This window comes from Streptomyces sp. NPDC012474 (genome assembly GCF_042955185.1).
In the GTDB taxonomy this organism is placed as follows: domain Bacteria; phylum Actinomycetota; class Actinomycetes; order Streptomycetales; family Streptomycetaceae; genus Streptomyces; species Streptomyces cahuitamycinicus.
This window is the reverse complement of the sequence record NZ_JBIBEP010000018.1, coordinates 1-54,847: the sequence shown is the minus strand read 5'-3', so window position 1 is coordinate 54,847 and position 54,847 is coordinate 1. Positions and strand designations below refer to the sequence as shown.

Here is a 54,847-nt window from a genome sequence, read left to right as displayed (position 1 = left end):
AAGCCGATCTCGGGGTCCACGTCGGGCTCCAGGCGGAATCCGTCCCGGTGGGCCCACAGCCATTCGATGGCGCCCACTCCGACGGTGTGGATCAGGCGGGTGTCGGTCATACCGGTGCTCCTTGTCCGGCGGTGAGAGCCGCCGCGAAGGCCGCCATGAGGGTGGAGTGGTAGTGCTGCCCGAAGTACTGGTCCGGGTCGCCGGCGTCCCCCTCCTCGGGGAGTGCGCCGGAGGCGTCCTGGGCCGCCGCGATCCGCTCCCAGGCGTCGCCCGGTACGGCGTCGGCGGGCAGGCCGGGCACGCTCGCGGCCACCGCGAGCAGTTCGCAGCACAGGTCCCACATGCGCGCGTCCAGGCAGGTGTCGAGCCAGGGGGGCAGCCAGTCGGCGAGGTAGGCGGTCAGGTCGGTGGGGAACCCCTGAGGGGCGCGTCCCCAGTCGGTGAGGTGGAAGACCACGTGGGTGAGCGCGTATCCGGCGGGCCGCTCGAACGTCCAGGGTTCGGGCAGGCCGCCCAGCCAGGTGCGGCGCAGGAGTTGCTCGCCGGGCTCGTCCCGGCGAACGCCGCCCCGTTCCTCTGCCTTGAGGACGCCCAGGCGGCGGGTGGGTTCCTGCTCGGTGAGCCGCCAGCCGCGGGTGCGGGCCACGGTGGCGGTGGCGGCTTCGTAGGCGGGATGCCGGTATCCGCCCGCGGCCAGGGCGGCGTAGACCTCCAGCGGGTAGGTGGCGAAGGGCTCAAGCCGTTGCAGCAGCAGGAACAGCTCGCCGTCGCGGGTCTGCCGCCAGGCGAAGGCCAGCAGGTCGGCCGCTCGGATGTGCAGGGGGTCGGTGGGGGGCGTGCGGCGGGTGACGCTCGCGCAGACCTGGGCCAGTTCGCCGAGTGGCTTCCAGCTGCTGTTGACCTGTCCGTCGGCGGCCAGCGCGTCCTCGCCGAGGGCGAAGTCCGCGCGGTGCGCGGACGCCCAGGCCAGCGCGGCCCGCGCCACCTGCCGGATCGTCGGGGCCTGTGCCGTCGTCACACCGGCGCTCCGGTGCGCAGGCGGCGGGCCGCCGTCACCTGGAGTCCGACGAGCGGATCGTGGCCGCCCATCAGTTCCACGAAATCCAGGCCCGGTTCGAGACCCAGTGTCTCGGGGACGCCGTGCAGCAGGGTGAGCCAGCGGCCGGCACCGGCGGCCTGCCGCCAGTCCCTGCGGCGCACCGCTCGCACGAATCCGCGGGCGACGTCCACGGGGCGGCCTTGCGCCACGCGGGACACGGCGCAGTCCCCGCCGGGCAGGGCGAGGGGGGCAAGCACGGCGAGTTGATGGGTCAGGACCTGCCAGCTCGCGCCGTCGAGCCACTCGGCGGAGGGCTCCGTGCCGTCGGTGTGGGCGGCGGCGGACGGCGGGTCGAGCCGGTGCAGGGCGCGCCCCATGGCCCAGTGGCTCCACAGCACGGTGGGTGCCGCGTCGGCGCGGGGCGGGAAGGCCTCCACGGACTTGCGGAACACGGCGAGTTCGTCCGGGTCGGGCGGGGTGCCCAGCAGGACGGCCGGCAGCAGCGCGTCGGCTCCCAGCACACGGACGGCCGCGAGTGCGAGGCCTCCCTCCTCCACGTCGACCGACCCGGGGGCGGCCGCTCGCGTGTGGTCTCCGCCCCGGAGGGCGGAGACCACACTGGAGGCGAGGTCCTGCACCGCGCCCTGCAAGAGGGTCGAAGTGCCAGACTGCTCCATTACCTACTCCCGTCGATCACTAGCCCTTCTTCGGGCGCGGGGTCGGCGGCGACAGCAGCAGCTTGGTTGCCCCGGAGGACAGTGCCAGTGCTGCGCACTCACGGCTGTCGCGGTAGACGCCGTCGAGTTCGGTCGGGTCGAGTGCCGCCTCGATGTCGACACTCGGAACGCCGGTCAGTTCCTCGATGACCTTTTCCTTGGAAGGCATAGCACCATCTCCCTGAGCTGAGCGAGTACCTTCACCTTCCGGATCACCGGAATCGGGCAAAGCATGCCAACTTTCTCAGAATTCACTTAAATAACATTTTCAACATCTCTCACATGCGCGTCACCGCGTCGCGCGCCACGACCCGCAGCGTCCGGACCGTGGAGTCGGCCGCGTCGGGGATGAGGACGCCGTGCTCGACGCCGCTGCGCAGATGGTCCAGGACCTCGTCGGTGATGACCTCGCCCGGCGCCACCACGGGTACGCCCGGCGGGTACGGGCTGATCATCTCCGCGGCGATCCGGCCCGCCGCCCGCTCGGCCCGCACGTGCTCGACCGGGGCGAAGAACGCCGCGCGGGGCAGCATGGCCTGCTCCAGTTCCAGCGCCGAGGGCTCGGGCAGCCGGACCGCGGGACGCCGTTCGACGGAGTCCGCGTGCTCGACGAGCGCCCGCAGGGCGTCCAGCAGCACCTCCTCGGTCTCGTCGTCGTCCGCGCAGGTGATCGAGGCGCTGATGCGGCAGCTGTCCGAGCCGCCGACGTCCACGTGGCGGTGGACGCGCAACCACTCCACCGCCTGCATGCCGCTCATGCCGAGCTTGCGGACATCGATCACGATCTTGAGCGGATCGAGGTCTGCGGCGAGCCCCTCCTCCACGATCTCCCGGCCCATGGGCCGCAGACCCGGCAGTTCGGCGGCCGCCGCCCGGACGCGATGGGCACGGCGGATGGCCGCCTCCAGCAGCTCGTGCCCCTGTTCGACCATCTGCCGGCGCCAGCCGTCGAGCGTGGCGTGGACGAGGGACGAGGCGCTGGTGGTGCCGAGCAGGTCCTCCCGCTGTGCGAGGACCTCGGGCGACACACGGTCGTACTGGAGGTGGAAGACGGAGCTCTGCTCCACCGCCCCGCCCATCTTGTGCACGCTGGTCACCACCAGGTCGGCCTCGGCGTCCATGCCCCACGCGGGCAGCTCGGGGTGGAACGGCAGGTGGGCGCCCCAGGCCTCGTCCACGATGACGGGGACGTCCAACGCGTGGCACACCCGGGCCACTCCCGTGACGTCGGCGCAGGAACCCCAGTCGGTGGGCGTGATGAGCAGCATCCCCTTGGCGTCCGGGTGCTCCTGGAGTCGCCGGCGGACGTCGTCGGGCTCGGGCGGGTGGGCCAGATGCCGCTCGGCGTCGAACCTCGGGTGCACCCAGATCGGTTCGACGCCGTTGACGACGACGGCCGCGACGACGGACTTGTGGGCGTTGCGCGACAGCAGCAGCTTCTCCCCCGGCCCCGCCACGGCGAGCATGGCGGTCTTCACGGACAGGGAACTGCCGCAGGTGGAGAAGAACGCGTGCTCGGCGCCGACCGCGTCGGCCATCAGCTCCTGGGCCCGGCTCAACACGCCCTGCGACTGGCGGCGGTCGTCGAGCCCGTTGAGGGAGAGCACGTCGGAGCGGAACACGTCGAGGCCGACGATCTCCGCCACCCGGGGGTCCACTCCCCTGCCCTGCTTGTGGCCCGGCGGGCCGTAGGCGATGTCGCCGCGGCGGCGGAAGTCCGCCAGCGCCTCCAGGACGGGCACGCGCGAGTGGTCCATGGTTCCTCCCTGGTCCGGCCCGCCCGAGCCGCCGCCGCGGCCTCCACGCTGTCGTGGCCCGGCGGGTACACCGACCGTGTTGACCCCCGGCACCGGGCGAAACGCGCCGGGGGTCGCGTGGCCGGGGGCAGGGGTGTCATGGCGGCGGGGAGTGAAACCCGGCCGGGAACGAACCGGCACCGGGGTGGCCCCCGGGTCCGTGCCGGGAACGAACCGGCACCTGTAGTGGGCCCCACCCCGGGTCCGTGTACCGCCCGCGCACCGAGGAGACCCCGTGACCCTTACGCCCGACGCCGTGCACCAGGCCGTCCGCGCGCAGGTGTCGGCCCGGGCCGACACCCTGTGGGACGTGGCCCTGCGCCTGCACGCCGATCCCGAGCACGCCTTCGCCGAGCACCGGGCGGCCGCCCTGCTGTCGGGTGAGCTGGAGCGTGCCGGATTCGCCGTGGAGCGCGGTGTGGCGGGGATGCCGACGGCCTTCGCCGCGCGCCGGGGCCGGGGCAGGCCCGCCGTGGCGCTGCTGATGGAGTACGACGCCCTGCCCGGTCTCGGCCACGCGTGCGGCCACAACCTCATCGCGGCGGCCGGACTGGGTGCCGCGCTGGCCGTGGCCGCGGCCCTGCCCGAGACGTCCGCCGGGACGGTGCTGGGGGTGGGCACGCCCGCCGAGGAGGGCGGCGGCGGCAAGGCCGTCGAGGTGGAGGCCGGGGTGTTCGACGAGGTCGACGCGGCGCTCATGTTCCACCCGGGCGTGTACAGCTGGACGCGGGCGCCGCTGACCGCGCAGGTGCAGTACCGGGTGGCCTTCCACGGCCGGGCCGCCCACCCCACGGGCAATCCGACCGAGGGCATCGACGCGCTGGCGGCGCTCGTGGAGCTGTTCAACGTGCTGGCCGGACTGGGGCGGAGGCTGCCGGAGGGCTCGCACGTACAGGGCATCGTCACGCACGGCGGCACGGCCACGAACATCGTCCCGGAGTTCGCCGAGGGCCTGTTCGGTCTGCGGGCGGCCACGACGGCCGCGCTGGAGGATCTGACGGAGCGGCTGCGGGTGTGCGCCGACGGGGTGGCCCGGGCCACCGGCACCACCGCCGAGGTGGAGCGGGCCACCGTGCGCTACGAGCACTTCCGGGACAGCCACGTCCTGTCCGAGCGGTTCGCCGCGCATCTGGCCCGGGCCGGGAGCGCGTCGGCGCCGCCCGTGCCGGGCGTCTACCTGGGGTCGTCCGACATCGGCAACGTCAGCACACGGGTGCCCGCCATCCACCCGTTCGTCGCGATCATGGGCGAGGACGGCTCCGACCACACCCCGGAGTTCGCCGAGGCGGCCGCCTCACCCCGGGCCCGTGAGGTGCTGCTCGCCGCGACCGATGCGCTCGCCTGCACCGCCGCCGACGTCCTGCTGTGCGGGGAACTGCGCGAGGAGGCGTGGGAGCGCCACCGGGCGGTGTGAGTGGTTCGGCCCCGGCCGGGGAACCCGGCGGACGCCGTACCCACCGACTACCTGGAGAGGGCCATGAGTCTGTTGCGAGTGTTCGGCCGCCCGATGCTGGCCTCGATGTTCCTCACGGGCGGCATGAGCTCCGTCCGCGCCCCGGAACAGGTCGCCGACGCCGCCGAGCCTGTCGTCCAACCGGTCACCGAGCGCGTCTCGGCCCTGCCGGACCGCACCGAGCAGGTCGTCCGCCTCAGTGGCGCCGTGCAGGTCGCTGCGGGGCTGATGCTGGCCACGGGGCGCATGCCGCGTCCGGCCGCGCTGGCCATCGCGGCCACCCTGGTGCCCACCACGCTGGCCGGGCACCGCTTCTGGGAGGCGGAGGACCCGGAGGAGCGGGCACAGCAGCGCATCCACTTCTTCAAGAACCTGTCCATGCTCGGCGGGCTGCTGATCGCCGCCGACGACACAGGCGCCCGCCCCTCGGTGAGGTGGCGCGGCACGCACGCCGCCCGTGGCCTGCGGCGCGACGCGGGTCTGGTGCGCCGCTCCGTCCGCGCCACCGCGGGGCCGGCCGCCGCGGCCGGGCGCGTCCGGGCCAGGCTCTCCGCCTGATCCGCCGGCGCGGCACCGGCGAACCGCACGTTAACCCCGTGGGGGCGGGGGGACCCGAGCGCTGGAGGTGAAGGACATGGGACACGGAGGAAACGTCATCGACGAGCTGGTGACCGATCACCGCGAGGTCGAGGAGATGTTCGGCAGGATCGAGGCACTGCCGTCCGGCCACCAGGACCGCAAGGTGTACGCCGACCAGGTCACGATGGAACTCGTGCGGCACTCGGTGGCCGAGGAGGCCTACCTCTACCCGGCCGTCCGCGAGCACGTGGCCGGTGGGGACGCCATCGCCGACCAGGAGCTCAAGGACCACGCCACGGCCGAGCAGATCATGAAGGACCTGGAGGGCTGTGACGCGGGCGACGCCGAGTTCGACCGGCTGACCGGCATGCTCATGAGCGAGATCCGCTCGCACATCGCCGACGAGGAGGGCAACCTCTTCCCGCGGCTTCGGCAGGCCTGTCCGATGGACGCGCTCAACGAGCTGGGCGACAAGGTGCGCAAGGCGAAGAAGACCGCTCCGACCCGGCCTCACCCCGCGGCCCCCGACAAGCCCCCGGCGAACAAGCTCCTGGCGCCGGGCACCGGCATGGTGGACCGGCTGCGGGACGCGCTGAGCGGCCGCGGCAAGTTCGAGTAGGGCAGTCACCGTCCGTGCGGGGCCCGTCGCCGAGGCGACGGGCCCCGCTTCCGTGTGCGTGTGAGTAACCACACTGTGGGCTCAACGCCCGCGCGCGGCAGGGAGTTTGGCAGGCGCGGAAGGGCGGATCAAGGTGCGGTGGAACCGCTTCTCCGGTCCCCTCTGCCACGATGGTCGGCGCCGTACCCGTCGAGGGGAACCACCGCGCAGCGCGGCCGGTGTGCCCCGCCCCTCGTCCCCCTCTGCTGAGTCCTCCGACTCGTCTTCGAGTACCGCACTGTGTCTTCCTCACCCTCCCCTGCCCTGAACGCCTCCCGCTCGCCCTGGCGGTCGCTGCGGTACCGCAGCATGCGCTGGTGGTCCGTCGCGAACTTCGTGTCGAACGCCGGTACGTGGATGCAGCTCACCGTGCAGAACCTGCTGGTCCTGGAGATCACCGGGTCAGCCGCCGCTACGGGTCTGTCCATGTCCGTGCAGGCCGCTCCGGCGCTGCTGATCAGCGTGCTGGGCGGGGCCGCCGTCGACCGGTGGCCCCGCAAGCTGACGGCGGCCGTGAGCCAGGCGCTGCTCGGCGCGATCGCGTTCACCACGGCCGTCCTCGTGGCGCTGGACCGGATCGACATGACCTCGCTGATGGTGCTGGCCGCTGTCACGGGTGTCGTCGCGACCGTCGACAATCCCGCGTGCGCGCTGCTGGGCAACGACCTCGTGCCCGTGCAGGACGTGCCCTCGGCCATCGGCGTCGGGGCGCTGGTGCACCAGGCGGGCCGCTTGGTGGGAGCGGCCCTGGCCGGTGTGGCGGTCGGGTTCCTCGGCACGTCCGTCGCGTACTTCGCGAACGGGCTGTCGTTCCTGTTCGTGGCCTCGGTCATCCCGTTCCTGCGCCCCGCCGCGGGAGCGGTGCGGCAGACCGGCCGGGAGCCCGGGGGCACCGGCTCGGAGCTGTCCGTGCGCGAGGGGCTGGCCTACTTCCTGCGGCGGCCGCGCCTGGTCGCGCTGGCGGGTGTGACCGGGATCAGCGCGGTGTTCGGCCGCAACTACGGACTCACGCTCGCCGTGCTGGTCACCGGGCCGCTCGCGGGAGGAGCAGGTTCGTTCGGCACGGTGTCGACCGTGCTCGCCGCCGGCGGCATCCTCGGAGCGGTGCTGGGCGCCCGGCTGCGTCGGCCGTCGGTGCGGCTCGTGGGCGCGCTGGCGGCCGCGGGGGCACTGCTGCAGGTGGTGGCGGGGCTGTCGCCCTCGCTGGCGGTGCTGATCGTGCTGGTACTGCCCATGGCCGTGGTGGAGTCCGTCTCCGACACCGCCGGTACGGCCGTCCTGCAGACCGACCCGCCTGCCCACCTGCGGGGACGGGTGCTGGGTGTGTGGGGCAGCGTCGGCACGGTGTGGGGCCTGGGCGGCCCGCCCGCCCTGGGCCTCCTCATGGAACTGGCCGGGCCCCGCGGCGCCCTCGTCACCGGCGGGCTTCTCATCGCCGGCGCGATCGGGGCGGGCTCCCTGCTGCACCGGCGCCGCATCGCGGCGGCGCCGGTGACCCTCCGCAAGGACGAGCACGAGATGCCGGGCCGGCCGGCCCTGAGCCCGGCTGCCTGAGCGACACTGCACGAGGGAGGCCACGGGCGTGCCACACAGGCCCCTGGGACCGGCCCCCGGGACCGGTGTGCGCTGTGTGGCGCGTGGCACGCGACGCACGCCCGCCCGCCACCGGCACGCCTGAGCCTGCGCCGTCAGTCCACGACACCGACCGGGCCCGCGCCGACGGCCCCCGACACGCCGCACGGCGGACGCCGGCAGCCGGCCGCCCTGGCGCCTACGGCCGTGGCGCGGCCCCCGCCGCCACCGCCGCCCGGCGGGCCAGCAGGGTCGTGGAGCGGCCGTCGAGGTAGGGCAGGACCACGGCCTGGCCGCCCCAGGTGCGGAGCACCTCCGCCTCGGGCAGGTCCTGGACGGAGTAGTCGCCGCCCTTGACCCAGACGTCCGGTCGCAGCCGGCCCAGTACCGCCTCGGGCGTGTCCTCGTCGAAGACCGCGACGGCGTCGACGCTGCCGAGCGCGGCCAGCACGCGGGCACGGTCCGCCGCCGGGTTGAGCGGGCGGCCCGGGCCCTTGCGGCGGGCGACGGACGCGTCGGAGTTCAGGCACACGATGAGGCAGTCGCCGATGCGCCGGGCGCTCTCCAGCAGGCCGACGTGACCGGCGTGCACCAGGTCGAAGCAGCCCCCGGTGGCGACGACGGTGCCGCCCCGGGACCGGACCAGCTCGGCGAGGCCGAACGCGTCGTGCGCGGACTCGACGGCGGGACCCGCCGCGGGCTCGGTCCGCCACAGGCCGGGGTTGCCCGCGCCGCCCGCCGCGACGAACGCGGCCGCCTCGGCGACGGCCCGTTGCAGCGCCTCCTCGGGAAGCAGGCCGTCGGCGAGGGCCGCCGCCGTCGTGGCGGCGAAACAGTCGCCCGCGCCGCAGGGGTCCCCGGCGGCGCGGTAGGGCACGGGGACGAGCATCGGGGTGCCGGTGCCCGGCCGGACCAGCAGCACCCCGCGTTCGCCGAGGGTGACGGCGACACCGGCGGCCCGCCAGCGTTCGGCGAGACGGGCCCCTCTCTCGGCGAACGCGCCCAGCGTGGTCTCCCCGGAGCCGGGGTGCAGAGCCTGTGCCTCGGCCGCGTTGGGGGTGACGAGGCGGGCTCCCGGCACGGGCGGATCGCCGTTGGGATGCGGATCCCACACCAGGGGCGTGCGGCGGGCGGCGTCCTCCAGCAGCGGACTCAGGGCCCCGGCGGTGTGCCGGCCGTAGTCGGCGACCAGGACGGCGTGTGCGCCGGCCAGGGCGTCACGGACCGCGTCACCGGGTTCACCGGGGGTGCCGCCGCCCCGGTCGATGCGGACCACCGGCCGCCCGCCCGCGAGGACGCGGGTCTTGACCGGCAGGGTGCCCTCCAGCGGGATCTCCAGCAGCCGGACCCGGCCGCGCAGGCCGCGCCGTACCGCCTCGCTGGCCTCGTCGTCGCCGAGCGCGGTCACCAGGACCACGTCCCGGCCTCCGCGGGCGGCGAGGGCGGCGGCCAGGCCGGCTCCGCCGGGGTGGCTGTGGTCGCCGGTGACGTCGACGACCGGGGCGGGGGCGTCCGGGGAGAGGCGGGTGGAGACGCCTTCGATGTCCTCGTCGAGGAGGACGTCCCCCACGACGACGAGCGGGTGTGGCCCGGTCATGACGTGCTCCCGTGGGTGAGGACCGCGCGGCGTGCCGGCAGCGCGGACACGGCCGTGTCGAAGCACTCGCAGAGCAGGTGGACGGCGACCAGATGGATCTCCTGGACGTTCGCGGTGCTGCCTGCGTCGATGCACAGGGATGCGTGGGCGGCTTCCGCGAGGGGGTTGGGGCCGCGCCCGGTCAGGGCCCACACGCGCAGGCCGGCCCGCCGGGCGGTCACGGCGGCGGCGATGAGGTTGGGGCTGCGGCCGGAGGTGGAGAGCAGCATCAGGATGTCGCCGGGGCGGCCGTGGGCGGTGACCTGACGGGCGTAGACGTGGTCGAAGCCGTAGTCGTTGCCGATGGCGGTCATGCTGGACGTCTCGGCGTGCAGGGCGAGCGCGGAGTAGGCGCGGCGTTCCCGGCGGTAGCGGCCGACGAGTTCGGCGGTGAGGTGCTGGGCCTGGGCGGCGCTGCCGCCGTTGCCCGCGGCCAGCAGCCGGCCGCCGGCGGTGAGGACGTCGGCGAGACGGCCGCCCCAGTCCGCGACCCGGTCGAGGCCGTGCTCGCGGAACCCTCCGAGGGCTTCCTCCAGTGACCGGCAGTGCTCTCGCGCGGTTTCCAGGACGGGGTGTGCGGGGGGTTCGCTCATGTCGATCGGGCGTACCGCCGTGGGTGACGGCGGCGAACCCGCACCTCCTTCGGGGTGTCGAACGTCGGCCTCGGCGGCTGTCGTCGGGCGGGGGCGGGGCCGGGCGGTCAGCCGGCGCGGGTCGCGGCGGGCTCGGTGTCGAGGACTTCGCAGTAGGCGGCCTCGGTGGCGGCGGCGACCTGGCCCCAGCCGTAGCGGCTCAGGACGCGCCGGCGGCCGGCCGCACCGCAGGCGGCGCGGGCCGCCGGGTCGGCGAGCAGCGCGGCGACGGCAGCGGCCAGGGCCGCCGGGTCGCGGGGCGGCACCAGCCGTCCGGTGCCGGGGTCGGCGACGGTGTCGAGCTGCCCGCCGACAGCGCTGGCCACCACGGGCACGCCGCAGGCCATGGCCTCCAGCGGGACGATGCCGAAGGGTTCGTAGTCGGCGGGACACACGACGACGTCCGCGGAGCGCAGCAGCGACGGCACCTCCTCGCTGGGAAGGGCGCCGGTGAAGCGGACCCGGTCGGCGACGCCGGCGTCCCGGGCGATGCCGCGCAGCCGCCGCACCTCCGGGTCACCGTCGAGCCCGCCGGCGGGCGGCCCGCCGACCACGACCAGCTCGGTGCCCGGCAACCGGGCCAGCGCGGCGACGGCGACGGCGGCTCCCTTGCGTGGCACGAGCCGGCCCAGCTGGAGGATCCGGTGCGGGTACGGTCCACGCGGCGCGGCCGGGCCCTTCGGGGTGAACCGGTCGGTGTCGACGCCACACGGCACGATGCCGACCTGGTGCGGGGGGACGCCCATGAGGGCCAGTTCGCGGGCCTCGTCCCGGCAGGTGGCGATGACGCGGTCGCAGCCCAGCCCGACCTCGATCTCGCCGGGGATCCGCTCCGGCGGGCTGGTGTCGGCGAGCCGCTGGTGCCGCCTCTTCACCGTGCCGAGGGCGTGGTAGGTGTGCAGCAGGGGCAGGCCGTGCTCGCGGGCCGCACGCAGGGCGGCCAGGCCCGACATCCAGTAGTGGGAGTGCACGACGTCAGGGGTCCGGGTGCGCCAGCCGCGGGCGAGGTGGCGGCCGAACTCGTCCATGTGCGGCAGGAGCGTGTCCTTGGGGAGCGGCTCGGCCGGCCCGGCGGGTACGTGGTGCACCTCGACGCCGTCGCGCAGCTCCACCCGGCAGGGCAGGTCGGGCGAGTCGCGGCGGGTGTGGACGGTGACGCGGTGGCCGCGGTCGGCGAGTGCGGCGGCGAGGCAGGCGACGTGGACGTTCTGCCCGCCGGCGTCGACGCCGCCCAGTGCGGCCAGGGGGCTGGCGTGCTCGGAGACGAGCGCGATCGCGAGGACACCCGGGTCGGCCGGGTCGCCGCCGAGTGGCCCGGTGGGGAGAGGGCTGAGGGACGGGGTCATGAGCACACCTCCGTGATCAGGCGCTCCCAGTCGGCCAGGAAGCGCTTGAGCCCGTAGCGTTCGAGGGCCGCCTGCCGGGCGCGGGCTCCGTCCGCGGCCGCCGCCTCCGGTTCGTGGAGATAGCGGCGGGCTGCGCGGGCCAGGACGTCGGGGCGGGTGGTCAGGGTGCCGGCGCCGGGCGGAACCGCCTCGACCGCCGCGGTGGTGGCGAGCGCCAGCACGGGCAGGCCGAGGTGCATCGCCTCCAGCAGGGACAGGCCGAGGGAGGTCCAGCGCACCGGGTGCAGGTACATGCGGCGTTCGGCCAGGGCCGTGTGCAGCTCGCTCTGGGGGAGGTCGGCCGTGCGGCAGCGGTCGGCCGGCAGGCCGAGGTGTCCGGCCAGGCCCTCGGTGCCCATGCCGAAGACATCGAGCGGCACGGCCTCGGCCAGGGCGGGCAGCAGGTCCGTTCCGGTGTACCGGGCGCGTCGCACGGGTTCGTTGACGACGACGGCGGCGCGGGCGAGCCGGCCGCTGTAGCGGTGGCCCGGGTCGACGATGCCGTGCTCGATCACCTCGGTGCGGGTGGTTCCGCAGTCCCAGAACAGCCGGTTGAAGTGCGTGACGTGCACGATGGTCAGGTCGTCGCGGCCGGCGCACGGGTGCCGGGTGTCCGGCACGTCGCCGTCGGGCGCGTTGTGCTCCAGGTACACCGCGGGCACGTCCCGGCCCGGGCGGCGTCCGCCGAGCCAGCGTCGCGCCAGCTCCCCCTCGTGCGGCCGCTGGAGAAGGACCAGGTCGACCGGCGTGTCGCGGAGTTCCTCGGGAGTGACCTCGCGGACCGCGGCCGGCCAGGTGAAGGTGCGGGCCCGACCGAGGCCGTCCGGGCCGCGGCCGGGGGTGACCGGGACGAGGTAGGTGTGCGGGCCCTGGACGAACGCGGTCGTCCAGGAGCCGTGCACGTGCCACAGCAGGATGTTCATACGGCCGCTCCTCGCTCGGTGTGTTCGCCCTGGTCCGCCGGGTGGTCCGTGAGGGCCGCCACGGCGGCGAGCACCTCGGCGTCGCCGATGCCGTCGAGGCAGGGGTGCCCCGGCACCGGGCAGTGCCGGGCCCGAGTGTCCGCGCATGCGGCGTGCGGGTCGCCGAGCAGGACGTGCGGTACGCCGTAGGGGGCCCACCGTTCGGCCGGCACGACCGGCGCGAAGAGGCTGACCACGGGCGTGCCCACGGCGGCGGCCAGGTGTGCCGGGCCGGTGTTGCCGGCCACCACGGCCCGGGACGCTGCCAGGACTCCGGCCAGCTGCGGCAGGTCGGTGGCGCCGCCGAGGTCCAGGGCCTGCCGTCCGGCCACCCGGGCGGTCAGCTCGCGCTCGGCGCGCCCGCCGGTGACGACCACGCGGTGCCCCGCCGCGGACAGCGCGGCCACGGCGCGTGCCGCCCGGTCCGGTGTCCAGGCCCGTGCGGGCACGGCCGCGCCGGGATGGACGACGACGTACGGGTCGGGGCCCGTGAGGTGGGTGGTGTGCGGCGACGGCAGGACGCGCAGCCGGCCGTCGTCGCCGGGCGGAAGCTGGAAGCCAGCGGCGCGGGCCAGGTCGAGGGCGGCCAGGGCCTCGTGACGGCGCGGTCGTCTGCGGTGCCGCAGGTCGAGGAGCGCGCCCGGGTAGTCCTCGCAGTCGGCGGCGGTCCGTCCGATCCCGGCCAGCTTCAGCAGGAGGGCGATCGGCAGCGGGCTCTGGTGGTAGGACACCAGCACGATCGCCCGGTCGAAGCGGCCTGCCGTGAGCGCCTCCATCAGCTGCCGGGTGGCGGCCCGCGTGACCGGCGGAGGCTCCAGCCCGACCCACGGGGCGTCGTGGGTCAGCACGTCGTCGACGCCGGGCAGCATCCACCCGGCCGGGGCGCCCTGGGGTCCGCAGAGCAGCGCGGTGTACGAGGACCCGGCGGCGACGGCCCGTACGGCGGGGCCCGCCAGGAGTACGTCTCCGGAGCTGTCGAGGCGGACCACGAGGGTGCGGGGAAGGCGGGCGGGCGTCATCGCGGCTCCCGGGCCGCCACGGCCGGGCCGAGGACGAGACGCACGGCCGCCGGCAGATCCGCTGCCGTGGCCTCGGCCTCCCCTGCCTCCTCGGGACGGGTGACGGCCGTGGGGACCAGGACCCCGCGGGCCCCCGCGGCCCGCGCCGCCTCCATATCGGCTCCGATGTCGCCGATGACGGCGGTGCGCTCCGGGGGGACGCCGAGCCGGCGGCACGCGGCCAGGATCAGGCCGGGGGCCGGTTTGCGGCAGTCGCAGCGCTCCTCCGGCGCGTGCGGGCACACGGCCCAGACGGCGAACGGCCCGAGCAGCTCCTCCACCCGCAGCCGCACGGCCTCGACCTCGCGGCGGGTGAGCAGGCCCCGGGCCACGCCCGACTGGTTGGTGACGACGCCGACGGGCACCCCGGCACAGCGCACGGCGTCGACGGCCTCCCGGGCGCCGGGCATGAGCGCGACCAGCGACGGGTCGCCGTTGTAGGGGACGTCGGCGACGAGCGTGCCGTCGCGGTCGAAGAGGACGGCCGCGGGCAGCGGGCCGCCCGGATCGTAGGGGCTCTGCCGCACGTCCCCGGGGAGCAGCCAGGGGCCGGGGGGCGGCTTCATGACCGCAGCCGTTCCCGGGCCGCCGGGCGGGGCGCGGGTGCCGGCTCGCCGCTCCCGGGCGGGGTGTGCGGCCGGGCGTTGCGGTGCACGAGGCGTCCGCGCAGCCAGTGCCAGGTCGCGGCGGGCGGGATCAGGGCGCTGGTCACCGTCATGGTGAGGACCTCGTCGCGGGTGCCGGGACCGGGCATGACGCGGGCGAGGGCGAACTCGGCGGTGCCGGCCAGCCACGTGGCGGCGCAGGCCGCGGCGGCCCGGTGCCGGCCGAGCAGGGCGCAGCCGAGCGCCGTCACTCCCGCTCCGGTCACCGCCAGGTGCAGGGGCAGACGCCCGCGGGGGGCCTGTGCCCGACGCCACCAGTGACGGCCGTGCAGCCGGGTCATCAGCACGTCGTCGGCGTTGCCCGCCTGGAGGCGGACGGAGACCCAGGGCCCGGCCTGCCGCACGGGGTGGGTGGTGGTGCGCCGGCCGGTGGTGAGGGTCCAGCCGGCGTCGAGCGTGCGCAGGGCTAGGTCGGCGTCCTCCCGGAAGGCCCGCCGGAAGCGTTCGTCGAAGCCGCCGACGGCCACCAGCGCGTCCCGCCGGTAGGCCATGTCGGCGGTGATCCAGCGGGCGTCGGCGAGACCGGCCGTGTTGCGTTCCCAGTCGGTGGGGCGCCGGCCTGCGGGCAGGGGCACCTCGACGCGGGCGGTGATCCCGGCGGTGCGCGCGGTCGCCGAGGCCAGGTCCAGGGTCAGGTCGTCGCCCCAGGTGGGTCCGGGTACGACGTCGTCGTCGAGGAAGACGATCCAGGGCACGTCGCCGGCGGCCCGCCAGCCGAGGTTGCGCGCGGCGGCCGGTCCGCGTGCCCCGCCGGGCACGATGACGGTGCGTGCGCGCAGGGACGGCGGGGCGTCGGCGGTGAGGGCGATCCGAGTCGGGCCGGGCCGGTCGTCGACGAGGACGATCCGGACCGGGCCCGGCCCGGTGGCCTCGGCGAGAGCGTGCAGGCAGGCGCCCAGGCTGGGGCGGCCGAGGGTCGGGATCACCACGGCGTACTCGGCCTCGGGCGCCGGGGCGTCGGGTTCGGTCATCGGGGGCCTCCGGCGTCGTCGCTGCGGGAGTCGGTACGGAAGAGGTCGCCGCGCCGGATCGCGTACGGGCCGATGGCCAGCAGGTCGACGGGCGAGGAGCCGAAGCACTCCAGGGCGTCGCGCGGGTCGTCGACCATGGGCCGGCCGGCCGTGTTGAGGCTGGTGTTGACGACCACGGGCAGGCCGGTGAGCCGCTCGAACTCACCGAGCATGGCGGCGACCAGTGGTTCGCGGGCCGGGTCGACGGTCTGGATGCGGGCGGTGCCGTCGACGTGTACGACGGCCGGGATCCGCTCCCGCCACGCCGGGGCCACGTCGTGCACGAACAGCATGTACGGGCTGGGCAGCGGGCCGTCGAAGAGGTCGGCGGCACGGTCGGCGAGGACCATGGGCGCTACGGGCCGGAACTGTTCGCGGCCCTTGACGTCGTTGAGCCGTTCCAGGTTTCCCGCGTGACCGGGGTGGGCCAGCAGGGAGCGGTGGCCGAGCGCCCGGGGGCCGTACTCGGAACGGCCCTGGAACCAGGCGACGATCCCGTTGTCCGCGAGGGCGCGGGCGACGGTCGCGGCGATGTCCGGGGGTCGCTCGAAGGGGACGGCCGCGGTCTTCAGCCAGGCTCCGAGCTCGGCGTCGGACCACTCCCGGCCGAGGTCGGCACCGGTCATGGACTCCGGCGCGTCGCCCTCCACGGCGGACAGCAGCAGGGCGCCGCCCAGGGCGGTCCCGGCGTCTCCGGCGGCGGGCTGCACCCACACCCGGGAGAAGGGTCCCTCGCGGGCGACACGGGAGTTGGCGACGCAGTTGAGGGCGACGCCGCCGGCCAGGGTGAGCACCCGGTCGTGGGTCCGGCCGTGCAGCCAGCGCACCAGGTCGAGCAGGGTCTCCTCCAGCACGGCCTGCGCACTGGCGGCGACGTCGGCGTGGTCCTGTGTCCACGGCTCGTCGGGCCCGCGGGGCGGACACAGCTCGTGCCAGGGCACGCCGGTGGCGTGGAAGCCGCCGTCTCCGGTGGGGTACACGTGGCGGCGCAGTTCGGCGAGCATGCGCGGCCTGCCGTGGGAGGCGAGGGCCATGACCTTGAACTCGTCGGAGGAGCGCAGGAAGCCGAGGTGTCCGGTGAGTTCCTCGTAGACCAGGCCGAGCGAGTGCGGCAGGTCCTGGGCGTGCAGCGCCTCCAGGCGGTCGCCGACGCGGCGGGCGGCCAGGTGGGAGGCGCGTTCGCCGCGGCCGTCGAGGACCAGGACGGAGGAGTTCCCGGCGTCCGGCGCGGCGAATGCGCTGGAGGCGGCGTGCGCCATGTGGTGCGGGACGAAGCGGACGAGGCCGGGGTCGAGGCCGGGCAGGGCGGCCTTGAGGAAGGCGGGTGCCTCGCGGGCGTAGGTCAGCCGCAGGTGGTCCCACGGGTCGTCCAGGCCCATGTCCTCGGCGGGCCGGGCGAGTCCGGGGTCGAAGGAGTAGGTGACCGCGTCGAGGTCCTGCGGGCGCAGCCCGGCCCGCTTCAGGCACCAGGCCGCGGCCTGCTCGGGCAGTTCCCAGGCGGAGAACGGCAGGGGCCTCTTGCCGTGCTTGCGCCGGGAGAACCGCTCCTCCTCCGCGGCGGCGACGGTCCGCCCGTCGATCACCAGGGCGGCGGCGGGGTCGTGGAAGAGGGCGTTGATTCCGAGGATGCGCATGGGGAGACGGGCCTTCCGGCGGTCGGGGGCACCCGGCGCGGGAGTGCGGGGTGCCCGGGCGGGGTCACTCCTCGGCACCGGCCTCGCGGAACCAGGCGATCGTGCGCCGCAGCCCCTCCTCGGCGCGGACCTGCGGGTCCCAGCCGAGCTTGTCGCGTGCCAGGGTGATGTCCGGGCAGCGCACGGCCGGGTCGTCCACCGGGCGTTCGATGTAGCGGATCTCCGAGGACGACTCGGCGAGTTCGACGACCAGGCGTGCCAGGTCGAGCATGGTGATCTCGGTCGGGTTGCCGATGTTGACGGGGCCGCGCATGCCGTGGGCGGCTGCGGAGAGGATGCCGCGCACGGTGTCGTCGACGTAGCACAGCGACCGGGTCTGGCGGCCGTCGCCGGTCACGGTGAGGGGCTCTCCGGCCAGGGCCTGCCGTACGAAGGTGGGCACCGCGCGTCCGTCGTGGCCGCGCATCCGGGGGCCGTAGGTGTTGAACAGCCGCACGATGCAGGTGTCGGTGCCCTCGGCGTCGGCGTGGGCGGTGGTCAGTGCCTCGCCGAAGCGTTTGGCCTCGTCGTAGACGCTGCGTGGGCCGACGGGGTTGACGTTGCCCCAGTAGCGCTCGTCCTGGGGGTTCTGCAGCGGGTCGCCGTAGACCTCGGAGGTCGAGGCGAGGACGAAGCGGGCTTCGGAGGAGTGCGCGAGTTCCAGGGCGTTGCGGGTGCCGAGGCTGCCGGTCTCCATCGTGTGCAGCGGCAGGCGCAGGTAGTCCGCCGGAGACGCCGGCGAGGCGAAGTGCAGGACGAGGTCCGGCGGCCGCTTGATCCGCAGGCCCTCGGTGACGTTGGCCTGGACGAGCGTGAAACCGGGCTGTTCGAGCAGCGGCGATATGTTCTCGGGCCGGCCGGTGCTGAAGTCGTCCACGCAGGTGACGGCCGCGCCGGCGTCCAGCAGGGCGGCGCACAGATGGGAGCCGACGAACCCGGCGCCGCCGGTGACGACGGCGTGTTCCCAGTTCCGCGAGAGGGCGGTGGTCATGTGGGTCTCTCCTCCGTCGGCGGCGGCGCGCGGCACGACGGCCGCGCCTCGGTCCGGCGAACCGGTCGCCGGCGGGCCGTCGAGCCCGAGCTCAGCCTCCGCCGACCGTGCGCGCACGGCACGGTCACGTACGGCAAACCGGTGAGTCACGGAGGGTGTAAAGCAGCGGCATCGGGCGGTCCGCGCAGGCGGGCGGGGGTGGCCGGGGGGCGCCGGCCGGGGGTGGCCCGAGGGCGGAGCAGGGGTGGCCCGAGGGCAGAGGCGAGAGTGGCCGGGAGGGCAGAGGCGAGAGTGGCCGGGAGGGCCGGGGCGCCAGCGGGGGGCCGGGGACGCCAGCCGGGGGCCGGAGGCAGGGGCGGGTCCGGCGGGGACGGCGGCAGAGACCGGCCGCGAGGCTTCGGTGCGGTGCGGGCGCCGGCCGGTGGCCGTGGAGGCCGGTGGTGTCAGGCGATCAGGGTGCGGCCCGGGTTCAGGTGGTCGAGGAGCTGGTTCTGGTGCAGGTCTGCGACGGGGGCGAGGAGGTCCGGGTGGCGCAGCAGGACCGCGGCGCTCCGGTCGCGGTCGTCGGGGGCGATGAGGCGGCGGAACTCGGCCGGTGCCGGGGTGCCGTGGCTGCCGCCGGCCAGGGCGGCCACGGCCCGGGCCGCCAGGCCCGGGTCGGTCAGCAGGCACGCCGCCCAGCTGGCCACGACCTCGTCCACCCAGGTGCGCCAGGCGTGTGCGTCCGTGTCGTCGCCGAGGGCCGCGTCGACGCCGGTGATCCAGTCCAGCCGACCGGAGCCGCCGGGTCCGGCCATGTCGAGCAGGGCGGCGTCCATCGCCGTCGGGTACCGGAGCCAGGCCGCGACGGTCACGGCCTGCCGGGCCTGGACCTCGCACAGGGCGGAGGCCAGGGCGCCGCCGGAGGCGGGGAAGGCACGGGTCAGCCACTGGGCGGTGGCCGCTATGACCGGGGAGAGATCTGCTTGCACTGCCGGGCCGTCCGAGGGAAGGGAGCGGGGATCTGGTCGTCGACGGTAACCGCCGTTTCCCGCGCCCGGACGTGACCGGGACCTCTTCCAGGATGTGGCCTCGGCCACACCGGCCGACGGTGCGACGCCGCGCCGCGGGCGGCGGCCCGTTTCGCCGCAGAGGGGCCGGGCACCCGGCCCGCGTGTTCCCTAACGGTCGCGAATCCGCTGGTCCGGCCCGGCGTGCAGGCACCCGGGCGCCGGTGCGTTCGCTGCGCTTCGACGGCTGGATCGCGGGGATCGGCACGACGTGCGGTGCCCGCGTGGTGCTCGGGCACTGGACGCGGTCGCCGTGGGGGCCGTTCAGCGACGTGATGGTCGAGGAGGCCGACGGACGCCGGCTGCTGCTGGCTCCCACCGGCGAGACGGCGGACTTCGTCGCCGGGACGTACGTCTTCGACGAGGTGCGGGTCGTACCGGTCGAGGTGCGGGTCGCCGACCGCCGGCACTGGACCGTCACCGCTCCGCCACTCCATCTGCGCTTCCGTACCGGCCGCCGGAACCTGCCGGGTCTGGCCCTGCGGGCGGTCCCGGACCGGCTCGCCGCCCGTCCGGGCTGGATCGCGCTGTGGGACCGGCCCGCCCGCCTGCTGCTGGGAGCACGCACCCACGGCAGTGCCCGGGCCGGACGGCACCAGTGGTACGGCGCCCGGGATCTGCACCCGGTCACCTCGGCCACCATCACCTACAAGGGCGAGAGCCTCGGCGCCCTCGCCCCGGTCGAGCCCCCCGTGCGCTTCGGGACCGGCTCGACACCCCGCCCTCCCTGCCTCGTACGGATCACCACGACGGTGGCCGTGGAGCAGGACCGGAGTACGACAGGAGCCGCGTCATGACGGAACAGCGAGCGGATTCGCCGGGCGCCCGGCGTGCCCCGGCCACCGACATGTCCCTGCTGGGCATCTACCTCAACGACCATCTCGCCGGTGCCACGGCGGGGACCGCGCGGGTGCGCTACCTGCTGCGCTCGTGCCGCGGCTCGGCGCTCGCCGACGCGCTGGCCCCGGTCGCCGCCGAGATCGCCGACGACCGGATGAGCCTGCTGCACGTCATGCGCCGCCTGGACGTCCCGGTACGCCGCTACAAGGTCTACGCGGGCCGGGCGGTCGAGCAGGTGGGACGGCTGAAGAGCAACGGCAGCCTGGTACGGCGGTCCCCGCTGAGCACACTGTGGGAGCTGGAAGCGCTGGCGCTCGGGGTGGAGGGCATGATGGCCGGTTGGGAGACGCTCCGCGATCTGGCCACCACGGACGAACGTCTCGACGCCGGGCAGCTCGACGAGCTCATCGAACGGGCCCGGCGACAGCACGCCACGCTGGAGGCGCTGCGCCACAAGCAGGTCCTGGTCGCCTTCCGCACGGCCTGAGGGGCCGGGCCGCCCTCACCAGAACCTGCTGCTGAGGGCGGGCTGATGGGCCAGTTGTACGGCGTCGCGCAGCTGCAGCGCCACACTGATGGTGGCGCGCAGAGCGGACGGGCGTACGGTCTGGGCGGTCTCGGTGGCGAGGACCAGCAGGCAGGACGCTGCCTGCTCGACGACCGAGACCGGCAGGATGAAGTCGTTGTCGGCGGCCGTGCGGAACGCCTTCAGGGGGATCGCGGCTCCGTCGATGGCCCGGTGCGCGGCCTGCTCCAGGTGCTGTGCGGCCTGTTCGCACACGGGGGCGGGCAGGGCGATCGTGCGCTGGAACGGTGAACTCGTCATGACCCGACTGCTCCCCCGGCGGTGGCCCGTTCTGTCGGCCGGCGGCGGGATTTCACCGTCCCGCGTGACGGCGCGTGGCCCATGTCCTGGAGCCGAGAGGCCCTTTGAGGGCGAGAAGGAGCTCGTAAGACCGTCTGTCCGGATGTCGCGGACCGGCTCCCGGGCGGGCGGTCGGAGGGAGACGGATCCGGCGATGCTCCGCCTGTTCGGCTGTCCCCGTCCGGAGCGGGTGCTGGACGGCCACCAGGAGGTGACGCCGCTCGCACGGCGGGGCGGGGCGCGTCGGCGTGCACCAGCTGTTCCGCTGCTGGTGCACGCCGTGCTGTCCGGCCGGGGCCACGCGGGACAGGCCCTCGCGGTGGTCCGTTCGGCTCCGCAAGGGTGACCCGTCAGCGGGTCACGACGTGCCGTGCGTCGGGGACGCAGTGGGTCATCGTGAGGCCCTCCACGTCGCGCGGCTCGTTCTTGCCGAGCTTGGCCAGGCGTTCACGGTCGTCGTCCGTGAGGTCCTGGCTCGCCAGCGGCTCCAGTCCGGCCACGTCCTCCGGGCCGATGCCCAGTCCGTCGCCGACCCGCAGGCCGAGGTCGTTCTCGACGAGCAGGAAGTGCCAGACCATGCGCTCCTGGATCGCCCGGTCGCACTGGGACAGTTGACCGATGAAGTTCTTCACCAGGTCGTCGCGTTCCCAGTCCTCCAGCAGCAGATAGCGCTGCCCGGCCTGGAGGTAGTCGTTGGTGCGCGGGATGCGCTTGCGGGTGAGCCGGCCGGTGATCTCCGGGCCCTGCTCGTCGTGGGTGGGGTACCGGGCCTCGCGCAGGCCGCCGGTGATCGACGGCTCGTAGTTGACGTGCGGGTTCTCGCCCCCGCCGTCCACCTGGTAGGTCATCTGGCCGTCGCGCTGGTTGGTGCGCACATCCGCGTTCCTGGCCTGGTTGACGGGGAGCTGCAGGTAGTTCGCGCCGACCCGGTAGCGTTGGGTGTCGCTGTAGGAGAAGGTCCGGCCGATGAGCATCTTGTCGTCGGAGAAGTCCAGGCCGTCGACGAGGACGCCGGTGCCGAAGGAGATCTGCTCGTTCTCGGCGAAGAAGTCCCGCGGCATCCTGTCGAGCACCATCCGGCCCACCGGCTTCGGCGGGAAGTCCTGCTCGGGCCAGGTCTTGGTGTCGTCCAGCGGGTCGAAGTCGAGCTCCGGGTGGTCGTGGTCGTCCATCATCTGGACGAGCAGCTCCCACTCCGGGTGGTCTCCGCGGGCGACGGCCTCGTACAGGTCCTTGGTGGCGTGTCCGAGGGTGTCGGCCTGGACGTTGGCCGCGTCCTCCTCGGTCATGCTGCGCACGCCCTGCTTGGGCATCCAGTGGTACTTGACGAGCTTGGTGTCGCCCTCGGCGTTCACCCACTTGTACGTGTTGACACCGAAGCCCTGCATGTGGCGGTAGTCGGCGGGGATGCCGCGCGGGCTGAACAGGTTGACCAGCATGTGCATCGCCTCGGGCGTCTGCGACATGAAGTCGAAGATGCGGCCCGGCTGCTGTTCGAACGTCACCGGGTCCGGTTTCAGGGCGTGGATGACGTCCGGGAACTTGATGGCGTCGCGGATGAAGAAGACACCCAGGTTGTTGCCGACCAGGTCCCAGTTGCCGTCCTCGGTGTAGAACTTGACGGCGAAACCACGCGGGTCGCGGGCGGCCTCGGAGGAGTCGCGGCCGCCTATGACGGTGGAGAAGCGGACGGCGACGTCCGTGCGCTTGCCGCGCTCCTGGAAGAGCCTGGCCCGGGTGTAACGGCTGACCGGCTCGTCACCCCAGGTGCCGTAGGCCTCGAAGTGGCCGTAGGCGGTGACGCCGCGGGCGTGCACCACGCGCTCGGGGATGCGCTCCCGGTCGAAGTGGCTGATCTTCTCCAGGAGCTGGTAGTTCTCCAGCGTGGCGGGGCCGCGGGCGCCGACGGTGCGCTGGTTCTGGTTGTCGTAGACCGGATGGCCCTGGCGGTTGGTGAGGACCTTGCGGTCGTCGCCCGGAGCGGGGCCGGTACCGGATACGTCCGTCATATGCGTGGGCTCCTTCGGCTCGTGACCGGCGACCGGCCGGGTCGGTGCCGTGAGCAGCGCCCGGCCGGTCCTGGCGGGACGGGCCGGGTACCCGGAGGGGCGGGGTCACTCACGCGCCAGGTGAGCTGCCGGCCTCGTGGCATCCGCCACTGACAACCGGGCCGGGCACGGAGAGTACGAGATCCTCCGGCTCTGGCACCGAGGCTTTGACGCGGAGGTTCTGGCGCGACGGTTCTGCTGCGGAGGTTCTGACGCTGAGGCTCATCGGCCCCGAAGGCCCGGACCCCGCGGGGTCCGGGCCTTCGGGGCCGATGAGCCTCAGCCTCCGTCGAGGCGTGCGCGCAGCAGCCCCTTGCCCAGTTCGGCACCCTTGCGGCTGTCCGCCTGGGCCTTGCGGAACAGGTCCGCGACCTCGGTGTCCTTGGCGCGTTCCGCGTCCTGGATGTAGCTCTCCAGACGCAGGGCGTTGTTCAGGCACGCCTCGACATACCAGATCAGGTTGTAGTCCTTGTCCTGCGTACCGGTCACACCGCCGGTCTCCGATCCACTGCTCATGCGGGCCTCCTTCTCGCGGAGCGGACCTCTTCAGGCGCCGGACGGGTACCCGTCCTCCTGGGGAGCACACAGCCCGTTTCGATCACGCGGAGTGACGACCGGGTCACGGTTGCGAACTCCGACCGGCCAGACCTGTACGCACCACCAACTCCCCTCCTCATTACGGCAATTCAGATAGTTGCCCCGGAAGCACCCAGACACCGGTCACTTTCGGAAGGAAGTGGCGGGACACCGTGCGAGACCGGTCGATGACGGTGTGTACTGTGCTGCGGGCGGCTCGCCAGAGCGCCCCGGACCCGACCCTGCCCGACTCCCTCCTGGAATCGACTCGATGATCGAAGTACCGGACCTGGCTGTCGGCGCCCTCGCCCTCGGCACACTGTCCGCGTTCGCCCTCGGCGGCGGCCTGCTGCGCTCACGGCGGCAACTGGCCGCACAGCGCGCCAAGACAGCGGCGTTGCGGGCGCAACTCGACGGGACGTCAAGGGCGTTCACTTCCGAGGTCGAGCACCTGGCGGCGCGGCGGGTGCCCGCTGCGGCCCGGCAGGCCGCACATGCCCACGTCACCGTGCCCGGCCCGCTGAACCCGCAGCTGGCCGGTTCGCCGCTGGGTGCCGCCCTGGAACGGGTCTTGAAGGGGCTCCACGCCGAACTGGCCGCGCAGCGCACCCGGATAGACGCGGCCGCGCAGGCCGGGATGCGTGGGGCCACCCGGGAGATCCAGGCGGCGCTGTACCGGTTGCAGGACGCCCTGCGCGGGCTGCAGCAGCGCTACGACGACCCCGAGCTGGCGCAGACCCTGTTCGAGCTGGACCACGAGAACGAGCAGTCGCTGCGGCGCGCCCAGATCGCCGCGGTGGTGTGCGGGGCCTGGGTGGGGCTCGCCCGGGAGGAATCCCATCTCGTGGACGCGGTGACGGGTGGTCAGGCCCGGCTCGCGGGCTACCGGCGCGTCCGGGTCAGCAACCACCTCGCGGCCGGTACGGCCCTGGTGTCCCACGCCGTCGAGCCGGTCGCCATCATCGTGGCCGAGCTCCTCGACAACGCGCTGCGGCACTCAGCGCCCGAGACGGAGGTCGTGGTCAATCTGGAGGCTGTCCACCACGGGGTCTGCGTCACCGTGGACGACGCCGGCCTCGGCATGACCCAGGACGAGCGCGCCCGGGCCCAGCGGATGGTCGCCGGTTCGGACCCGATCCTGCTGACCGAGCTCGGCGACCCGCCGCGCATGGGGCTGGCGGCCGTCGGCAGGCTGACCCGGCAGTTCGATCTGCGCGTGGACCTGACCTCCCCGTCGCCGTACGGCGGAGTACGGGCGGTGCTGCGGGTCGACAGTCATCTGCTGACGCGCATCGACCCCGAGGAACTGCCTCCGGCGGCCAGCGCCCCGCGTTCGACCCGAAGGGCGGTGGTGCGGGAGGCGGGGAGCGGTTCCGGCGCGTCCCACGGTCCGGGCCCTGGCCCGTCCGACTCGCACGCCACCCCGCGCCCCGCCCCCTCCGACCCGCACGCCACCCCGCGACCCGGCCCCCCGGACACGCAGCCCGCGCCGAGTCCCGCCCCGCCCGGACCTCACACGACGCCCCGGCTCGTGCCGGCCGCCCCGCCGCAACCGCCCGAATCCACCCCGGCCGGTGCCTCTGACGGCTCCGACGGCTCCGAGCCCGCCGTCGCATCGCGCGGGCCCCGGCCGCTTCCCGCCACCGCAAGCCACGATCACGATCACGGCTACGACAAGGAGCAGGACGCGGGCGCCCCGGCCCCCGGTCATCACGGCCCGCGGGAGAGCGGCGGCCTCCCCCAGCGGCGCCGTCGGGGCCGTGCCACGGCCTCGGCAGGCCCCGCCGCTGCCGAAGGCGCGCCGCAACGCCGCCCCCGCCGCCCCGAGGAGTCCGCCGCCGCCCTCGGTGCCCTCCAGTCGGGCACCGAGGCGGCGCGGACCGCCGCCGCGTCGAACACCGGCGCCGTCCCAGCCGTATCTGAGGGTGCCACGGCCGCGACCACGGCCGGCTCGGTGTCCGAGGGCGCCGACAGCAACGACGACGAAGGGGGAACGGCCAGATGACCAGCCGCGCGGCGGGGGACACGGCATGGGTACTCGAACCGGTCCTGGAGGTGCCGCACGTCGTGGCCGCCGTCCTGCTCACCCGGGACGGACTCGTCACCGGCTACACCGACGCGCTGTCCCGGCCGTCCGCCGAGCGGGTCGCGGCGATCACCAGCACCGTGCAGGGCGCCTGCCGTACCGCGGCGGCGGCGTTCGCCGACACCGACCGGGCCGAGATCCGGCAGGTCGTCATCGAGTCGGACCACGGCTATGTGCTCATCGTGCCGACGGACCACGGCACCTGTGTCGCCGCGTACGGCGATCCCGAGGTACGACTGGACCTGCTCGCCCACCGGGTGCATTCGCAGGTGGCGCGGCTGGGCGAGAAGGCCATGGCCGCCGGGCCCCGAGGTGCCGACGGCGACACGCCGGCATGACGGGCCGCCGAGGCGGCCGTCCCCTGGTTCCCGCGTACCTGTCGACCGGCGGGGTGGCGCGGCCCAGCCGTGCCCATCTGGAGCGGCTGTCGGTCCTCACCGGCAGAGGTGAGCCGGCCCCCGCGGACCTGCCCGCCGCACAGGCGGCCCTGCTGGAGGAGCTGGAGTACGGGTCGCTGACGGTGCTGGAGGCCGCGGCCCTGCTGCGCCTTCCGGTCTCCGCGGTGCTCGTGCTGGCCGCCGGCCTCCTCGACCGCGACCTGGTACTGGCCCGTGCGCCGATCCCGCCCGCCCGGCGCTTCGACCCCGACCTGCTGAAGAGAGTGGCCGATGGCCTCCGCGACCTCAAGCACCGTTGACGCCCGTCCCGGCGGTGCGGACGTCCATCTCCCCGACACCGCCCAGGACTTGGTGAAGATCCTGATCACCGGGCCCTTCGGGGTGGGCAAGACCACCCTGATCCGGTCGGTCTCCGAGATCCGCCCGCTGCACACGGAGGAGCAGCTCACCGAGGCGTCCGCGCAGGTCGACGATCTCTCCGGGGTACGGGACAAGTCGACCACCACGGTCGCCATCGACTTCGGCCGGATCAGCCTGCCGGGCGGTGTCGTGCTGTACCTGTTCGGCACGCCCGGCCAGGAGCGGTTCCGGCCTCTGTGGGACGACATCGCCTACGGGGCGCTCGGCGCGCTCGTGCTGGTCGACGCCCGCCGGGTCGACGCCTCGTTCGACGTGCTGGGGCTGGTGGAGGAGACCGGACTGCCGTACGCGGTCGCCTTCAACAGCTTCCCGGACGCCCCCCGCCACCACACGCCCGAGCAGTTGCGCGCCGCCCTGGACCTGGAACCCACGACCCCGATGGTGACCTGCGACGCGCGGGAGGCGGACTCGTCGGTCGACGCCCTGCTCGCGCTGGTGCAGCACCTGATCGACCACAACCCTCCCCCGGAGCCCCGGTGACCCACCCGTCCCCCGCCGAGCAGGCCTTCTCCCTCGCCGCGCCCGTCCGCCTGTGGGAGGACGGCTTCGCCCGCGACCCCCACCCCTACTACGCCGCCCTGCGCGCCCACGGTCCGGTCGGCTGGGCGGAACTGGCGCCCGGTGTCCCGGCGTACGTCGTCACCGACCGGCGGGCGGCACTGGAGCTGCTGCACGACACGGAGACGTTCTCGCACGATCCCCGCCCGTGGGAGGCGACCGTCCCCGACGACTCGCCGGTGCTGGGCATGATGCGCTGGCGGCCCAACACCCTGTTCGCCGACGGGAGCGCCCACCTGCGCTACCGCACCTCGCTGATCGACGCCTTCGACCTGGTGGAGCCGCATGATCTGCGGGCCCGAGTGCACCGGGCGGTGGACCTGCTGGTGAGCCGGATCGGGCCACGGGGCGAGGCCGACCTGGTGGGCGGGTTCACCCGGCCGCTGATGGCGCTGGTGTTCAACAGCCTGTTCGGGCTGCCGGACAGCGCGAGCGACCGGCTGAACACCGCGCTGGGCAAGCTGATCGAGGGCGGTGCCCAGGCGGCGCGGGGCGAGGCCGAGTTCGGCGGGTACGTGCTGGAGCTGATCGCCGCCAAGACCGAGCGGCGCGGCGACGACCTGCCGAGCTGGCTGCTGGACCACCCGGCGGGGCTGACCCCCGAGGAGGTCACCTGGCAGGTGTTCCTCACCCTCGGCGCGGGGCACGAGCCGACGGCCAACCTGGTGTCCAACGCGCTGTCCCGGATCCTCGGCAACCCGGCCTACTACTCGACGCTGACCAGCGGCGCCCGCCCGGTGTCGGACGCGGTGCTGGAGGTCCTGCACCACGAGACGCCGCTGGCCAACTACGGCATTCACTACGCCCGTACGCCCGTCACCTTCCACGGGGCCTGGATCAGGGCCGCGGTACCGGTGGTGATCTCCTACGGGGCGCTCGGCGAGGCGGCCGAGCGGGAGCGCGGGGCGACCCGGCACCGGTCCGACGCCTCCCACCTGTCCTGGTCGGCGGGCCCGCACGCCTGCCCGGTCAAGCAGCACACCCTGCTCATCGCCACCGAGTCGATCGAACGGCTCACCCAGTGGCTGCCCGACCTCGAACCGATGCTGCCGCGCGAGCGCCTGACGTGGCGGCCCGGTCCGTTCCACCGCTCGGTGACGGCACTGCCCGTCCGTTTCAGCCCCCGCTCCCCCGACCAGCCAGGAGGACGACCGTGACCGTGACCGACCGCATCGCTCTGGACCCGTTCGGCACCGACATCGTCGCCGAGAGCGCCCGGCTGCGCGCTCTCGGCCCGGTGGTGCCCGTGGAGCTGCCCGGCGGCATCCCCGCCTGGGCGCCCACCCGGTACGACACTCTGAAGGAGCTCATCCTCGACCCGCAGGTCAGCAAGGACCCGCGGCTGCACTGGCGGCTGTGGCCCGAGATCGGCGAACACCCGTCCTGGGGCTGGATCCTGGGCTGGGTCGGAGTGGTCAACATGCTCTCCACGTACGGCCCGGACCACACCCGGCTGCGCAAGCTGGTCGCCCCCAGCTTCACGCACCGACGGACCGAGGCGATGCGGCCCCGGGTGGAGGCGATCACGGCGGAGCTGCTGGCCGCGCTGGAGGCGGCCGACGGCGAGGTCGTCGACGTCAAGGCGGGTCTCGCCCATCCGCTGCCGATGCGGATGATCTGCGAACTGATGGGCGTGCCGGACGAGTTGCGGGAGGACACCGGTCGGCTCATCGCGGCCATCATGGACACCTCCGACCCGAGCCCGGAGCACGCCGCGTCCGTGCAGCGCCAGATCGGGACGGTGCTGCCCGCGCTGATCGCGCACCGGGCCGCGCACCCCGGGGACGACATGACGACGGAACTGATCCGGGTCCGGGACGAGGACGGTGACCGGCTGAGCGAGGAGGAGCTGCTCTACACGCTGCTGCTGGTGATCGGCGCCGGTTTCGAGACCACGGTGAACCTGATAGGCAACGCGGTGGTCGCGCTGCTCCGCCGTCCCGGGCAGCTGGCGGCCGTGCGGTCCGGGGAGATCGGCTGGGACGCGGTCGTCGACGAGACGCTTCGCGCGCACCCGTCGATCGCGTCGCTGCCGCTGCGGTTCGCCGTCACCGACCTCGTCGTCGGCGGGGTGACGATCCCGGCCGGCGACGCCATCATCACGACGTACGCCGCCGCGGGGCTCGATCCCGAGCACTACGGCCCGGAGGCCGACCGGTTCGATGCCGCGCGCGGCGCCGACGACCATCTGGCGTTCGGGATCGGCGTGCACCGCTGCATCGGGGCCCCGCTGGCCCGGCTGGAGGCCCTGACCGCGCTGCCGGCGCTGTTCGAGCGGTTCCCCGCCCTGCGCCTGGCCGAAGGCGACGAGGGTCTGCGGCAGGTGCCGTCGTTCATCGCGTTCGGCTGGCAGGAGATCCCGGTGCGGCTGCGGGGCTGACGCCGTCGGCGGGCAGCGCGCGGGAGCACGACCGGTCCCCCGTTCCGGTCGTGCCCCCGCGGTGAGTTGAACCTACGTCCATGGCCCTGGCCTTGTGAACCGTGTCGATGCCCGCTGCACGCTCAGCGGGGCTCACCCGTGCACAGCTGAGTCCGGATGGCCCGGTTTCGTCCCGTCCGGACCTGGGCAACCGGTTGTCCCCGCGGAGCGCCGGCTCACGCGGGGCGCCGGAAATCCGGCAGATCGAGGTCACCCACCGCCAGGTGCGCCAGCACGACCTCGTACAGGTCGGTGCCCGCGGCGAGGAGCTGACGTTCCAGGACGGGTTCGGCGCTGCGGACGTGTTCGCGCACGGTCTGGGCGTGCACACCCAGGGCCTGCGCGGCCTTCTCGGCGTTGCCGCCGGCGGCGATCCAGGTGCGCAGCGTCCTGCGCGGGTTCCTGGTGTCGGTGTCCAGCCGGCCCAGCAGGTCCTGCGCCCAGGTGCGCACGGCGGGACCGGAGAGCAGGTCGGGGAGCCGCAGCCCGGGGTCTTCGGTGTCGTCGGCTCCCGGGGCGTCGGGCAGGCCGATCTGGGTGTTGAGGGCCAGGTGGACGACCGCCCGGGCCGTGAGGTCGGCGAAGTCGGTGCCGAGCAGGTTCTCGACGCGTTCCATCCGGGCGCGGACGGTGTTGCGGCTGACACCGAGGACCTTGGCGGCGTTGACGGCGGTGAACTCCAGGCCGAGCCGGCTGGTGGCGAGGAGTTCGGCGCGGGTGTGGTGCGGCAGGGTGTCCAGCGGGCGCAGCACCCGGGACGTCCAGCCGCGCAGCGCCGCCGGGTCCATGAGGCGTTCGGGGTGGGTGCGCTCGGCGTAGACGGCCGTCTTGTCGGGCCGGAAGTGTGCGACGGCGAGGGCGCTGACGGCCTGTCCGTAGGCGGTGGCGGTCCGGGCGAGGCTCTGCCGGACGCTGCCGCCGAGGAAGAGGTCGGGGTGCCGTCGGACCAGGGACCGCAGGTCCTCGCCCGTGGCCTCCCGGGGGCCCACGACGATCACGTGCCCGTCCATGGCCGGGCAGCGTACGACCAGGGCGTCCTCCCGGGTGCTGTCCAGGCACTCCTCGGCGACGCGGTCGCGTACGGCGGGGTCCGCCTCGACGACGTACACGCTCGCCGTCTCGGCGTCGAGCAGGCCGGGCCAGAGTCCCGCGGCGACGCGGCGGGCGGCGATGGTGTCCTCGACCATGAGCAGTTGCAGGATCGCCAGGCGCAGGTCGGCGGTGGCCCGGCGCAGCCGGTGCCCGGCCGCGTTGGACTCGCTCACCGTCAGTAGCAGCTCGATCACCTGGGCGGTGTGGGTGACGATGTCGGAGGCCCGCCGGTCGAAGGGGGCATGCCGGGAGACGGCGAGCACACACGCGTGGGACGGGTGCTCCACCCTGACCAGTCGCAGGTGGCGCTCCCGGCTCTCCCAGGCCGCGGAGGCGATCCGGCCGGCGGTGATGTCCGCGACCAGGTCCTCGTCCAGGGGAAGCCGGTTTCCGGCGACGAGGTTTCCGGCGGCGTCCTGCAGGGCGACGGTGGCGCCCACGGTGCCGGAGAGCCAGGCGACGACTCTGCGGACGTCGCGCCCGGCCGGGCGCAGATGCTCCAGCAGTTCCGCCGCCCATGCCGGGCCCGTGCCGGCCTGCGTCCCCTGCTGCCGGTTCCCGTCCTCTCGGCCAGCCACCTGGGCCTTCCCCTCGCTCCTCGCGCCGCTTCCGGCACACCGGTCGGGGACGTTACCTCACGTCCGCACCGCTCTCCTCCCGGCCGGGGGCCCGCGTCCCCGGGCCCGGCCCCCTCCTGCGCCGCCGACCCGTACCGGCGGCATAAGCTCGGCGGATGGCGAAGTACTACGACGTGCACCCCGACAACCCCCAGGCCCGCACCATCGGCCAGATCGCCGACAGCATCCGCGCCGACGCTCTTGTCGCCTACCCCACGGACTCCTGTTACGCACTGGGCTGCCGCCTCGGCAGCCGTGACGGCATCGACCGGATCCGTACGATCCGCAAGCTGGACGACCGGCACCACTTCACCCTCGTGTGCCAGGACTTCTCCCAGCTCGGCCAGTTCGTGCGGATCGACAACGACGTGTTCCGCGCGATCAAGGCGTCGACGCCCGGCAGCTACACGTTCATCCTGCCCGCGACGAAGGAGGTGCCGCGCATGTTGCAGCACCCGAAGAAGAAGACGGTCGGTGTGCGCATCCCCGACCACGTCGTCACACAGGCCCTGCTCGCCGAGCTCGGTGAGCCGCTGCTGTCCAGCACTCTGCTGCTGCCCGGCGAGGAGGAGCCGATGACGCAGGGCTGGGAGATCAAGGACCTGCTCGACCATGTACTGGACGGGGTGGTCGACTCCGGCGACTGCGGGACCGAGCCGACGACGGTCATCGACTTCTCCGGCGGGGAGGCCGAGGTCGTGCGGCACGGCGCCGGCGACCCCGCGCGGTTCGAGTAAAACGCGGACCAAAGGCCGTTCACGGTTGAACCACGTGCCGGGGGTGGGCGAAATGCCCCGGGAACGGGCGTGTCACGATGCGCATGATCCGCCCGGTCACGCGGACGGGTTCCTGGTCCCCACCCCCGCAGAGAGGCAGCCCAGCCATGACCGCCGTACAGGGAACCGCCGTCGACATCCCCACCGAGGACGGCACCGCCGACGCGTACCTGGCCCACCCCGCCGACGGGGCCGCCCACCCGGCGGTCCTGCTCTTCATGGACGCCTTCGGTCTGCGTCCGCAGCTGCGGTCCATGGCGGACCGGCTGGCCGCCGAGGGCTACACGGTGCTGGTGCCGAACGTGTTCTACCGGCACGGTCGCGCCCCGCTGTTCGACCTGCCCGAGTTCATCGACCCGGGGGCGCGGCCGGAGATCTTCGAGAGCATCGTGCCGGTCATGCAGGCCCTGACGCCCGGCCTGGCGATGCGGGACGCCGGTGCGTACCTGAGCTGGCTGGCCGGTTCCCCGGCCGTGGCCGACGGACCGGTCGCGCTGACCGGCTACTGCATGGGCGCCCGGCTCTCGCTGCTCACCGCCGGCACCTACCCGGAGCGGGTCGCGGCCGCGGCCGGCTTCCACGGCGGACGCCTGGCCACGGACACCCCGGACAGCCCCCACCTGGTGGCCGGCAAGGTCACCGCCGAGCTGTATTTCGGCCACGCCGACCAGGACCCCTCGCTGCCCGAGGAGCAGATCGAGCGCCTGGAGGAGTCCCTGACGGCGGCGGGCGTGCGCCACCGGTGCGAGGTGTACACGGGAGCGTCCCACGGTTTCACACAGGCCGACACCGCCTCGTACCACCGGGAGGGCGACGAGCGGCACTGGTCGGCGCTGTTCGACCTGCTGAAGCGCACATTCTGACCCCAATCGGGATCTGCTGAGGACGAGTTGCCGACCTACCGACGGTAAGGGCTTGCTATCCCGTGATCCCTGCGCGTAGACCTTGCTGAAACCAGCCATGTCTCGGGGGGAGTTGGCTCATGGACGGCACGGTCGACGGGTTCCGCTACGGTGCGGTGACTCCGGTGGCGGCATATCTGATGGCCTGTCTGGGAGGGGCGCTGGGGCTGCGGTGCATCGTGCGCTCGCTGCTCGACGCGCGTTCCTGGAGGGCGGGCTGGCTGGCGTTAGGCGCCGCCTCCATCGGATGCGGCATCTGGACGATGCACTTCATCGCCATGATCGGCTTCCACGTGGAGGAGACCCGGGTGCGGTACGACGCGGCCACGACGGTGCTCAGTCTCGTCGTGGCCGTCGTCGTGGTGGGCGTCGGCGTGTTCATCGTCGGCCTCCGCGGCACGAGCGTCGTCACGCTGGCGGTGGCCGGCGCGATCACCGGTCTGGGCGTGGCGGGCATGCACTACCTCGGCATGGCGGCGATGCGGCTGAACGGCGAGGTCGGCTACGACCCGGCCGGTGTCGCGCTGTCCGTGCTGATCGCCATCGGCGCCGCGACAGCGGCGCTGTGGTCGGCCGTCACCATCCGCGGCTTCCTGGCGAGCCTCGGGGCGAGCCTGGTGATGGGCGTCGCGGTGTCCGGGATGCACTACACGGGCATGGCCGCCGTCAGCGTCCATGTGCACGACATAACCGGCGGGACCTGGGAGGGCGACTCGCCCACGTCCCTGCTGCTGCCGATGCTGCTGGGGCCGGTCGTCTTCCTCCTGCTGGCCGGGGTCGTGGTGATGTTCGATCCGCTGCTGGTGCTGGGCGAGCGGCCCTCCGCATCCCGGCCGGAAGCCCAGGATGCCAACTCCACGGCCAGGAAGCGCCCTTCGTGGCGTGCGTCGGCATCGTCCGCGCGTGAACGGTGAACAGCCCGGCTGCGGACGGGGCATGAGCCGGTTGTTACGGTGCCCCGGTGTCTGACTCCTCACGCGATACCGCCGAAGGCGCCGGCTGGGGCACCACCGAACGGGGCGCGTACCAGCGGTTGATGCCGCCGAAGACCGAGAAGATCTCCTGGCTGAACCCCAGGATGCTGTGGGTCGCCCGCAACGGCGTGCTCGCCTCCTGGTTCGGGGACCCGACCGGCGGGACGCGCAGCCGGTGGGTGGCGCAGCGGGCGGCCACCGGAGCACCGGCCGGCAAGGTGATCCGGCGCGACGACCCGGACCGGTTCTCGTTCCTGGTCATCGGCGACACCGGCGAGGGCGACGACCCCCAGTACGCCGTCGTGCCGGGCCTGCTGAGGACCGGTCAGGACACCCGGTTCGCCGTGCTGGCCAGTGACGTGATCTACCCGGTCGGCAGCGCGGACGACTACGACACCAAGTTCTTCCGCCCCTACCGGGACTACCAGGCGCCGATCTACGCGATACCCGGCAACCACGACTGGTACGAGGACCTCGGCGGCTTCATGCGCGTCTTCTGCGGCGACGCCCCGTCCCTGCCGCCCGGGCCCCGGCCGCGCCCTCTCACCCGGGCCTGGCTGCGGTCGCTGCTGTGGCACCGGCCGCGCCCGGACGACGGCCGGCGCCTCGCCGAGGCACGCGAGCAGCGCTCCGCCGCCGCCCAACAGGCCGTCCAGCCGGGCCCGTACTGGGCGATCGACGCCGGACCGGTGCGGATCATCGGCATCGACACGGGTCTTCTCGGCACTCTCGACGCCGAGCAGGGCGCCTGGCTCCGCGAGGTCTCCCGGGGATCCCGCCCGAAGATCCTGGTCACCGGCTCGCCGCTGTACGTGGACGGGCGGTGCGAGCCGTGCGCCATCGAAGGCGGCGGGACCGTCGACGCCATCGTCCGCGACCCGGACCACCACTACGTGGCGGCGATCGGCGGCGACATCCACAACTATCAGCGCTACCCGGTCCGGCTGGACGACGGCCGCACGCTCCAGTACGTCGTCGCGGGCGGGGGCGGCGCGTTCATGCACGCCACCCACACGATCCCCCGCGTGGACGTCGCGGGCGTCCATGAGCAGGACTTCCGCTGCTACCCGCTGCGCGGCGACTCCCTGGCCTTCTACAGCCGGCTCTACGGCCGCCGGCTGCGGATGCGCCGCTTCTTCACACTCACCGAGGCCGAGGCGACGGCAGTGATCGCCGAGCGTCTCGGCATCAAGCCCACACGGGCCCCGGGCGCCTCGACCCGCGTGACCCGGCGGGTCCGCCTGGTCGCCGGGCTGCTCGGCGCCGGCCGCCGCCCCGACAAGGCCAAGCGGTTCCGGCTGCCCGTGCGGAAGATCTACACGTCGCTGTTCTCGCCGGGCTCGGCGACGTACAGCCCGCCGTTCTTCAAGTGCTTCCTGCGCCTGGACGTCTCCCCCGAGTCGGTCCGGCTGCGCTGCTACGCGGCCACCGGCAACCTCGCCCAGGAGATCGCCCCGCCGGTCGAGGACGAGGTGACGATCCCGCTGCGCTGACGGTCGGGCCGGGTCACCAGCGGCCCGGCTCGGTCCCCGTGATCGGCTGCGATGCCGTGCCGTCCGTCCCGACGGGCACGTCCCCGGCGAGCATCACGCGGTGCATGATCCGGGGATGGTCGAGGTGGGCGGTGTCGCCGGGGGCGAGGTGCATGGTGGCGCGGTTGTCCCAGAACGCCACGCTGCCCGGCTCCCAGCGGAAGCGGACCGTGTACTCGGGCCGGACCGCCTGCTCCAGCAGCATGTCCAGGACGGCGCCGCTCTCCGGCCGGGAGAGGCCGGCGATCTGCTCGACGTAGTAGCCGTTGACGTACAGGATCCGCTCGCCCGTCTCCGGGTGGACGCGCACCAGGGGGTGCAGCGTGGCGACCTGTCGGTCCAGCAGGTGCCGGACGTACGCGTCGTCGCCGGGCCGTGGCTGGTAGCCGACGCCGAGCCGGTGCTCGGCCCGCAGCCCGTCGACGAACTGCCGGAGCGGCGCGGAGAGTCCGGCGTACGCCGCCGCCAGGTTGGACCAGGTGGTGTCGCCACCGTAGGGCGGTACTGTCTCGGCGCGCAGGATCGTCGCCGCGGGCGGGTCCACGCGGGCGCCGTGGTCGCAGTGCCACCCGCGCAGCACGGTGTGGCGGCGTCGTCGCAGCCACTCGTCATGTTCCATTCCGAACCGTCCGCCCAGCTCCAGCCGGTCGGCGGTCGTCTCGATCTCGGGGACGTCCGGGGGCGAGGCCTTGCCGCGCCGGGGCAGCACCACGGTCTCCCCGAACCGGCGTGCGAACGCCACGTGCCCGGCGTGGTCCAGCCGCTGTCCTCGGAAGAACACCACCTTCCACCGCAGCACCGCCGCCCTGATCACGGCGACCACGGCATCGTCGAGGTCGGCCGCCAGATCGACCCCGCTGATCTCGGCCCCGATGTACCCCGCGACCGGCTGCACCTCCACCCCGGCCTCCCGCGCCGCCGCGTCCGTCGTCCTGCTGTCCGTCGTCATGAGCGCTCCGCTGGTCGTGGCCGTGGTTCCCGACACGAAGATCGTGACAGCGATCCCCGCCGAGGGCGACCATGCCGGGACGAGCCGGTCGTACCTCCGTGTCAGCGTCGGGCTCCGGCGCCGCCGATGCCGTCCGCCGTCCTCATCCCCACGTGTCCGGTTGATCATTGCCTGCCCTGTCCGTGACGCTGGAGGGACGACACAGCCGTACGCACACTCGACGGGAAGGTCCCACGGTGATCAGCATCCCGACCCACACGCTCAACGACGGTACGACGCTCCCCGCCCTGGGCCTGGGCACCTGGCCGCTCGGCGACGACGAGGCGCAGCAGGCGGTGCTCTCGGCCCTGGAGGCGGGCTACCGCCTGATCGACACAGCGACGAACTACCGCAACGAGACGGGGGTCGGCCGCGGCGTGGCCTCCGGCGTGGTGCCGCGTGAGGAGATCGTCGTGACGACGAAGCTCCCGGGCCGGCACCACGGCTACGAGGAGACCCTCGCCTCCTTCGAGGAGTCCCGGGCCCGCCTGGGCCTGGACTACGTCGACCTGTACCTGATCCACTGGCCGCTGCCGCGCGTGGACCGCTTCGTCGACGCGTGGAAGGCCATGATCAAGCTGCGCGAGGAGGGGCTCGTGCGGTCGATCGGCGTCTCGAACTTCACGGCCGGGCACATCGAGCGGCTGGAGCGGGAGACCGGGGTCCTGCCCTCGGTCAACCAGATCGAACTGCACCCCTTGCTGCCGCAGGACGAGCTGCGCGCCTTCCACGCGGGCAGGAACATCGTGACCGAGAGCTGGAGCCCGCTGGGCCGGGGCACGTCCCTGCTGCAGGACCCGGCCGTGCGGCGGATCGCCGGGGCGCACGGGGTGAGCGCCGGGCAGGTCGTGCTGCGGTGGCACACGCAGCTGGGCGCGGTGCCCATCCCGAAGTCGGCCAACCCGGAGCGGCAGCGCGCCAACCTCGACGTCTTCGGTTTCGAGCTGAGCGAGGACGAGATGCGGGCCGTCGCGGACCGGGCGCACCGGCGGATCGGCGGTGACCCCGAGGTGCACGAGGAGTTCTGAACGGGTACCCGGGGCCGTCGAGGCGGGAAGGAGCAGCACGTGGCTGAGCGGGACCGACTGCGGGACTACCGCGGCAAGCGCGACTTCGACCGGACCGGGGAGCCCCGGGGGCGGGACGCGTCCGCCGGGGACGAGCCCCGGTTCGTGGTGCAGATCCATGACGCGAGCACGATGCACTTCGACTTCCGGTTGCAGGTGGACGACGTACTGAAGTCCTGGTCGGTCCCGAAGGGCCCTTCGGCGGACCCGAGGGACAAGCAGCTGGCCGTGCCCACGGAGGACCATCCGCTGGAGTACGAGGAGTTCGAGGGTGTGATCCCCCACGGCGAGTACGGCGGCGGCACGGTGATCGTCTGGGACCACGGCACGTACGAGCCGCTGAGCCATGACCGCGCGGGCCGGCCCGTCGACTTCGGCCAGTCGCTGGAGCGCGGGCACGCCACGTTCCGGCTGAGCGGTTCGAAACTGCGCGGCGAGTACGCCCTGACCCGGTTCCGCGGCGGCCGGGGCGGCGACGGCGAGGAGGCGTGGCTGCTGGTGAAGCGGGCCGGGGGCACGGCCCGTACGCACGGGGCTCCCGATCCCCGCCGCGCGCGCTCGGCCAGGTCCGGCCGCACGCTCGCCCAGGTCGCGTCCGACGCGGCCGGGGAATGAGGTCAGAACAGCGGTGTGAGTGACTGTTCGCACCAGATCGTCTTGCCCCGGGTGGTCTGCCGGCTGCCCCAGCGCTGGGTGAGCTGGGCGACCAGCAGCAGACCGCGTCCGCCCTCGTCGTCCTGGTGCGCCCGCCGCAGGTGCGGGGAGGTCGAACTGCCGTCCGACACCTCACAGATGAGGGTCTGGTCCCGGATCAGGCGGAGCTGGATGGGCGGAGCGCCGTACCGGATGGCGTTGGTGACCAGTTCGCTGACGACGAGTTCGGTGACGAAGGCCGTCTCGTCCAGGCCCCACGCGGTGAGCTGGTCGGTGGCGGCCTGCCGGGTGGCTGCCACCTCCGCGGGGTCGGGGGTGACGTCCCAGGTGGCGACCTGGTCGGCGCCCAGCGCCCGGGTCCGGGCCAGCAGCAGGGCCACATCGTCACTGGGCTCCTCCGGCAGTACGGCCTTCAGCACGGTGTCGCACAGCGCGTCCAGCGAGTCGGCGGGCACGGTCAGGGCCCGGCACAGCTCGTCGGTGGCGTGGTCGACGTCGCGGTCGCGGTCCTCGATGAGCCCGTCGGTGTAGAGGGCGACGACGGAGCCCTCGGGCAGCTGGAGCTCCGTCGCCTCGAACGGCAGCCCGCCCACACCCAGCGGCGGCCCCGCGCTCATGGGGATCAGCCGGGCCGATCCGTCGGGCAGCACCAGGGCGGGTGCGGGGTGCCCGGCGGCGGCCAGGTTCAGGCGGCGCGCGACGGGGTCGTAGACGGCGTAGAGGCAGGTCGCGCCCAGCTCGGCGACCTCGTCGCCCTCGTCGTCCGAGGCGAGGTGGGTGACCAGGTCGTCGAGGTGTGTGAGGAGCTCGTCCGGCGGGAGGTCCACGTCGGCCAGCGTGCGGACGGCCGTGACCAGTCGGCCCATGGTCGCCGTGGAGGGGATGCCGTGCCCCACGACATCCCCGACGACCAGTGCGACGCGGCTGCCGGACAGCGGGATCACGTCGAACCAGTCGCCGCCGATGCCGGCCGCCGAGCCGGAGGGCAGGTAGCGGTGGGCGACCTGGACGGCGGCCTGGCCGGGCAGGCCCCTGGGCAGCAGGCTGTGCTGGAGGGCGAGGGCGGTGGTGCGTTCGCGGGCGAAGCGGCGGGCGTTGTCGACGCACACCGCTGCGCGGCTGGCGAGTTCCTCGGCGAACACCGCGTCGTCGTCGGCGTAGTCGTCGGGCTGCGCCACCCGCACGGCCACGGCGACACCGAGCGTGGTGCCGCGGGCCCGCAGCGGTACGGCCATCATCGAATGGACGCCCTTGCGGTAGGGGCGGCCGTCGGGAGCGCGGGAATTGCGCTCGGCGACCCAGCGCATGAACGCCGGCTCCCCCGCCTGGCTGATGATGGCCCGGCCCTCCCGCATGGCCCGGGCGATCGGCGAGAACGAGGGGTAGACATCCACCTCTCCCAGGTGGACGGCCGCCTCCGGAGTGCCCTCGGTGACGGATCCGTGGGCGACCCGCCGCAGCGTGATCTCCTCGTCCGACACTGTCGGGGCCTCGTCCGCGCCGAGCACCCAGTCGAACAGGTCCACGCTCGCGAAGTCGGCGAACCGGGGCACCACGACCCCGATCAGCTCCTCGGCCGTGCGGACGACGTCCAGGGTGGTGCCGATCGCGGCGGCGGCCTCGTTCAGCAGGGCCAGCCGCTGCCGGGCCCAGTACTGCTCGGTGCTGTCGAAGGCGGCCAGGGCGGTCCCCACGAGCTCGCCGGCGGCGTCGCGCACCGGCCACATCTCGGTGACCCAGGCGTGCTCCCTGTTGAGGGCCGGCGCACCGGTGTAGCTCTCGTACCGCAGCGCCCGGCCGGTCTCGACGACGTGCCGCAGGTGCCAGTTGAAGCCGAGGCTGTGTTCCGCCTCCTCCACGGTCTCGGGGAAGGGCCGGCCGAGCAGCGTCTCCTCGGACACGCCCATCACGTGGCAGGCGGCGTCGTTGAGCCGGAGGTAGCGCTGGCTGGTGTCGAAGACGGACATCGACATGGACGCCTGCTGGAAGGCGCGGCCCGCGAGGGACGTCTCCCCGGGGCCGGGCGACGCGGCGGTGATCACATAGCCGCCCGCTTCCCCGTCCGGGCCGGTCACGGCGCAGGCTCTGACGCGGAGCCCGACGAGGTAGCCGTCGCGGTGGCGCACCATGACGGTGCCGGAGCGCGCGGACACCGCCTCGGGCGGCACGGTCTCGGCGAGCAGGTCCCGTGCGGCACGGCCCAGGACCTCATCGGCCGGGTAGCCGGTCAGCCGCCGGGCTCCCTCGCTCCACCCCGTCAGAATGCCGCGGGCGTCGATGATCGCAGCGGCGGAGGCGTCCTCCATATCATCCAGGATTATCCCTTTGCCGCCTCCTATCAACCGCGGTGCGGCATTCGTGACGTGTCAGGCCCGGTGGGCGCGCAGCGCGGCGAGCGCCCGGTCGGCGTGCGCGTTCATGCGCAGTTCGCTGCGTACGACGTCGAGGACGGTGCGGTCCTGCGCTATGACGAATGTGGTGCGCTTGGTGGGCGCCAGGGAAAAGCCGCGCTTCACCCCGAACCGCTCGCGGACCGCGCCGTCGGCGTCGGACAGCAGCGGCATACCGAGGCCGTGCCGGCCGGCGAACTCCTGCTGCCGCTCGACGTCGTCGCCGCTGATGCCGACGGGCCGGGCGCCGACGGCTGCGAACTCGGTGGCGAGGTCGCGGAAGTGGCAGGCCTGGGCGGTACAGCCGGGCGTCAGGGCGGCCGGGTAGAAGAAGAGCACGACCGGGCCCTCGGCGAGCAGCCCTGACAGGCTGCGGACGGTGCCGGTCTCGTCGGGCAGGGCGAAGTCCTCGACCTTGTCACCGGTCTCCACGCGCGCGGTCACGACCTGCCCTCCGCGGTGCGGGCGACGCCGCGGGCCCACAGCACCAGGGGCACCTGCAGGGGCAGGCGGGCGAAGGCGGCGGCCTTCTGCGGGGCGGGACGGTGGCGCCAGTCGGCGGCCATCTTGACGTTGGCGGGGAACACCCCGACGAAGAAGGCGGCCGTGGCCAGCGCGGCGGCCTTGCGCGTGCGCGGCAGTGCCAGGCCGGCGGCCAGCGCGAGCTCGGCGGCGCCGCTGGCATGGGTCCAGGCCCTCGGTGTGCCGGGCAGGCCGCGCGGGATGGTCGCGTCGAACGGGCGTGGGGTGGCGAAGTGGGCGACGCCCGCGGTGGCCAGGAGGCCGGCGAGCAGCAGGGGCGAGCGATCGGACCGGGGCACGGTTCCTCCTCTGAAAAGGCCTGCCGCGCATTATTACCGGACGGTAGTCGGGTCAGTTCACCGGGTCCGCCGAGTGCCCGTGATGTCTGCCCGGTGTGCAGCCGAAGGAGCGGCGGAACACGTCGATGAACGCGCTGGCGGAGGACCAGCCGCAGCGGTGCGCGACGGTCGTGACGGGCAGGCCGACCAGGTGCAGGTCGAGCCGGCCGTGGGCGCGGTGGGCGTGCACGGCGTCGGCGGGGACCCAGATGGCGCGGGTGCCGGGCGCGAACCAGGTCCCGGCGTCGGTGGTGACGGCGACGACTCCGCGCCGGCCCGCGCTGGGCCGGCTGCTGCTGTGCGGCCTGCGCGAGCCGGCGCCGCCGGGGGCGGCGGCGGCCGGGCGGGCGGATCCGCGCGATCCGGCCGGACGGTGACCCCTGGGTCGGGCGGTGCCGGCCGGCCCCCGGAGGTCAGGCGGTGCCGGCCGGGGCCGGGCGGGGTTCGCCGTTCTCGTCGGCGGAGTGGGCGAGGAAGTCGTCGACCATGCGGTGGAAGAGCGTCGCGAGCTGCCGCAGTTCCTCGGGGGACCAGTCCGAGAGGGCCATCTGCATGCCGCGGACGCCGGCCTCGCGGACCTTGGCGATGGCCTCGCCCCCTGCGGCGGTGAGTTCGATGCGCTGGGCGCGGCGGTCGTCCGGATCGGGGACGCGGGTGACGTACCCGGACTTCTGCAACTGCTGCACCGTGCGGGTGACGTGCGAGGCCTCCACCCCCAGCCGGGCGGCGAGCTCCCCCGGCCGCTGCGGCTCGGCCTCGGCGATCTGCCGTAGCAGCGCGACGGCGGCACGGTCGAGCGGCACGCCCGCCAGGACCATCAGCCGTTCGTGCCGGCGGGAGCGCGTGCTCAGGTAGGTGATGCGGGTGAGCGCACGCTCGATCTCGGTCACTTCCGGGGAGGGGGCGTCGGGAGGCGGGGGTGTGGGCATGAGCGCCACGGTACCATCTCGTTGCGTAACTCAACTAAATCGAGCGGTTCAGCCCGTTCGTCGAGCGGTTCACCCCGTTCAGGGGAAACAGCCGCACAACACGCGTGGCGGCCCGCCGGTTCGTCGACACCTCACCCGTGGACCTGCCGCTGATCCCGCCCATGCTCGCCACGTCCGGCACCCTGCCCTCGGCCGCGCAGGACGCGCGCTGGGCCTACGAGACCAAGCAGGACGGCCAGCGCGTGGTGGTCTATCTGCCCGGGGACGGCGGTGTGCTGCTGCGCGCCCGCTCCGGTGACGACATCACGGCCGCCTACCCCGAACTGCGGCCGCTGGGCACCGCCCTCGGCGCCACACCCGCCGTACTGGACGGCGAGATCATGGCCTTGGACGCCCAGGGCCGTGCCAGCTTCCAGTTGCTGCAGTCCCGGATGGGCCTGGCCCACGCCCCCGCCAGGGCCGCCCGGCGTGCGGCGCAGGTCCCGGTCCATCTCGTGCTGTTCGATCTGATGCACCTGCGGAACCGCTCCCTCCTGCGGCTCCCCTACGCGCGGCGCCGCGCGGCACTGGAGGACCTCGGCCTCACCGGACCCTCCTGGTCGACACCCCGCGCCCTCGTCGGCCACGGCACCGAGGCCCTGCGCGCCACGCAGGAGCACGGCCTGGAGGGGCTGGTCTGCAAGCGGCTCGACTCGGTGTACGAACCAGGGGTGCGCTCCCGGGCCTGGATCAAGATCCGCAACATGCGCACCGAGGACGTCCTGGTCGGCGGCTGGCAGCCGGGCAAGGGGCGGCTCACCGGCCTGCCCGGCGCGGTGCTGGTGGGGCAGCGCGCGACGGGACGGCTGCGTTACGTCGGCAGCGTGGGCACCGGCTGGAGCGAGGCCGAACGCACCGAACTGGCCGCGCTGCTGGGGGCCGCCGCGAGTGACGTCTGCCCCTTCGACCCCGCGCCGCGCGCTCCGGGCGCGCACTGGGTCGTGCCCCGCCTGGTCGGCGAGGTCCGCTACAGCACCCGCACCCGGGAGGGGTTGCTGCGGCAGCCGTCCTGGCTGCGGCTCCGGCCCGACCTCACGCCCGAGGAGGCCGCGGCCGACATCCCGGACGACATGGTCTGAAACGACGTGCGGCCCCAAGTATTGGGCTCCGATTCACGCTTCTGACCCTCCACCCCTCTTGGCATGGACGCGTTCAACCTGGAAGCTGAACCTCCCTTTCCCCCACAGCCGTTGGGCTGCGCCCGGACCAAGGAGGACGCAGTGTCGTCACGCCCGTTCGCCCACCGCAGGAGATGGCTCACCGGAGCAGCCGGTGCCGCCGCCCTCGTCCTGGCCTTCCCCGCCACGGCCTTCGCCGCCCCACCGTCGGCGCTGCCCGCCAACGCGGACGCGCTGGAGCAGACCTACCAGCCCGCCTACGACTACGACACCGACGGCTGCTACTCCACGCCCGCGATCGGCCCGGACGGCGCCGTGAACGGCGGGCTCAACCCGACCGGGGCCCTGAACGGCAACTGCCGGGACGCCTCGGACCTGGACAACACCAACGGCTACGCGCGCTCCAAGTGCAACAACGGCTGGTGCGCCATCCTGTACGCGCTCTACTTCGAGAAGGACCAGGCCGTGGCCGGCAGCGGCATCGGAGGCCACCGGCACGACTTCGAGCACGTCGCGGTGTTCGTACAGGACAACCAGGTCAAGTACGTGTCGGCGTCCAGCCACGGCGGGTTCACCGTGCACGCGGCGTCCGCGGTCCGCTTCGACGGCACGCACGCGAAGATCGTCTACCACAAGGACGGCGTCCGCACGCACTGCTTCCGCGCCGCCAACGCGAACGACGAACCGCCGGAGAACCACAAGCGCACCTGGCAGTACCCGGCGCTGGTCGGCTGGAACGGCTACCCGGCCGGGGTGCGTGAAAAGCTCACGTCGTTCGACTTCGGCAGCGCCAACTTCGGCCTGAAGGACGCCAACTTCGCCAACCACCTCGCGTCGGCCAAGCCCTCCGGCATCCCCTTCGACCCGTACGCCTGACGCCGTCGGGTCCGGCCGCGTGCGGTCCAGGTGGGCGCGGCCGGAACTCGATGCGGAGCAGCCGGCGGTCCCGGCGGCACGGATCGGCCCGTCGTGGCCTCCCCGGGCCGCGCCGTGCCCGTCGGCTGCGGCGTTCTGCCCCGTGGTGAGCACAGGAGAGCCCCCTGCCGGGCACCGCGGTCGGGCGACAGACGCGATGCTTCCTCGGACGTCCGACGGCCGGCCGAGCCGGCCTCAGGCCCCAGACCCCAGACCCTGTTTCATCCCACCCGTCCGACCCGCCCGCGTCCGCGGACATCCCCGCCATGTACGCCACCGCCGAGCCGGTCGCGGCTGTCCCCGCGCCCGGTGCGCCGCGCAGGCGGTGCGGGAACGGGCCCTCACGCACGGTGACGGGCACGTCGTGCAGCTCACCGGCACCACCCTCGAGGTCGGAGACGAGCGGGGCCCTCGCCGCGGCCCTGCGGGCGGTGGAACCGCGCGAACCGCTCCTCCCGAACTGACGCCCGATCCCCGGCGGTCGGAGGACGTCCCGGCCGAACGCCCCCGCCGAAGGGTCTATCGTGTCCGCATGTCCGTCCCCGAACTGATTCGCATCGTCTCCCGTGACTCCCCCATGGCGCTCGCCCAAGTGGAGCGCGTCAGGGTTGAGTTGGCCGCCGCCCATCCCGGAGTGCGCACCGAGGTCGTGCCGGTGAAGACCACCGGCGACAAGTGGATGGGCGATCTGTCCCAGGTCGAGGGCAAGGGCGCGTTCACCAAGGAGGTCGACGCGGCGCTACTGGCGGGCGAGGCCGACCTCGCCGTGCACTGCGTGAAGGACGTGCCCGCCGACCGGCCGCTCCCGGCGGGCACGGTGTTCGCCGCGTTCCTCAAGCGGGACGACATCCGCGACGCCCTGATCCACCCGGGCGGGCTCACCCTCGACGAGCTGCCGGCCGGTACGCGGATCGGCACCTCCTCGGTGCGCCGCGTCGCGCAACTGGCCGCCACGCACCCCCACCTGGAGTGCGTGCCGTTCCGCGGCAACGCCAACAAGCGACTGGCGAAGCTGGCCGCCGGCGAGGCGGACGCCCTGCTGCTCGCGGTCTCCGGCCTGGAGCGCATCGGCCGCGAGGACGTGATCAGCGAGATCCTCTCGACCGAGACGATGATGCCGCCCATCGGAGCGGGCGTGCTGGCGCTGCAGTGCCGCGAGACAGACGCCGCGCTGATCGACGCGGTGAGCGGTCTCGGTGACCCGGACACCTACCGGGAGACCACCGCCGAGCGCATGTTCCTGCATGTGCTGCAGGGGCACTGCAACAGCCCCATCGCCGGGTTCGCGCGGGTGGACCGCAGCGGCGAACTGTCCCTGCGGGCCTGTGTGTTCACCCCGGACGGCAAGACCCGGCTCAACGCCCACGAGTGGGCGGGCCGGCTCGACCCCGCCACGCTCGGTACCTCGGTCGCCGTGACCCTGCTGCGCCAGGGCGCCCGCGAGATCATCGACGGCATCCCGCACTGATTCGCGCGGGCGCCCTGACACGGGATCAGGCGGTGCCTTCCTCCGCCTGATCCCGCAGGAAGACGCTCACCTGGTGCGCCAGGCTGTCCCGCACCGGACCCTGCTGGGCCCCGGCAGCGCCCTCGTGCACCCCGATGCCGCCCGCCCACAGGCGCCGGTCGGTCCACTCCTCCTCGACGCGCAACTGCACCTGGACGTCGACGAGACCCAGGGAAGCCTCGGCGCCGGCCGCGTACAACACGGCGGTGGCGCGGCGCAGCGGGTAGACGTCGAAGCCCTCGATGAACTGCGAGTTGCGCCAGTCGATGAAGGCGCTCTCGCCGTCCGGGCCGAGCCGGACGTCGATCTGGCCGTCCTCCAGGTGAACGCCGAGATGGCGGCTGCCGCGGTTCTCGACCGTCACCCGGAGGCAGAAGTACGTCAGCCCCTCGGCGGCGTCGTCCCGGCCGCGGGGCGGCTCGGCCGGTTCCAGACGGTGGACGCGGACGCGCAGACCGGCATGCTCGTCGTACTCCTGCCAGTCCCCGACCACGTTCGGCTCGTACACGCTGCACCTCTCGACCTCTGGAAGCTGCTTCCTATCTGTGGTCTCAGCGCACTGTCAAATGAGCAGAATGCGCTGTGGCCAGGCAGTTCATCCTTTTTGATCGGTGATCAAGCCCTGCCCAGCGGTTATCCGGAACCAAAGGGAGAAAGCGCTTGCCCCGGCGTGCCGCACATCACTTCCACGAGTGAAGATCAACGGGCCAGGCGGCCCAGCAGGGCCGAGGCGGCGGTGACGCCGAGCGCGGCGGCGATGAACAGCACCGCGAAGTCGGACGCCAGATGGTGGGGTGTGCCGAGGAGGAGTCCGCGCAGGGCGTCCACCTCGTAGCTGAGCGGGTTGGCCGTGCTGACGCTCTGCAGCCAGCCCGGCATCACGGACACCGGGTACAGGGCGTTGGAGCCGAAGAACAGCGGCATCGTGATCGCCTGCCCGATCCCCATCAGGCGGTCGCGGCTGAGGACGATGCCGGCGATGGTCATCGACAGGCAGGAGAAGAAGGCCGAGCCGAGGACGACGATCGCCGCGACGGCGAGCAGCTTGAGCGGGTTCCAGGTCAGGGCCACGCCGAGCAGGGCGGCGATGAGAAGCACGACGACGGCCTGGACGAGCGACTTCACCCCGGCCGCGAACGCCTTGCCGGTGATCAGCGCCGACCGTGGGGTCGGGGTGACGAGGAGCTTGTTGAGGACACCGGCATCGCGTTCCCAGATGATCTGGATGCCGTAGAAGATGGCGATGAACATCGCGGACTGGGCGATGATGCCGGGCGCCAGGTAGTCGACGTACGGTATGCCGCCGGTGGGGATCGCCTTGATGCGGGTGAAGGTCTGACCGAAGATCAGCAGCCAGAGAGCCGGCTGGATCGCGCGGGTGTAGAGCTCGGTGCGGTCGTGGCGCAGCTTCTGCAGTTCGACCGCGCACATCGCGCCGACGCGGGCGGGCAGCAGCCGCCAGCCGGCCCGGGGCGGCGGGGGTTTCAGCAGCAGGTCGATGCCGTGGCCACGGGCGGGGTCAGCCGACACGGCGCGCGGTGCGGCGGGTGCTTCGGACATCGCGGAAATCTCCTGCCTCGTCGTCGAGACCGCTGCCGGCGACGTCCCGGAAGACGTCCTCCAGTGTGGGCGGCGCGTCCTGGGCCGTGCCCGCGGCGCTGCGCCGGGCGCCGAGTCCTGACCTGAGCTCGGCCGGGGTGCCGAGGGCCCGGATCCGGCCGCGGTGCATCAGGGCGACCCGGTCGCAGTACTGGTCGGCCTCGTCCATGTAGTGGGTGGTCACGAGCACGGTCATGCCGGTGGCTTCGCGGACGGCGCCGATGTGCTCCCACACGCCGGTGCGGGCGATCGGGTCGAGGCCGATGGTCGGCTCGTCGAGGATCAGCAGACGAGGGGCGCTGACCAGGGCCTGGGCGAGTTCGAGCCGGCGGACCATGCCGCCGGAGTACGTGGCGGCCAGCCGGTCGGCGGCGTCGGCGAGGCCGACCGCGCCCAGGGCCTGGGTGACCCGCGCGGCGCGTTCCGCGCGGGGCACGTCGAAGACCCGGGCGAACAGGGCTACGTTCTCCCGCCCGGTGAGTCCGGCGTCCGCGGACAGTTGCTGCGGGACGTAGCCGAGCAGGCGGCGTACGGCCATGCGGTCCCCGGCGGCGTCGTGACCGAAGACGCCGACCATGCCGGCGGGCACGGGCAGCAGAGTGGTGATGCAGCGGATCGCGGTGGTCTTGCCCGCGCCGTTGGGCCCGAGCAGTCCGAAGACCTCGCCCTGACGGACGGTGAGGTCGAGTTCGTCCACGGCGTTGTGGTCGCCGAAGGCGTAGGTGAGCCCGGTGCAGGCGACGGCGTCGGCCCCGGGCGGGGCCGTGTCCCGCGTCATGATTCCTCGGCCTCCTCGTGCAGGGTGTCGGCCAGCTTGCGCAGGGCCGGGACCGCCGCCTGCAGCGCCCGGCGGTCCGGCTCGTCGAGGCGCGCCACATGGCGGCGTACGAGTTCGGCCCGGCGCCGGCGCCAGTCGCGCAGCCGCGTCTCGGCGGCCGGGGTGGGCAGCAGCCGGGCGGCCCGCCGGTCGGCCGGGTCGGTCTCGCGGACCAGGTGGCCCGCCTCCGCCAGCTGGTTGACGAGGGTGGACACCGAGTTGGCCGCCAGACCCAGCTCCCTGGCCGCGTCGGAGATGCCGACGCCGGGCCGCACCACGACCAGACGCAGCAGCTCCACCTCGGCGCCGCGCAGCCGCGGGTCGGGCGTCTGCCTGCGCAGGCGCCGCCGGATCAGGCGCTGGGCACCGACCAGCGCGTCGGCCAGCTCTTCGGGGAAGGTCTCCGGCTTCATGCCGCCGAGATTAGGTCTGTAGCAGAGCTAATCGGTCCAAGCAGAGGTCAAGGTAGGTCAAGAGAGGTCAAGGAGGTCGAGGAAGGCTCCGGGAGCGGCGGCGGATCCGATCGGCGGTCAACTGGGGGCGCCCGCGACCCACGATTGCCGTATCGTCTTAATTGTTTCGGTATGTCCCTGCCTGGGGATGGGCAGGGAAGTGCTTCGGACAGGAGGCACGTCCGTGGGAGCCGGCCGACCGGGCCCCCGGTGCTCTCCGTGAGGCCCGAGTCCGCACCTCCCACGGTGTCTGTCCATTCAGCACCTGCTCAGGGAGGTGCGCACCATGCGTATCGCCGGCAGCACCCGCCCGCACCCTCACGACGACGCACCCGACACCGCCGCGGCGTTCGCGCGGCTCGCGCGACTGCCCGAGGGGCCCGAACGCAAGGCCCTGCGCGACGAGCTGGTCGAGGCCTGGCTGCCCATGGCCGAGCGGATCGCCGTCCGCTTCCGGGGCCGTGGCGAGGTCTTGGAGGATCTGTACCAGGTGGCGGCTCTCGGCCTCGTGAAGGCGGTCGACCACTACGACCCGGCCCGCGGCAACGCCTTCGAGGCGTACGCGGTGCCGACGGTCACCGGCGAGATCAAGCGCCACTTCCGTGACCACATGTGGACGCTGCACGTGCCGCGCCGGGTCCAGGACCTGCGCAACCGGGTCCGGCACGCCGCGAAGGAACTGTCGCAGACCACCCCGGGCCGCTCCCCCACGGTCGCCGAGATCGCCGAGTACGCCCAGCTCACCGAGGGCGAGGTACGCACCGGCATGGAGGCTCTGGAGTGCTTCTCCGCGCTGTCGCTGGAGGCGGAGATGCCCGGGACCGACGGCTACGCCCTCGGGGACGCGATCGGCGGGCCCGACCCGGCCTTCGACACCGTCGTCGACCGGGTGGCCGTCAGGCCCTGCCTGGAGGCGCTGCCGGAGCGCGAGCGGATCATCCTCTATCTGCGGTTCTTCAAGGGCATGACGCAGAGCCGGATCGCCGAGCAGCTCGGCATCTCGCAGATGCACGTCTCACGGCTGCTCAGCAGCTGCTTCGCCCATCTGCGTGAGGAACTGATGGCGGAGACCCACTGAAACGAGGCGCGGTTCCGGCTGCCGCCGGGGGTCATGCCTCCGGCGGCGATCCGGGGATCTGCGTCGGCCCGGCCCGGTCGAGGGCGTCCTCCAGTGCGGACCGGATCTCCTCGGGCATCACGCCCGTCCGTCCCCAGACGAGGATCAGCTCCGCGACGCTGCGCAGCTTGATGTTGGTGTGCTGGGAGACCTCCTTCAGCACGGCCCACCCCTGGTCGGGGGAGATCCGGCCGAGCACCACGACCATCCCGATCGCCTGGTCCACGACCGCGTGGGAGACGACCGCCTCCTTCAGCTGCTGGACCTCTTCCTGCAAGGCGAAGATCCGGTTCGAGCCCCCGTCCGTGGACATGGTCACCTCCGGGTCCGGTGCGCCGCTGTAGCCAAGGTCCCACCGGGTGCTTGAGTACACAGACGCAGTGTCCGACCCCTCCATCGTCGTCACTCGGGCCGCCCGGTGCCACCGGGGCGGACCAGGCCGGACGCCGTTTCGGCGCCCCCGCCGGGGTACTCGGCAGGCGCCCACAGCGGTTCCGGTTGGACACTGGTGTCATTCCTCCGGTGGCTTCCAGGCCGACGAGATCAGGACGCGACTGCCATGAACCACGACATGCCCACCTCCTCCTCCACTAAGGACGTCGTCTCATCACACTCCGTGTTCGGCGCGCCCTGCTGGGTGAGTCTGACCAGTCGGGACGTCAAGGCGACCGAGGAGTTCTACGGGGCCGTGCTGGGCTGGCAGTGGCGGCCGGCCAAGCTGGGCGACCGGTTCCGGATCGCGCTGGCGGACGGCTCGCCGGTGGCCGGGATCGCGGGGGTGGCCGCCATGTGGCAGATGGCGGTGGCGTGGACGCCGTACTTCGCGGTGCGCAGCGCGGACGATGCGGCCGCGCGGGTGCAGGAGCGCATGGGCACGGTCGCCGTCGGGCCGATCTCGCTGCCGCCGGGCCGGGCGGCGCTGCTGGCGGACCGGGACGGGGCGACCTTCGGCATCTGGGAGGGGGACCTCTTCACCGACTGGGAGACCTGGCGCAACGCCCAGCCGGCCTTCATCACACTCCACACCCGTGACGCCTTCGACGCGGCGATCTTCTACGGCGAGGTCCTCGACTGGGCCTCCCAGCGCCCCGGCTGCTGCGAGGTCCACTACGAGGGCGGCGAGGTCGTACTGCGCAGTCGGGGGGACGTGGTGGCACGGATCGAGTCGGGCGCCCTGGAGGCGGCCCCCGACCCCGCGATCCGCCCGCACTGGCAGGTCCACTTCTCCGTCGACGACGTGGATGCCTGCGCCCGTGCCGCGGAACTCCACGGCGGCAGTGTGCTGTCCAAGGGGAACCGTGAGGCGGTGCTGCGGGACCACGACGGCGCGCAGTTCACCGTGACCGCGCGCCGCGACCGCTGACCCGCCTACTCCTTCTCGCGGGACGCCCGTGACGGCCGGGACAGCAGGACCAGGCTGCGGGCCCCGACGGTCAGACCCGCGCCCGCCTTGTACTCCGACTCGTCGGGCGTGCCCTCCGGGTCGGCCGTGTCGATGAGTGCCGTCCAGCGTTCGCCGTAGGAGGCGTTCGGCAGGCGGAAGCCGACCGGCTCCCAGTGGCTGTTGAGGAGCAGCAGGAACGAGTCGTCGACGACCGGGCGGCCCCACGGGTCGGGTTCGGCGATGGCGTCGCCGTTGAGGAACACGCCGACGGAGTGCGCGTCGCCGCGCTGCCAGTCGTCGTCGGTCATCTCGCGGGCGTCCGGCGCCAGCCACACCAGGTCGGGCAGCGGCTGGTCCGCCCGGGTCAGGGTCTCGCCGAGGAAGAAGCGGCGCCGGCGCAGCACGGGGTGCCCGGTGCGCAGCCGGATGACGTACCGGGTGAACTCCAGCAGGTCGCGCTGCTCCTCGGTGAGGCGCCAGTCGATCCAGGAGATGTCGTTGTCCTGGCAGTAGGCGTTGTTGTTGCCGCCCTGGGTGCGCCCGAGTTCGTCGCCGTGGGAGAGCATCGGGATGCCCTGGGACAGCAGCAGCGTGGCGAGGAAGTTGCGCTGCTGGCGGGTGCGCAGCTCCAGCACCGCCGGGTCGCGGCTCTCGCCCTCGGCGCCGCAGTTCCAGGACCGGTTGGTGCTCTCGCCGTCCTGGTTGCCCTCGCCGTTGTCCTCGTTGTGCTTGTCGTTGTACGAGACGAGGTCGCGGAGGGTGAAGCCGTCGTGGGCGGTGACGAAGTTGACGCTGGCCCGGGGCCGGCGCCTGCTGTGCTGGTACAGGTCGGAAGAGCCCGTGAGCCGGGAGGCGAGTTCGCCGAGCGTGTGGTCCTCGCCGCGCCAGAAGTCACGGACCGCGTCGCGGTACATGCCGTTCCACTCCGACCACAGCGGTGGGAAGTTGCCCACCTGGTAGCCGCCCTCGCCGACGTCCCACGGCTCGGCGATGAGCTTGACGCGGCTGATCACCGGGTCCTGCTGGATGAGGTCGAAGAACGCCGACAGCCGGTCCACCTCGTGAAACTGCCGGGCGAGCGTCGCCGCGAGGTCGAAGCGGAAGCCGTCGACGTGCATCTCGGTCACCCAGTACCGCAGCGAGTCCATGATCAGCTGGAGGACGTAAGGGTGCCGCATCAGCAGGCTGTTGCCGGTGCCGGTGGTGTCGTAGTAGTGCTCCCAGTCGCCGTCGACCAGGCGGTAGTACGAGGAGTTGTCGATCCCGCGGAAGGAGAGGGTGGGGCCCATCTCGTTGCCCTCGGCGGTGTGGTTGTAGACCACGTCGAGGATCACTTCGAGTCCCGCCGCGTGCAGGGTCTTCACCATCTGCTTGAACTCGGCGACCTGCCCCCCGCGGGTGTCGTGGGCGGCGTAGCCGTTGTGGGGCGCGAAGAAGCCGATGGTGTTGTAGCCCCAGTAGTTGGCCAGGCCCCGGTCGTGCAGCACCCCGTCGTGGACGAACTGGTGGACCGGCATGAGCTCCACGGCCGTGACGCCGAGGGAGGTCAGATGCTCGACGGCCGCGGGGTGCGCCAGCCCGGCGTAGGTGCCCCGCAGCTCCTTGGGCACCTCGGGATGGGTGCGGGTCATGCCCTTGACGTGTGCCTCGTAGATCACCGTGTCGGCGTAGGGCCGGCAGGGCCGGGCGTCGTCGCCCCAGTCGAAGGCCGGGTCGGTCACCACGCCGAGCATGGTGTGCCCGGCGCTGTCGGCGGGGTCGGGGCCGTCCGGGTTGCGCTCGTAGAGGGAGGGGTGGTTGTCGATCTGCCCCTCCACCGCACGGGCGTACGGGTCGAGCAGCAGTTTCGCCGGGTTGCAGCGATGCCCGGCGGCCGGGGCCCACGGCCCGTGCACCCGGTAGCCGTAGCGCTGGCCGGGGCCGACGCCGTGGAGATAGCCGTGCCAGACGAAGCCGTCGACCTCGGTCAGCGGCACCCGGGTGTGGGTGCCGTCGTCGTCGACGAGGACCAGCTCGACACGTTCGGCGACCTCGCTGAAGAGGGCGAAGTTGGTGCCCTCCCCGTCGAAGTCCGCCCCCAGCGGGTAGGGGCGCCCGCTCCATGCGGGCGCCCCTTTCCGGGTCTGCGGGCGGGTCACCGGGCGTCCTCCAGGACCTCGTCCGGGGTGACGGCCGAGGCGGCCAGCTGCGTGACCGGCACCTCTCGGGGCACGTCGAGGCCCTCGCTCTCCCGCGGCGCGGGCGCGGTCGGGACCAGGGGGACCCGTTCGCCGGCGCGGGCGCGCTGCGAGAACCAGATGACCTTGCTGCCGGTCTCGGTCGCGCAGCAGCCCCAGCCGTCACTCATGGCCGCGAGGTGCTCCAGGCAGCCTCGCAGCTCCTGGTCCGGGCGCAGGGCGCGGTCGTTGTCCCCGATGGCGGTGATCAGGTGCTGCCGGTTCCACCACATCTCGATCGACGTGTTCTTGTCCGTGGCGTGTTCGTCGATGGCCTTGAGCAGCATCTCGGCACCGCCGCAGACGGGCTGGACCAGGTTGTCCAGGTCCCAGAACTTCAGGTGAGCGGCCAGAATGCGGCTGACCTGTCCCACCCGTTCCGGGCTGACTTCCACGTCGAGGTGGTAGTAGCAGGGCACTGCGGTCTTCATCGGTCGGCTCCTCACCGCGAAGCTCAGCTCCTTCTCGCTCCCGCGGTCCTGCGGGACGAGCCCCGAACACGGAACGTGAGCGCCTATCGCTTCTGAGTCACCCTCAGCGTGAGGGTGCTAGCCCGTTCGTGCAACACGAGCGCACGGCTGAGGCGGAGGAGTGCACAAGTGAGCGGGCAGAGGCAGGTCCGGACGGCCCAGCAGAGACCTCACTGGTTGAAGCTCCAACAAGACGCTGTGTCGCCTCACGTGCACCATGTGTGAAGAACTCGATCGCCGTTACGGGTCCGTGCCGCTGTGCGCACGGCCGCCGTCCGACCGTCGGGAGTCCGTGCCCCTCGAGCCCGAAAGGTGATCGGCGCCATGCTGCTACCCGCCAAAGCCGAAGTCGCCCGGCAGTTGCGGCGTTACCGGGCCTGGGAACGCGTGATGCTCGCGGCACCGAACGACCGCACGGTGCGGACCACCTTCGAGGACTCCGGCTACACGCTCTGCGTGCTGATGGGCAAGCGCTGCGCGCGGGAGGCGGCGGACGCGGCCGAGCGGTACCTGCGCACCAACCACGTCACCTATCTGCAGGAACAGCAGATCACCTGCCTGCAGGAGCAGCACGTCACCTGTGCGCAGGAACCGGCCGAACGGCCCCGCCCGGCCGCGGCGGTCAGACGAAGACCGCCGGCGGCGGAGCGCAGATCCCCCGCTTCCGAGCGGAGATCCACAGCGGGAAGGTGACGCCCTTCCCGCACATCCAGTCCCTGAACCGGGCCCGCGCGGCCCGGCTTTCGAGCACGGTGGAGGTGAGGACCATGACGAGGACCCGGGCCATCGGCCGCATCCCGGTGAGGGACGTCCGCCCGGCCGTGGAGGGCGGCAACCGGCCGGCGAAGGCGGTCGTGGGTGAGACGTTCGAGGTCACCGCCACCGTGTTCCGGGAGGGGCACGACACGGTGGCCGCCCAGGTCGTCCTGAAGGACCCCGAGGGCCGGCCCGGCCCGTGGACGCCGATGCGCGAGCTCGCCCCCGGCAGCGACCGCTGGGGCGCCGAGGTCACCGCGGACGCCGTCGGCCGCTGGTCCTACCGGGTGGAGGCCTGGAGCGATCCGGTGGCCACCTGGCGCCGCACGGCGGGCATAAAGATCCCGGCGGGCATCGATCCGGGGCTGGTCCTGGAAGAGGGCGCGGAACTGTACGAGCGGGCAGCGGCCGGCGTGCCGAAGGAAGCCGGCCGCTATGTGCTGCTCGCCGCGGCGAAGACCCTGCGCGACGACTCGCTGCCCACCGCGGACCGGTTCGCGGGGGCGTTGACGCCGGAGGTGGAGGAGGTCCTGGCGCGGCATCCGCTGCGGGATCTGGTCACCAGCAGCGAGCCGCTGCCGCTGCTGGTGGA

General features: G+C 73.4%; 56 protein-coding genes and 1 pseudogene (1 of these 57 cut by a window edge). 25 read left to right on the top strand and 32 right to left on the bottom strand.

Going from position 1 to position 54,847, the window contains the following annotated elements; genetic code table 11:
• The 5 genes from ACFY9S_RS31395 to ACFY9S_RS31375 all read right to left on the bottom strand — a co-directional run.
• Positions 1-110: the 5' portion of a DUF6895 family protein gene (locus ACFY9S_RS31395; RefSeq protein WP_391135016.1), read on the bottom strand. Its footprint begins 808 nt before the window's first position; the window shows 110 of its 918 coding nt (coding positions 1-110); its start codon is at positions 108-110; its stop codon lies off the left edge, out of view.
• Positions 107-1,018: a DUF6895 family protein gene (locus ACFY9S_RS31390; protein ID WP_391135013.1), complete on the bottom strand. Its 912-nt coding sequence runs from the start codon at positions 1,016-1,018 to the stop codon at positions 107-109. Before ACFY9S_RS31390 ends, ACFY9S_RS31395 begins: the two co-directional genes overlap by 4 nt.
• Positions 1,015-1,716: a hypothetical protein gene (locus tag ACFY9S_RS31385; protein ID WP_391135010.1), complete on the bottom strand. Its 702-nt coding sequence runs from the start codon at positions 1,714-1,716 to the stop codon at positions 1,015-1,017. The genes ACFY9S_RS31390 and ACFY9S_RS31385 overlap by 4 nt, the downstream gene beginning before the upstream one ends.
• Before the next feature lie 19 nt (positions 1,717-1,735).
• Positions 1,736-1,924 carry a hypothetical protein gene (locus ACFY9S_RS31380; RefSeq protein ID WP_030853640.1) on the bottom strand — a complete coding sequence of 63 codons (189 nt, stop codon included), beginning with the start codon at positions 1,922-1,924 and terminating at the stop codon, positions 1,736-1,738.
• A 109-nt stretch (positions 1,925-2,033) separates the two neighbouring features.
• Positions 2,034-3,512, bottom strand: a complete 1,479-nt coding sequence (locus ACFY9S_RS31375; RefSeq protein ID WP_391135007.1) for an aminotransferase class I/II-fold pyridoxal phosphate-dependent enzyme — start codon at positions 3,510-3,512, stop codon at positions 2,034-2,036.
• Between the two features lie 274 nt (positions 3,513-3,786).
• Here ACFY9S_RS31375 and ACFY9S_RS31370 point away from each other — a divergent pair, with 274 nt between their 5' ends.
• From ACFY9S_RS31370 to ACFY9S_RS31355, 4 genes are all read left to right on the top strand, one after another.
• A complete protein-coding gene (locus ACFY9S_RS31370) occupies positions 3,787-4,965 on the top strand; it encodes an amidohydrolase (protein ID WP_391135005.1) in 1,179 nt (392 codons plus the stop codon).
• A 63-nt stretch (positions 4,966-5,028) separates the two neighbouring features.
• Positions 5,029-5,562 carry a DoxX family membrane protein gene (locus ACFY9S_RS31365; RefSeq protein WP_391135002.1) on the top strand — a complete coding sequence of 178 codons (534 nt, stop codon included), beginning with the start codon at positions 5,029-5,031 and terminating at the stop codon, positions 5,560-5,562.
• 76 nt (positions 5,563-5,638) lie between these two features.
• Complete coding sequence (locus ACFY9S_RS31360; protein WP_391134999.1) at positions 5,639-6,202, top strand: hemerythrin domain-containing protein; 564 nt, start codon at positions 5,639-5,641, stop codon at positions 6,200-6,202.
• Positions 6,203-6,550: 348 nt separating this feature from the next.
• Complete coding sequence (locus tag ACFY9S_RS31355) at positions 6,551-7,795, top strand: MFS transporter (RefSeq protein WP_391135323.1); 1,245 nt, start codon at positions 6,551-6,553, stop codon at positions 7,793-7,795.
• A 217-nt stretch (positions 7,796-8,012) separates the two neighbouring features.
• On the opposite strand, the gene ACFY9S_RS31350 is transcribed toward ACFY9S_RS31355, so the two are convergent.
• The 10 genes from ACFY9S_RS31350 to ACFY9S_RS31305 all read right to left on the bottom strand — a co-directional run bounded on the left by ACFY9S_RS31350 (position 8,013) and on the right by ACFY9S_RS31305 (position 18,796).
• Positions 8,013-9,410, bottom strand: coding sequence for a PfkB family carbohydrate kinase (locus ACFY9S_RS31350; RefSeq protein ID WP_391134996.1), 1,398 nt, complete (start codon positions 9,408-9,410; stop codon positions 8,013-8,015).
• Positions 9,407-10,042 carry an SIS domain-containing protein gene (locus ACFY9S_RS31345; RefSeq protein WP_391134993.1) on the bottom strand — a complete coding sequence of 212 codons (636 nt, stop codon included), beginning with the start codon at positions 10,040-10,042 and terminating at the stop codon, positions 9,407-9,409. Before ACFY9S_RS31345 ends, ACFY9S_RS31350 begins: the two co-directional genes overlap by 4 nt.
• Before the next feature lie 107 nt (positions 10,043-10,149).
• Positions 10,150-11,427, bottom strand: a complete 1,278-nt coding sequence (locus tag ACFY9S_RS31340; protein WP_391134990.1) for a glycosyltransferase — start codon at positions 11,425-11,427, stop codon at positions 10,150-10,152.
• Complete coding sequence (locus ACFY9S_RS31335; RefSeq protein WP_391134988.1) at positions 11,424-12,389, bottom strand: glycosyltransferase; 966 nt, start codon at positions 12,387-12,389, stop codon at positions 11,424-11,426. The genes ACFY9S_RS31340 and ACFY9S_RS31335 overlap by 4 nt, the downstream gene beginning before the upstream one ends.
• A complete protein-coding gene (locus tag ACFY9S_RS31330; RefSeq protein ID WP_391134986.1) occupies positions 12,386-13,447 on the bottom strand; it encodes a glycosyltransferase family 9 protein in 1,062 nt (353 codons plus the stop codon). Before ACFY9S_RS31330 ends, ACFY9S_RS31335 begins: the two co-directional genes overlap by 4 nt.
• A complete protein-coding gene (locus tag ACFY9S_RS31325; RefSeq protein ID WP_391134983.1) occupies positions 13,444-14,052 on the bottom strand; it encodes an HAD-IIIA family hydrolase in 609 nt (202 codons plus the stop codon). The genes ACFY9S_RS31330 and ACFY9S_RS31325 overlap by 4 nt, the downstream gene beginning before the upstream one ends.
• Positions 14,049-15,122 (bottom strand): glycosyltransferase, encoded by a 1,074-nt coding sequence (locus ACFY9S_RS31320; RefSeq protein WP_391134980.1) that lies wholly within the window; start codon positions 15,120-15,122, stop codon positions 14,049-14,051. Before ACFY9S_RS31320 ends, ACFY9S_RS31325 begins: the two co-directional genes overlap by 4 nt.
• Complete coding sequence (locus ACFY9S_RS31315) at positions 15,119-16,795, bottom strand: carbamoyltransferase C-terminal domain-containing protein (protein ID WP_391134977.1); 1,677 nt, start codon at positions 16,793-16,795, stop codon at positions 15,119-15,121. Before ACFY9S_RS31315 ends, ACFY9S_RS31320 begins: the two co-directional genes overlap by 4 nt.
• A 64-nt stretch (positions 16,796-16,859) precedes the next feature.
• Positions 16,860-17,825, bottom strand: coding sequence for an NAD-dependent epimerase/dehydratase family protein (locus ACFY9S_RS31310; RefSeq protein WP_391134974.1), 966 nt, complete (start codon positions 17,823-17,825; stop codon positions 16,860-16,862).
• A gap of 443 nt (positions 17,826-18,268) precedes the next feature.
• The gene (locus ACFY9S_RS31305) at positions 18,269-18,796 is read right to left on the bottom strand and encodes a hypothetical protein (RefSeq protein WP_391134971.1); all 528 of its coding nucleotides are present in this window, start codon (positions 18,794-18,796) and stop codon (positions 18,269-18,271) included.
• 242 nt (positions 18,797-19,038) lie between these two features.
• Here ACFY9S_RS31305 and ACFY9S_RS31300 point away from each other — a divergent pair, with 242 nt between their 5' ends.
• Positions 19,039-19,671, top strand: coding sequence for a hypothetical protein (locus ACFY9S_RS31300; RefSeq protein ID WP_391134969.1), 633 nt, complete (start codon positions 19,039-19,041; stop codon positions 19,669-19,671).
• A complete protein-coding gene (locus ACFY9S_RS31295) occupies positions 19,668-20,201 on the top strand; it encodes a hypothetical protein (protein ID WP_391134966.1) in 534 nt (177 codons plus the stop codon). The genes ACFY9S_RS31300 and ACFY9S_RS31295 overlap by 4 nt, the downstream gene beginning before the upstream one ends.
• Positions 20,202-20,216: 15 nt before the next feature.
• On the opposite strand, the gene ACFY9S_RS31290 is transcribed toward ACFY9S_RS31295, so the two are convergent.
• From ACFY9S_RS31290 to ACFY9S_RS31280, 3 genes are all read right to left on the bottom strand, one after another.
• Complete coding sequence (locus ACFY9S_RS31290; RefSeq protein WP_391134963.1) at positions 20,217-20,540, bottom strand: hypothetical protein; 324 nt, start codon at positions 20,538-20,540, stop codon at positions 20,217-20,219.
• A 389-nt stretch (positions 20,541-20,929) separates the two neighbouring features.
• Positions 20,930-22,588 (bottom strand): catalase, encoded by a 1,659-nt coding sequence (locus ACFY9S_RS31285; RefSeq protein WP_391134960.1) that lies wholly within the window; start codon positions 22,586-22,588, stop codon positions 20,930-20,932.
• A gap of 318 nt (positions 22,589-22,906) precedes the next feature.
• The gene (locus tag ACFY9S_RS31280) at positions 22,907-23,143 is read right to left on the bottom strand and encodes a hypothetical protein (RefSeq protein ID WP_031139576.1); all 237 of its coding nucleotides are present in this window, start codon (positions 23,141-23,143) and stop codon (positions 22,907-22,909) included.
• 331 nt (positions 23,144-23,474) lie between these two features.
• Between ACFY9S_RS31280 and ACFY9S_RS31275 the strand changes: the two genes are divergently transcribed.
• The 6 genes from ACFY9S_RS31275 to ACFY9S_RS31250 are packed head-to-tail and all read left to right on the top strand — an operon-like array spanning position 23,475 to position 29,045.
• Positions 23,475-25,208, top strand: coding sequence for an ATP-binding protein (locus ACFY9S_RS31275; protein ID WP_391134956.1), 1,734 nt, complete (start codon positions 23,475-23,477; stop codon positions 25,206-25,208).
• Positions 25,205-25,627, top strand: coding sequence for a roadblock/LC7 domain-containing protein (locus ACFY9S_RS31270; protein WP_102914160.1), 423 nt, complete (start codon positions 25,205-25,207; stop codon positions 25,625-25,627). The genes ACFY9S_RS31275 and ACFY9S_RS31270 overlap by 4 nt, the downstream gene beginning before the upstream one ends.
• The gene (locus ACFY9S_RS31265; protein WP_391134953.1) at positions 25,624-25,986 is read left to right on the top strand and encodes a DUF742 domain-containing protein; all 363 of its coding nucleotides are present in this window, start codon (positions 25,624-25,626) and stop codon (positions 25,984-25,986) included. Before ACFY9S_RS31270 ends, ACFY9S_RS31265 begins: the two co-directional genes overlap by 4 nt.
• Entirely contained in the window at positions 25,958-26,587 is a 630-nt protein-coding gene (locus tag ACFY9S_RS31260; protein WP_391134950.1) for an ATP/GTP-binding protein, read from the top strand. The genes ACFY9S_RS31265 and ACFY9S_RS31260 overlap by 29 nt, the downstream gene beginning before the upstream one ends.
• The gene (locus ACFY9S_RS31255) at positions 26,584-27,822 is read left to right on the top strand and encodes a cytochrome P450 (protein ID WP_391134947.1); all 1,239 of its coding nucleotides are present in this window, start codon (positions 26,584-26,586) and stop codon (positions 27,820-27,822) included. The genes ACFY9S_RS31260 and ACFY9S_RS31255 overlap by 4 nt, the downstream gene beginning before the upstream one ends.
• Entirely contained in the window at positions 27,819-29,045 is a 1,227-nt protein-coding gene (locus tag ACFY9S_RS31250) for a cytochrome P450 (protein WP_391134944.1), read from the top strand. The genes ACFY9S_RS31255 and ACFY9S_RS31250 overlap by 4 nt, the downstream gene beginning before the upstream one ends.
• 215 nt (positions 29,046-29,260) lie before the next feature.
• Here ACFY9S_RS31250 and ACFY9S_RS31245 read toward each other — a convergent pair whose 3' ends face one another.
• Positions 29,261-30,754, bottom strand: coding sequence for a helix-turn-helix domain-containing protein (locus ACFY9S_RS31245; protein ID WP_391134941.1), 1,494 nt, complete (start codon positions 30,752-30,754; stop codon positions 29,261-29,263).
• Positions 30,755-30,909: 155 nt separating this feature from the next.
• Between ACFY9S_RS31245 and ACFY9S_RS31240 the strand changes: the two genes are divergently transcribed.
• From ACFY9S_RS31240 to ACFY9S_RS31225, 4 genes are all read left to right on the top strand, one after another.
• On the top strand, positions 30,910-31,530 hold the full coding sequence (locus tag ACFY9S_RS31240; protein ID WP_391134938.1) for an L-threonylcarbamoyladenylate synthase: 621 nt from the start codon (positions 30,910-30,912) through the stop codon (positions 31,528-31,530).
• Between the two features lie 146 nt (positions 31,531-31,676).
• A complete protein-coding gene (locus ACFY9S_RS31235) occupies positions 31,677-32,432 on the top strand; it encodes a dienelactone hydrolase family protein (protein WP_391134935.1) in 756 nt (251 codons plus the stop codon).
• A gap of 119 nt (positions 32,433-32,551) precedes the next feature.
• A complete protein-coding gene (locus ACFY9S_RS31230; protein ID WP_391134932.1) occupies positions 32,552-33,385 on the top strand; it encodes an MHYT domain-containing protein in 834 nt (277 codons plus the stop codon).
• A 47-nt stretch (positions 33,386-33,432) separates the two neighbouring features.
• A complete protein-coding gene (locus tag ACFY9S_RS31225; protein WP_391134929.1) occupies positions 33,433-34,938 on the top strand; it encodes a metallophosphoesterase in 1,506 nt (501 codons plus the stop codon).
• Between the two features lie 13 nt (positions 34,939-34,951).
• On the opposite strand, the gene ACFY9S_RS31220 is transcribed toward ACFY9S_RS31225, so the two are convergent.
• A complete protein-coding gene (locus tag ACFY9S_RS31220; RefSeq protein ID WP_391134926.1) occupies positions 34,952-35,926 on the bottom strand; it encodes a TauD/TfdA family dioxygenase in 975 nt (324 codons plus the stop codon).
• 236 nt (positions 35,927-36,162) lie between these two features.
• Here ACFY9S_RS31220 and ACFY9S_RS31215 point away from each other — a divergent pair, with 236 nt between their 5' ends.
• Together ACFY9S_RS31215 and ACFY9S_RS31210 are read left to right on the top strand one after the other, a co-directional pair.
• The gene (locus ACFY9S_RS31215) at positions 36,163-36,993 is read left to right on the top strand and encodes an aldo/keto reductase (RefSeq protein ID WP_102912899.1); all 831 of its coding nucleotides are present in this window, start codon (positions 36,163-36,165) and stop codon (positions 36,991-36,993) included.
• A 39-nt stretch (positions 36,994-37,032) separates the two neighbouring features.
• A complete protein-coding gene (locus ACFY9S_RS31210; protein ID WP_391134923.1) occupies positions 37,033-37,647 on the top strand; it encodes a DNA polymerase ligase N-terminal domain-containing protein in 615 nt (204 codons plus the stop codon).
• Positions 37,648-37,649: 2 nt separating this feature from the next.
• On the opposite strand, the gene ACFY9S_RS31205 is transcribed toward ACFY9S_RS31210, so the two are convergent.
• From ACFY9S_RS31205 to ACFY9S_RS31185, 5 genes and pseudogenes are all read right to left on the bottom strand, one after another.
• The gene (locus ACFY9S_RS31205) at positions 37,650-39,992 is read right to left on the bottom strand and encodes a SpoIIE family protein phosphatase (RefSeq protein WP_391134920.1); all 2,343 of its coding nucleotides are present in this window, start codon (positions 39,990-39,992) and stop codon (positions 37,650-37,652) included.
• A 60-nt stretch (positions 39,993-40,052) separates the two neighbouring features.
• The gene (locus tag ACFY9S_RS31200) at positions 40,053-40,520 is read right to left on the bottom strand and encodes a redoxin domain-containing protein (protein ID WP_391134917.1); all 468 of its coding nucleotides are present in this window, start codon (positions 40,518-40,520) and stop codon (positions 40,053-40,055) included.
• Positions 40,517-40,897: a DoxX family protein gene (locus ACFY9S_RS31195; RefSeq protein ID WP_102912903.1), complete on the bottom strand. Its 381-nt coding sequence runs from the start codon at positions 40,895-40,897 to the stop codon at positions 40,517-40,519. The genes ACFY9S_RS31200 and ACFY9S_RS31195 overlap by 4 nt, the downstream gene beginning before the upstream one ends.
• A gap of 52 nt (positions 40,898-40,949) precedes the next feature.
• Positions 40,950-41,279 (bottom strand): annotated as a pseudogene (locus tag ACFY9S_RS31190) (helix-turn-helix domain-containing protein); the annotation flags it as partial.
• A 70-nt stretch (positions 41,280-41,349) separates the two neighbouring features.
• Positions 41,350-41,865, bottom strand: coding sequence for a MarR family transcriptional regulator (locus ACFY9S_RS31185; protein WP_391134914.1), 516 nt, complete (start codon positions 41,863-41,865; stop codon positions 41,350-41,352).
• Between the two features lie 137 nt (positions 41,866-42,002).
• Between ACFY9S_RS31185 and ligD the strand changes: the two genes are divergently transcribed.
• The 3 genes from ligD to hemC all read left to right on the top strand — a co-directional run bounded on the left by ligD (position 42,003) and on the right by hemC (position 45,405).
• Positions 42,003-42,983 carry a non-homologous end-joining DNA ligase gene (ligD, locus tag ACFY9S_RS31180; RefSeq protein WP_391135320.1) on the top strand — a complete coding sequence of 327 codons (981 nt, stop codon included), beginning with the start codon at positions 42,003-42,005 and terminating at the stop codon, positions 42,981-42,983.
• 141 nt (positions 42,984-43,124) lie between these two features.
• Entirely contained in the window at positions 43,125-43,898 is a 774-nt protein-coding gene (locus tag ACFY9S_RS31175) for an NPP1 family protein (protein WP_391134911.1), read from the top strand.
• 571 nt (positions 43,899-44,469) lie between these two features.
• Complete coding sequence (hemC, locus tag ACFY9S_RS31170; protein WP_391134908.1) at positions 44,470-45,405, top strand: hydroxymethylbilane synthase; 936 nt, start codon at positions 44,470-44,472, stop codon at positions 45,403-45,405.
• Positions 45,406-45,430: 25 nt separating this feature from the next.
• Here hemC and ACFY9S_RS31165 read toward each other — a convergent pair whose 3' ends face one another.
• The 4 genes from ACFY9S_RS31165 to ACFY9S_RS31150 form a co-directional block, all read right to left on the bottom strand.
• Positions 45,431-45,952: a hypothetical protein gene (locus ACFY9S_RS31165; protein ID WP_391134905.1), complete on the bottom strand. Its 522-nt coding sequence runs from the start codon at positions 45,950-45,952 to the stop codon at positions 45,431-45,433.
• A 191-nt stretch (positions 45,953-46,143) separates the two neighbouring features.
• The gene (locus tag ACFY9S_RS31160; protein WP_391134902.1) at positions 46,144-47,004 is read right to left on the bottom strand and encodes an ABC transporter permease; all 861 of its coding nucleotides are present in this window, start codon (positions 47,002-47,004) and stop codon (positions 46,144-46,146) included.
• A complete protein-coding gene (locus tag ACFY9S_RS31155) occupies positions 46,964-47,821 on the bottom strand; it encodes an ATP-binding cassette domain-containing protein (RefSeq protein ID WP_391134899.1) in 858 nt (285 codons plus the stop codon). Before ACFY9S_RS31155 ends, ACFY9S_RS31160 begins: the two co-directional genes overlap by 41 nt.
• On the bottom strand, positions 47,818-48,273 hold the full coding sequence (locus ACFY9S_RS31150) for a MarR family transcriptional regulator (RefSeq protein ID WP_391134896.1): 456 nt from the start codon (positions 48,271-48,273) through the stop codon (positions 47,818-47,820). The genes ACFY9S_RS31155 and ACFY9S_RS31150 overlap by 4 nt, the downstream gene beginning before the upstream one ends.
• Positions 48,274-48,598: 325 nt before the next feature.
• On the opposite strand from ACFY9S_RS31150, the gene ACFY9S_RS31145 reads away from it, so the two are divergent.
• Positions 48,599-49,390, top strand: a complete 792-nt coding sequence (locus ACFY9S_RS31145; protein WP_391134893.1) for a SigB/SigF/SigG family RNA polymerase sigma factor — start codon at positions 48,599-48,601, stop codon at positions 49,388-49,390.
• Positions 49,391-49,421: 31 nt separating this feature from the next.
• Here ACFY9S_RS31145 and ACFY9S_RS31140 read toward each other — a convergent pair whose 3' ends face one another.
• Positions 49,422-49,742 carry an ANTAR domain-containing protein gene (locus tag ACFY9S_RS31140; RefSeq protein WP_391135317.1) on the bottom strand — a complete coding sequence of 107 codons (321 nt, stop codon included), beginning with the start codon at positions 49,740-49,742 and terminating at the stop codon, positions 49,422-49,424.
• Between the two features lie 246 nt (positions 49,743-49,988).
• On the opposite strand from ACFY9S_RS31140, the gene ACFY9S_RS31135 reads away from it, so the two are divergent.
• Positions 49,989-50,792, top strand: coding sequence for a VOC family protein (locus ACFY9S_RS31135; protein WP_391134890.1), 804 nt, complete (start codon positions 49,989-49,991; stop codon positions 50,790-50,792).
• A 5-nt stretch (positions 50,793-50,797) separates the two neighbouring features.
• Here ACFY9S_RS31135 and glgX read toward each other — a convergent pair whose 3' ends face one another.
• Together glgX and ACFY9S_RS31125 are read right to left on the bottom strand one after the other, a co-directional pair.
• Positions 50,798-52,951, bottom strand: coding sequence for a glycogen debranching protein GlgX (gene glgX, locus ACFY9S_RS31130; protein ID WP_391134887.1), 2,154 nt, complete (start codon positions 52,949-52,951; stop codon positions 50,798-50,800).
• Positions 52,948-53,460: a pep a2 gene (locus ACFY9S_RS31125; protein ID WP_102911284.1), complete on the bottom strand. Its 513-nt coding sequence runs from the start codon at positions 53,458-53,460 to the stop codon at positions 52,948-52,950. The genes glgX and ACFY9S_RS31125 overlap by 4 nt, the downstream gene beginning before the upstream one ends.
• Before the next feature lie 363 nt (positions 53,461-53,823).
• Here ACFY9S_RS31125 and ACFY9S_RS31120 point away from each other — a divergent pair, with 363 nt between their 5' ends.
• Together ACFY9S_RS31120 and ACFY9S_RS31115 are read left to right on the top strand one after the other, a co-directional pair.
• Positions 53,824-54,192: a DUF5133 domain-containing protein gene (locus tag ACFY9S_RS31120; protein WP_391134884.1), complete on the top strand. Its 369-nt coding sequence runs from the start codon at positions 53,824-53,826 to the stop codon at positions 54,190-54,192.
• A 74-nt stretch (positions 54,193-54,266) separates the two neighbouring features.
• A partial coding sequence (locus ACFY9S_RS31115) for a maltotransferase domain-containing protein (RefSeq protein ID WP_391134881.1) occupies positions 54,267-54,847 on the top strand: 581 nt, incomplete at its 3' end.

Excerpts from the sequence above, each read along its gene's own strand:
- ACFY9S_RS31385 (WP_391135010.1), bottom strand. The coding sequence starts at position 1,716 with ATGGAGCAGTCTGGCACTTCGACCCTCTTGCAGGGCGCGGTGCAGGAC.
- ACFY9S_RS31380 (WP_030853640.1), bottom strand. The coding sequence starts at position 1,924 with ATGCCTTCCAAGGAAAAGGTCATCGAGGAACTGACCGGCGTTCCGAGT.
- ACFY9S_RS31375 (WP_391135007.1), bottom strand. The coding sequence starts at position 3,512 with ATGGACCACTCGCGCGTGCCCGTCCTGGAGGCGCTGGCGGACTTCCGC.
- ACFY9S_RS31365 (WP_391135002.1), top strand. The coding sequence starts at position 5,029 with ATGAGTCTGTTGCGAGTGTTCGGCCGCCCGATGCTGGCCTCGATGTTC.
- ACFY9S_RS31360 (WP_391134999.1), top strand. The coding sequence starts at position 5,639 with ATGGGACACGGAGGAAACGTCATCGACGAGCTGGTGACCGATCACCGC.
- ACFY9S_RS31355 (WP_391135323.1), top strand. The coding sequence starts at position 6,551 with ATGCGCTGGTGGTCCGTCGCGAACTTCGTGTCGAACGCCGGTACGTGG.
- ACFY9S_RS31350 (WP_391134996.1), bottom strand. The coding sequence starts at position 9,410 with ATGACCGGGCCACACCCGCTCGTCGTCGTGGGGGACGTCCTCCTCGAC.
- ACFY9S_RS31345 (WP_391134993.1), bottom strand. The coding sequence starts at position 10,042 with ATGAGCGAACCCCCCGCACACCCCGTCCTGGAAACCGCGCGAGAGCAC.
- ACFY9S_RS31340 (WP_391134990.1), bottom strand. The coding sequence starts at position 11,427 with ATGACCCCGTCCCTCAGCCCTCTCCCCACCGGGCCACTCGGCGGCGAC.
- ACFY9S_RS31335 (WP_391134988.1), bottom strand. The coding sequence starts at position 12,389 with ATGAACATCCTGCTGTGGCACGTGCACGGCTCCTGGACGACCGCGTTC.
- ACFY9S_RS31330 (WP_391134986.1), bottom strand. The coding sequence starts at position 13,447 with ATGACGCCCGCCCGCCTTCCCCGCACCCTCGTGGTCCGCCTCGACAGC.
- ACFY9S_RS31325 (WP_391134983.1), bottom strand. The coding sequence starts at position 14,052 with ATGAAGCCGCCCCCCGGCCCCTGGCTGCTCCCCGGGGACGTGCGGCAG.
- ACFY9S_RS31320 (WP_391134980.1), bottom strand. The coding sequence starts at position 15,122 with ATGACCGAACCCGACGCCCCGGCGCCCGAGGCCGAGTACGCCGTGGTG.
- ACFY9S_RS31315 (WP_391134977.1), bottom strand. The coding sequence starts at position 16,795 with ATGCGCATCCTCGGAATCAACGCCCTCTTCCACGACCCCGCCGCCGCC.
- ACFY9S_RS31310 (WP_391134974.1), bottom strand. The coding sequence starts at position 17,825 with ATGACCACCGCCCTCTCGCGGAACTGGGAACACGCCGTCGTCACCGGC.
- ACFY9S_RS31295 (WP_391134966.1), top strand. The coding sequence starts at position 19,668 with ATGACGGAACAGCGAGCGGATTCGCCGGGCGCCCGGCGTGCCCCGGCC.
- ACFY9S_RS31290 (WP_391134963.1), bottom strand. The coding sequence starts at position 20,540 with ATGACGAGTTCACCGTTCCAGCGCACGATCGCCCTGCCCGCCCCCGTG.
- ACFY9S_RS31285 (WP_391134960.1), bottom strand. The coding sequence starts at position 22,588 with ATGACGGACGTATCCGGTACCGGCCCCGCTCCGGGCGACGACCGCAAG.
- ACFY9S_RS31280 (WP_031139576.1), bottom strand. The coding sequence starts at position 23,143 with ATGAGCAGTGGATCGGAGACCGGCGGTGTGACCGGTACGCAGGACAAG.
- ACFY9S_RS31275 (WP_391134956.1), top strand. The coding sequence starts at position 23,475 with ATGATCGAAGTACCGGACCTGGCTGTCGGCGCCCTCGCCCTCGGCACA.
- ACFY9S_RS31270 (WP_102914160.1), top strand. The coding sequence starts at position 25,205 with ATGACCAGCCGCGCGGCGGGGGACACGGCATGGGTACTCGAACCGGTC.
- ACFY9S_RS31265 (WP_391134953.1), top strand. The coding sequence starts at position 25,624 with ATGACGGGCCGCCGAGGCGGCCGTCCCCTGGTTCCCGCGTACCTGTCG.
- ACFY9S_RS31260 (WP_391134950.1), top strand. The coding sequence starts at position 25,958 with ATGGCCTCCGCGACCTCAAGCACCGTTGACGCCCGTCCCGGCGGTGCG.
- ACFY9S_RS31240 (WP_391134938.1), top strand. The coding sequence starts at position 30,910 with ATGGCGAAGTACTACGACGTGCACCCCGACAACCCCCAGGCCCGCACC.
- ACFY9S_RS31235 (WP_391134935.1), top strand. The coding sequence starts at position 31,677 with ATGACCGCCGTACAGGGAACCGCCGTCGACATCCCCACCGAGGACGGC.
- ACFY9S_RS31230 (WP_391134932.1), top strand. The coding sequence starts at position 32,552 with ATGGACGGCACGGTCGACGGGTTCCGCTACGGTGCGGTGACTCCGGTG.
- ACFY9S_RS31220 (WP_391134926.1), bottom strand. The coding sequence starts at position 35,926 with ATGACGACGGACAGCAGGACGACGGACGCGGCGGCGCGGGAGGCCGGG.
- ACFY9S_RS31205 (WP_391134920.1), bottom strand. The coding sequence starts at position 39,992 with ATGGAGGACGCCTCCGCCGCTGCGATCATCGACGCCCGCGGCATTCTG.
- ACFY9S_RS31185 (WP_391134914.1), bottom strand. The coding sequence starts at position 41,865 with ATGCCCACACCCCCGCCTCCCGACGCCCCCTCCCCGGAAGTGACCGAG.
- hemC (WP_391134908.1), top strand. The coding sequence starts at position 44,470 with ATGTCCGTCCCCGAACTGATTCGCATCGTCTCCCGTGACTCCCCCATG.
- ACFY9S_RS31160 (WP_391134902.1), bottom strand. The coding sequence starts at position 47,004 with ATGTCCGAAGCACCCGCCGCACCGCGCGCCGTGTCGGCTGACCCCGCC.
- ACFY9S_RS31155 (WP_391134899.1), bottom strand. The coding sequence starts at position 47,821 with ATGACGCGGGACACGGCCCCGCCCGGGGCCGACGCCGTCGCCTGCACC.
- ACFY9S_RS31150 (WP_391134896.1), bottom strand. The coding sequence starts at position 48,273 with ATGAAGCCGGAGACCTTCCCCGAAGAGCTGGCCGACGCGCTGGTCGGT.
- ACFY9S_RS31145 (WP_391134893.1), top strand. The coding sequence starts at position 48,599 with ATGCGTATCGCCGGCAGCACCCGCCCGCACCCTCACGACGACGCACCC.
- ACFY9S_RS31140 (WP_391135317.1), bottom strand. The coding sequence starts at position 49,742 with ATGTCCACGGACGGGGGCTCGAACCGGATCTTCGCCTTGCAGGAAGAG.
- ACFY9S_RS31135 (WP_391134890.1), top strand. The coding sequence starts at position 49,989 with ATGAACCACGACATGCCCACCTCCTCCTCCACTAAGGACGTCGTCTCA.
- ACFY9S_RS31125 (WP_102911284.1), bottom strand. The coding sequence starts at position 53,460 with ATGAAGACCGCAGTGCCCTGCTACTACCACCTCGACGTGGAAGTCAGC.
- ACFY9S_RS31120 (WP_391134884.1), top strand. The coding sequence starts at position 53,824 with ATGCTGCTACCCGCCAAAGCCGAAGTCGCCCGGCAGTTGCGGCGTTAC.